Source organism: Sulfuriferula nivalis (assembly GCF_009937995.1).
Classification (GTDB): Bacteria; Pseudomonadota; Gammaproteobacteria; order Burkholderiales; family Sulfuriferulaceae; genus Sulfuriferula; species Sulfuriferula nivalis.
In genome coordinates, this window is sequence record NZ_AP021881.1 from 2,988,095 (window position 1) to 3,045,765 (window position 57,671).

Annotated in this window: 59 protein-coding genes (1 of these 59 cut by a window edge); 21 read left to right on the forward strand and 38 right to left on the reverse strand. The window is 47.3% G+C overall.

The genetic code is table 11. The annotated features are described in order from the left end of the window. Positions 1–6: 6 nt before the first annotated feature. The 4 genes from SFSGTM_RS14660 to SFSGTM_RS14675 are packed head-to-tail and all read right to left on the reverse strand — an operon-like array spanning position 7 to position 3,549. Positions 7–387 (reverse strand): hypothetical protein, encoded by a 381-nt coding sequence (locus tag SFSGTM_RS14660; protein ID WP_162085807.1) that lies wholly within the window; start codon positions 385–387, stop codon positions 7–9. A gap of 1 nt (position 388) precedes the next feature. Beyond that, positions 389–1,828 (reverse strand): apolipoprotein N-acyltransferase, encoded by a 1,440-nt coding sequence (lnt, locus tag SFSGTM_RS14665; protein WP_232525993.1) that lies wholly within the window; start codon positions 1,826–1,828, stop codon positions 389–391. A gap of 1 nt (position 1,829) precedes the next feature. After that, positions 1,830–2,867 carry a quinolinate synthase NadA gene (gene nadA / locus SFSGTM_RS14670; RefSeq protein WP_174237424.1) on the reverse strand — a complete coding sequence of 346 codons (1,038 nt, stop codon included), beginning with the start codon at positions 2,865–2,867 and terminating at the stop codon, positions 1,830–1,832. A 10-nt stretch (positions 2,868–2,877) separates the two neighbouring features. After that, on the reverse strand, positions 2,878–3,549 hold the full coding sequence (locus SFSGTM_RS14675; protein ID WP_162085808.1) for an NUDIX hydrolase: 672 nt from the start codon (positions 3,547–3,549) through the stop codon (positions 2,878–2,880). 175 nt (positions 3,550–3,724) lie between these two features. Here SFSGTM_RS14675 and SFSGTM_RS14680 point away from each other — a divergent pair, with 175 nt between their 5' ends. The 11 genes from SFSGTM_RS14680 (at position 3,725) to cheZ (ending at position 16,502) form a co-directional block, all read left to right on the forward strand. Continuing rightward, positions 3,725–4,624, forward strand: coding sequence for an AEC family transporter (locus SFSGTM_RS14680; RefSeq protein ID WP_162085809.1), 900 nt, complete (start codon positions 3,725–3,727; stop codon positions 4,622–4,624). Positions 4,625–4,667: 43 nt separating this feature from the next. Next, the gene (locus tag SFSGTM_RS14685) at positions 4,668–5,102 is read left to right on the forward strand and encodes a hypothetical protein (RefSeq protein ID WP_162085810.1); all 435 of its coding nucleotides are present in this window, start codon (positions 4,668–4,670) and stop codon (positions 5,100–5,102) included. Then, a complete protein-coding gene (gene mpl, locus SFSGTM_RS14690) occupies positions 5,102–6,439 on the forward strand; it encodes a UDP-N-acetylmuramate:L-alanyl-gamma-D-glutamyl-meso-diaminopimelate ligase (RefSeq protein WP_162085811.1) in 1,338 nt (445 codons plus the stop codon). Before SFSGTM_RS14685 ends, mpl begins: the two co-directional genes overlap by 1 nt. A gap of 72 nt (positions 6,440–6,511) precedes the next feature. Then, positions 6,512–7,882, forward strand: a complete 1,371-nt coding sequence (gene hemN / locus SFSGTM_RS14695; RefSeq protein WP_162085812.1) for an oxygen-independent coproporphyrinogen III oxidase — start codon at positions 6,512–6,514, stop codon at positions 7,880–7,882. Positions 7,883–8,031: 149 nt separating this feature from the next. Then, positions 8,032–10,065, forward strand: coding sequence for a chemotaxis protein CheA (gene cheA, locus SFSGTM_RS14700; protein WP_162085037.1), 2,034 nt, complete (start codon positions 8,032–8,034; stop codon positions 10,063–10,065). Positions 10,066–10,076: 11 nt separating this feature from the next. Then, the gene (locus SFSGTM_RS14705) at positions 10,077–10,556 is read left to right on the forward strand and encodes a chemotaxis protein CheW (RefSeq protein WP_162085036.1); all 480 of its coding nucleotides are present in this window, start codon (positions 10,077–10,079) and stop codon (positions 10,554–10,556) included. A 75-nt stretch (positions 10,557–10,631) separates the two neighbouring features. Beyond that, a complete protein-coding gene (locus tag SFSGTM_RS17230) occupies positions 10,632–12,638 on the forward strand; it encodes a methyl-accepting chemotaxis protein (RefSeq protein ID WP_162085813.1) in 2,007 nt (668 codons plus the stop codon). A gap of 27 nt (positions 12,639–12,665) precedes the next feature. Continuing rightward, positions 12,666–13,628: a chemotaxis protein gene (locus SFSGTM_RS14715; protein ID WP_162085032.1), complete on the forward strand. Its 963-nt coding sequence runs from the start codon at positions 12,666–12,668 to the stop codon at positions 13,626–13,628. A 54-nt stretch (positions 13,629–13,682) separates the two neighbouring features. Then, positions 13,683–15,365, forward strand: a complete 1,683-nt coding sequence (locus tag SFSGTM_RS14720; RefSeq protein WP_162085814.1) for a methyl-accepting chemotaxis protein — start codon at positions 13,683–13,685, stop codon at positions 15,363–15,365. 91 nt (positions 15,366–15,456) lie between these two features. Further along, positions 15,457–15,846 carry a chemotaxis response regulator CheY gene (gene cheY, locus SFSGTM_RS14725; protein ID WP_162085815.1) on the forward strand — a complete coding sequence of 130 codons (390 nt, stop codon included), beginning with the start codon at positions 15,457–15,459 and terminating at the stop codon, positions 15,844–15,846. Between the two features lie 14 nt (positions 15,847–15,860). Further along, complete coding sequence (cheZ, locus tag SFSGTM_RS14730; RefSeq protein ID WP_162085816.1) at positions 15,861–16,502, forward strand: protein phosphatase CheZ; 642 nt, start codon at positions 15,861–15,863, stop codon at positions 16,500–16,502. 104 nt (positions 16,503–16,606) lie between these two features. Here cheZ and SFSGTM_RS14735 read toward each other — a convergent pair whose 3' ends face one another. Genes SFSGTM_RS14735 through SFSGTM_RS14780 form a run of 10 tightly spaced genes read right to left on the reverse strand, consistent with a single transcriptional unit; the run spans position 16,607 to position 26,931 of the window. Beyond that, positions 16,607–17,239, reverse strand: a complete 633-nt coding sequence (locus tag SFSGTM_RS14735; protein ID WP_162085817.1) for a type II secretion system protein — start codon at positions 17,237–17,239, stop codon at positions 16,607–16,609. Positions 17,240–17,286: 47 nt separating this feature from the next. After that, positions 17,287–18,525 carry a hypothetical protein gene (locus SFSGTM_RS14740; protein WP_162085818.1) on the reverse strand — a complete coding sequence of 413 codons (1,239 nt, stop codon included), beginning with the start codon at positions 18,523–18,525 and terminating at the stop codon, positions 17,287–17,289. Further along, on the reverse strand, positions 18,526–19,242 hold the full coding sequence (locus tag SFSGTM_RS14745; RefSeq protein ID WP_162085819.1) for a type II secretion system protein: 717 nt from the start codon (positions 19,240–19,242) through the stop codon (positions 18,526–18,528). Then, positions 19,235–20,164, reverse strand: coding sequence for a type IV pilus modification PilV family protein (locus SFSGTM_RS14750; protein ID WP_162085820.1), 930 nt, complete (start codon positions 20,162–20,164; stop codon positions 19,235–19,237). The genes SFSGTM_RS14745 and SFSGTM_RS14750 overlap by 8 nt, the downstream gene beginning before the upstream one ends. Continuing rightward, on the reverse strand, positions 20,139–20,537 hold the full coding sequence (locus SFSGTM_RS14755; protein WP_162085821.1) for a hypothetical protein: 399 nt from the start codon (positions 20,535–20,537) through the stop codon (positions 20,139–20,141). Before SFSGTM_RS14755 ends, SFSGTM_RS14750 begins: the two co-directional genes overlap by 26 nt. After that, positions 20,534–21,067, reverse strand: a complete 534-nt coding sequence (locus SFSGTM_RS14760; RefSeq protein ID WP_162085822.1) for a hypothetical protein — start codon at positions 21,065–21,067, stop codon at positions 20,534–20,536. The genes SFSGTM_RS14755 and SFSGTM_RS14760 overlap by 4 nt, the downstream gene beginning before the upstream one ends. Beyond that, positions 21,067–22,347: a hypothetical protein gene (locus SFSGTM_RS14765; protein WP_162085823.1), complete on the reverse strand. Its 1,281-nt coding sequence runs from the start codon at positions 22,345–22,347 to the stop codon at positions 21,067–21,069. Before SFSGTM_RS14765 ends, SFSGTM_RS14760 begins: the two co-directional genes overlap by 1 nt. Beyond that, positions 22,344–23,537 carry a type II secretion system F family protein gene (locus tag SFSGTM_RS14770; protein ID WP_162085824.1) on the reverse strand — a complete coding sequence of 398 codons (1,194 nt, stop codon included), beginning with the start codon at positions 23,535–23,537 and terminating at the stop codon, positions 22,344–22,346. The genes SFSGTM_RS14765 and SFSGTM_RS14770 overlap by 4 nt, the downstream gene beginning before the upstream one ends. Positions 23,538–23,539: 2 nt before the next feature. After that, a complete protein-coding gene (locus SFSGTM_RS14775) occupies positions 23,540–25,195 on the reverse strand; it encodes a GspE/PulE family protein (RefSeq protein ID WP_162085825.1) in 1,656 nt (551 codons plus the stop codon). Then, positions 25,195–26,931, reverse strand: coding sequence for a secretin GspD/PilQ domain-containing protein (locus tag SFSGTM_RS14780; protein ID WP_232525994.1), 1,737 nt, complete (start codon positions 26,929–26,931; stop codon positions 25,195–25,197). The genes SFSGTM_RS14775 and SFSGTM_RS14780 overlap by 1 nt, the downstream gene beginning before the upstream one ends. 215 nt (positions 26,932–27,146) lie before the next feature. Here SFSGTM_RS14780 and SFSGTM_RS14785 point away from each other — a divergent pair, with 215 nt between their 5' ends. Both SFSGTM_RS14785 and SFSGTM_RS14790 read left to right on the forward strand, forming a co-directional pair. Then, on the forward strand, positions 27,147–27,578 hold the full coding sequence (locus tag SFSGTM_RS14785; RefSeq protein ID WP_162085827.1) for a hypothetical protein: 432 nt from the start codon (positions 27,147–27,149) through the stop codon (positions 27,576–27,578). After that, complete coding sequence (locus SFSGTM_RS14790; RefSeq protein ID WP_162085828.1) at positions 27,571–28,197, forward strand: alpha/beta hydrolase; 627 nt, start codon at positions 27,571–27,573, stop codon at positions 28,195–28,197. Before SFSGTM_RS14785 ends, SFSGTM_RS14790 begins: the two co-directional genes overlap by 8 nt. Here the strand turns inward: SFSGTM_RS14790 and SFSGTM_RS14795 are convergent. From SFSGTM_RS14795 to SFSGTM_RS14815, 5 genes are read right to left on the reverse strand one after another with little or no spacing between them, the layout of a single operon-like run. Further along, positions 28,194–28,439, reverse strand: a complete 246-nt coding sequence (locus tag SFSGTM_RS14795; protein WP_162085829.1) for a YfhL family 4Fe-4S dicluster ferredoxin — start codon at positions 28,437–28,439, stop codon at positions 28,194–28,196. The genes SFSGTM_RS14790 and SFSGTM_RS14795 overlap by 4 nt on opposite strands. 12 nt (positions 28,440–28,451) lie before the next feature. Continuing rightward, positions 28,452–28,943: a pantetheine-phosphate adenylyltransferase gene (gene coaD, locus SFSGTM_RS14800; protein ID WP_162085830.1), complete on the reverse strand. Its 492-nt coding sequence runs from the start codon at positions 28,941–28,943 to the stop codon at positions 28,452–28,454. Continuing rightward, complete coding sequence (gene rsmD / locus SFSGTM_RS14805; protein ID WP_162085831.1) at positions 28,936–29,496, reverse strand: 16S rRNA (guanine(966)-N(2))-methyltransferase RsmD; 561 nt, start codon at positions 29,494–29,496, stop codon at positions 28,936–28,938. The genes coaD and rsmD overlap by 8 nt, the downstream gene beginning before the upstream one ends. Continuing rightward, positions 29,493–30,806, reverse strand: a complete 1,314-nt coding sequence (locus tag SFSGTM_RS14810) for a M16 family metallopeptidase (RefSeq protein ID WP_162085832.1) — start codon at positions 30,804–30,806, stop codon at positions 29,493–29,495. The genes rsmD and SFSGTM_RS14810 overlap by 4 nt, the downstream gene beginning before the upstream one ends. Positions 30,807–30,814: 8 nt before the next feature. Next, positions 30,815–32,173, reverse strand: a complete 1,359-nt coding sequence (locus tag SFSGTM_RS14815) for a M16 family metallopeptidase (RefSeq protein WP_162085833.1) — start codon at positions 32,171–32,173, stop codon at positions 30,815–30,817. 92 nt (positions 32,174–32,265) lie between these two features. Between SFSGTM_RS14815 and ftsY the strand changes: the two genes are divergently transcribed. The 4 genes from ftsY to rpoH all read left to right on the forward strand — a co-directional run bounded on the left by ftsY (position 32,266) and on the right by rpoH (position 35,795). Further along, positions 32,266–33,330 carry a signal recognition particle-docking protein FtsY gene (gene ftsY, locus SFSGTM_RS14820; protein WP_162085834.1) on the forward strand — a complete coding sequence of 355 codons (1,065 nt, stop codon included), beginning with the start codon at positions 32,266–32,268 and terminating at the stop codon, positions 33,328–33,330. Beyond that, on the forward strand, positions 33,327–33,974 hold the full coding sequence (gene ftsE / locus SFSGTM_RS14825; protein ID WP_162085835.1) for a cell division ATP-binding protein FtsE: 648 nt from the start codon (positions 33,327–33,329) through the stop codon (positions 33,972–33,974). Before ftsY ends, ftsE begins: the two co-directional genes overlap by 4 nt. Continuing rightward, a complete protein-coding gene (ftsX, locus tag SFSGTM_RS14830) occupies positions 33,971–34,873 on the forward strand; it encodes a permease-like cell division protein FtsX (protein ID WP_162085836.1) in 903 nt (300 codons plus the stop codon). The genes ftsE and ftsX overlap by 4 nt, the downstream gene beginning before the upstream one ends. A gap of 70 nt (positions 34,874–34,943) precedes the next feature. Then, a complete protein-coding gene (rpoH, locus tag SFSGTM_RS14835; RefSeq protein WP_162085837.1) occupies positions 34,944–35,795 on the forward strand; it encodes an RNA polymerase sigma factor RpoH in 852 nt (283 codons plus the stop codon). Positions 35,796–36,022: 227 nt separating this feature from the next. Here the strand turns inward: rpoH and ccoS are convergent, their stop codons facing one another. The 14 genes from ccoS to SFSGTM_RS14910 form a co-directional block, all read right to left on the reverse strand. Further along, positions 36,023–36,226 (reverse strand): cbb3-type cytochrome oxidase assembly protein CcoS, encoded by a 204-nt coding sequence (gene ccoS, locus SFSGTM_RS14840; protein ID WP_162085838.1) that lies wholly within the window; start codon positions 36,224–36,226, stop codon positions 36,023–36,025. 8 nt (positions 36,227–36,234) lie between these two features. Beyond that, a complete protein-coding gene (locus tag SFSGTM_RS14845) occupies positions 36,235–38,649 on the reverse strand; it encodes a heavy metal translocating P-type ATPase (protein WP_232525995.1) in 2,415 nt (804 codons plus the stop codon). Continuing rightward, positions 38,650–39,234, reverse strand: coding sequence for a FixH family protein (locus tag SFSGTM_RS14850; RefSeq protein WP_162085839.1), 585 nt, complete (start codon positions 39,232–39,234; stop codon positions 38,650–38,652). Positions 39,235–39,440: 206 nt separating this feature from the next. Then, positions 39,441–40,877, reverse strand: coding sequence for a cytochrome c oxidase accessory protein CcoG (gene ccoG / locus SFSGTM_RS14855; RefSeq protein ID WP_162085840.1), 1,437 nt, complete (start codon positions 40,875–40,877; stop codon positions 39,441–39,443). Positions 40,878–40,960: 83 nt separating this feature from the next. Then, on the reverse strand, positions 40,961–41,881 hold the full coding sequence (gene ccoP, locus SFSGTM_RS14860; RefSeq protein ID WP_162085841.1) for a cytochrome-c oxidase, cbb3-type subunit III: 921 nt from the start codon (positions 41,879–41,881) through the stop codon (positions 40,961–40,963). A 200-nt stretch (positions 41,882–42,081) separates the two neighbouring features. Further along, positions 42,082–42,825: a cytochrome-c oxidase, cbb3-type subunit II gene (gene ccoO / locus SFSGTM_RS14870; RefSeq protein WP_162085843.1), complete on the reverse strand. Its 744-nt coding sequence runs from the start codon at positions 42,823–42,825 to the stop codon at positions 42,082–42,084. A 14-nt stretch (positions 42,826–42,839) separates the two neighbouring features. Continuing rightward, a complete protein-coding gene (gene ccoN / locus SFSGTM_RS14875) occupies positions 42,840–44,303 on the reverse strand; it encodes a cytochrome-c oxidase, cbb3-type subunit I (protein WP_162085844.1) in 1,464 nt (487 codons plus the stop codon). A 150-nt stretch (positions 44,304–44,453) separates the two neighbouring features. After that, entirely contained in the window at positions 44,454–45,035 is a 582-nt protein-coding gene (locus SFSGTM_RS14880; protein WP_162085845.1) for an SCO family protein, read from the reverse strand. Between the two features lies 1 nt (position 45,036). Beyond that, positions 45,037–45,495, reverse strand: coding sequence for an RrF2 family transcriptional regulator (locus SFSGTM_RS14885; protein ID WP_162085846.1), 459 nt, complete (start codon positions 45,493–45,495; stop codon positions 45,037–45,039). A 4-nt stretch (positions 45,496–45,499) separates the two neighbouring features. After that, entirely contained in the window at positions 45,500–46,357 is an 858-nt protein-coding gene (gene ubiA, locus SFSGTM_RS14890) for a 4-hydroxybenzoate octaprenyltransferase (protein ID WP_162085847.1), read from the reverse strand. Further along, positions 46,354–46,875, reverse strand: coding sequence for a chorismate--pyruvate lyase family protein (locus SFSGTM_RS14895; protein ID WP_162085848.1), 522 nt, complete (start codon positions 46,873–46,875; stop codon positions 46,354–46,356). Before SFSGTM_RS14895 ends, ubiA begins: the two co-directional genes overlap by 4 nt. Positions 46,876–46,879: 4 nt before the next feature. Further along, positions 46,880–47,686, reverse strand: coding sequence for a phosphate/phosphite/phosphonate ABC transporter substrate-binding protein (locus SFSGTM_RS14900; RefSeq protein ID WP_162085849.1), 807 nt, complete (start codon positions 47,684–47,686; stop codon positions 46,880–46,882). 71 nt (positions 47,687–47,757) lie between these two features. Beyond that, on the reverse strand, positions 47,758–49,788 hold the full coding sequence (gene recG, locus SFSGTM_RS14905; protein ID WP_162085850.1) for an ATP-dependent DNA helicase RecG: 2,031 nt from the start codon (positions 49,786–49,788) through the stop codon (positions 47,758–47,760). A gap of 6 nt (positions 49,789–49,794) precedes the next feature. Continuing rightward, entirely contained in the window at positions 49,795–50,175 is a 381-nt protein-coding gene (locus SFSGTM_RS14910) for a RidA family protein (RefSeq protein ID WP_162085851.1), read from the reverse strand. A 194-nt stretch (positions 50,176–50,369) separates the two neighbouring features. On the opposite strand from SFSGTM_RS14910, the gene SFSGTM_RS14915 reads away from it, so the two are divergent. Next, complete coding sequence (locus tag SFSGTM_RS14915; protein WP_162085852.1) at positions 50,370–50,603, forward strand: ATP-binding protein; 234 nt, start codon at positions 50,370–50,372, stop codon at positions 50,601–50,603. 116 nt (positions 50,604–50,719) lie between these two features. Here the strand turns inward: SFSGTM_RS14915 and SFSGTM_RS14920 are convergent, their stop codons facing one another. The 4 genes from SFSGTM_RS14920 to gmk all read right to left on the reverse strand — a co-directional run bounded on the left by SFSGTM_RS14920 (position 50,720) and on the right by gmk (position 55,057). Then, on the reverse strand, positions 50,720–51,871 hold the full coding sequence (locus SFSGTM_RS14920; RefSeq protein WP_162085853.1) for a D-alanyl-D-alanine carboxypeptidase family protein: 1,152 nt from the start codon (positions 51,869–51,871) through the stop codon (positions 50,720–50,722). Between the two features lie 211 nt (positions 51,872–52,082). Continuing rightward, complete coding sequence (locus SFSGTM_RS14925) at positions 52,083–54,218, reverse strand: RelA/SpoT family protein (RefSeq protein ID WP_162085854.1); 2,136 nt, start codon at positions 54,216–54,218, stop codon at positions 52,083–52,085. Positions 54,219–54,233: 15 nt separating this feature from the next. Further along, a complete protein-coding gene (rpoZ, locus tag SFSGTM_RS14930) occupies positions 54,234–54,440 on the reverse strand; it encodes a DNA-directed RNA polymerase subunit omega (RefSeq protein WP_162085855.1) in 207 nt (68 codons plus the stop codon). Positions 54,441–54,448: 8 nt separating this feature from the next. Next, complete coding sequence (gene gmk / locus SFSGTM_RS14935; RefSeq protein WP_162085856.1) at positions 54,449–55,057, reverse strand: guanylate kinase; 609 nt, start codon at positions 55,055–55,057, stop codon at positions 54,449–54,451. 15 nt (positions 55,058–55,072) lie between these two features. Between gmk and SFSGTM_RS17340 the strand changes: the two genes are divergently transcribed. Further along, the gene (locus tag SFSGTM_RS17340; protein ID WP_162085857.1) at positions 55,073–55,273 is read left to right on the forward strand and encodes a DUF1289 domain-containing protein; all 201 of its coding nucleotides are present in this window, start codon (positions 55,073–55,075) and stop codon (positions 55,271–55,273) included. A 173-nt stretch (positions 55,274–55,446) separates the two neighbouring features. Then, complete coding sequence (locus SFSGTM_RS14945) at positions 55,447–55,935, forward strand: DsrE family protein (RefSeq protein WP_162085858.1); 489 nt, start codon at positions 55,447–55,449, stop codon at positions 55,933–55,935. 68 nt (positions 55,936–56,003) lie between these two features. Here SFSGTM_RS14945 and SFSGTM_RS14950 read toward each other — a convergent pair whose 3' ends face one another. Continuing rightward, positions 56,004–56,867 carry a YicC/YloC family endoribonuclease gene (locus tag SFSGTM_RS14950; RefSeq protein WP_162085859.1) on the reverse strand — a complete coding sequence of 288 codons (864 nt, stop codon included), beginning with the start codon at positions 56,865–56,867 and terminating at the stop codon, positions 56,004–56,006. A gap of 75 nt (positions 56,868–56,942) precedes the next feature. Between SFSGTM_RS14950 and SFSGTM_RS14955 the strand changes: the two genes are divergently transcribed. Beyond that, a protein-coding gene (locus tag SFSGTM_RS14955; RefSeq protein ID WP_162085860.1) for a serine/threonine protein kinase crosses the window boundary here: on the forward strand, positions 56,943–57,671 show its 5' portion. The gene runs 213 nt beyond the window's last position; 729 of the gene's 942 nt are visible here — the first part of the coding sequence; the start codon lies at positions 56,943–56,945; its stop codon lies beyond the right edge, outside the window.

Consider the following 57,671-nt stretch of genomic DNA (forward strand, 5'->3'; position numbering starts at 1 on the left):
CTATTTTTAGCCAGAGAGTACACGGGCTAAATATTTGGTTTTGGCATCACCCGTAAAAGCCACAATCTTCGCCCCGATACGGTAATGGTCATTAGACAATATGCAGCTTTTAATTTCCGTTTTCAACTGAATTACCGTTGCAGGAATATGTGTATCAACTGAAGGCAACTCCAGCATGATCGTTACCGTTTTAGAGACAGTCAATGGCTGTTCAAAGTCGAGGGTAAAGGCAGTTGCAGACACTTCAGAGGTACGGCCAAAAAGATGCTTATGTTCAGACGTATCGTCCATTAAAACTGCTACCCGCCAATGGACATGCAACACATGCTCATGATGTTTACCATCATGAGCATTATTCCCTGAGTTCGCAGCACCCGATTCGATCATGTTATTTCCTAAAAACTGTGCTTATGACCAACTTCCACAACACACCCAGCAACATTACACTCGCCAGTAACAACATGGGGTAATTTCCCCACCGCGCAAAAGGCGTCAACCCTTGATAACCTTGCGCCTGGGTAGTGAGTATAGCTCGGGTAAATATAGGCAACTGCTTTAACACCCGACCATCGACGTCAATAATTGCTGTCGCACCCGTATTCGTAGCGCGTAACATTTGCCGCCCGCTTTCCAGCGCTCGCATTTGCGATATTTGCAGATGCTGCCAAGGCGCAATACTGTCGCCAAACCAGGCATCATTAGTGACGTTCACCAACAATGTTGCCTGTGGCAGCGGCCGGATGATTTCTTCACCGAACACATCTTCGTAACAGACATTCGCTGCCACCTGCTGTCCAGCAATTTGAAATGGTTTCTGATGCAGCTCGCCACGCGAAAAATCCGACAGCGGAATATGCAAAACTTGGGTAATTGGCCCGAATACAGACTTCAGCGGAATATACTCGCCAAACGGCACTAAATGCGATTTGCGATATACCTGTAGCGCTGCCGTACCAACATTCATGACGCTGTTGTAATAATTACCATTAGCCAAGCGTTCCGGTACACCAAACAGCACATCACCGCCATTGCTGCGCGCATGCTCGGCCAAGCCCTCTAAATATCCTGCAGGTATATCATCAAAAAATAATGGGATAGCAGTTTCGGGCAAAACAATTAAGCGTGACTGGCTGCTCTCCACCAAATCACGATAATCACGCAGCGTCGTCCAGACTTGCTCTGGTCGCCATTTGATAGACTGACTGATGTTACCTTGAATCAGACTGACGCTAATGGGTGCACCAACAGGTACAGTCCAGCGCACATCATGCATCATCCACGCGCCACCCCACAACACAACAATCAGCCAACTGTATCGTGAACGCCATACTAATGCTGCTGCTGTCCAGGCCAACAATAAGGAAATGCCGAATACCCCGATAACAGGCGCATAGGCGGCCAATGGACTAGCTGGCACTTGCGAATACCCCACTGCCAGCCAGGGAAATCCAGTAAATATCCAGCCACGTACCCACTCAGCCAGCATCCACGCTGCAGGTACGCTCCATATCGCCATAGCGGCGCTGCGCCTGTACACATAACCCACAGCAGCGGGGAACAATGCCAGAAAGGCTGCGAACAACAACACCGCCAGCGCTGCCAAACTCACGGACATCTCGCCATAAGTATGCAAGCTGGTATATATCCAGGATACACCTGCGCTAAAAAAGCCCAGCCCGAACCACCAACCCAGCAACACACTACGTTCAGGCGCATGGCGCCATAAGCGGAACAAACCTGACAACGTCAACAACGGCAGCCACCACCAACTGAATGGGGCAAAACCAAAAACACTTGTCGCGCCTAACAACAGCGCGACCACGGACAACCTAGTGCTGCGCAGCAAAGTCCAGCATCCGCTGTATCGACAACACCGCTTTTTGCTGTGTCGCGCTATCGACTAAAATCTCATTTACACCGGTTTCCAGCACATGTGCCAGACTACGCAAACCATTCATCGCCATCCACGGGCAATGCGCGCAGCTTTTACAGGTTGCACCCACGCCTGCGGTTGGTGCTTCGATAAACACTTTGCCAGGTGCAGCGGCGTGCATTTTATGGAATATGCCATTGTCCGTTGCCACAATAAATTCACGGTTTGGCATAGTCTGCGCAGCACGGATAATCTGCGTGGTCGAACCGACCACATCTGCCAATGCGATCACATCAGCGGGAGATTCCGGATGTACCAGCACTGCCGCATCCGGATGCGCCAGTTTCATCGCAGCTAGCTCTTTCGCCTTAAACGCCTCATGCACCACACAGGAACCCTGCCATAACAACATATCTGCGCCCGTGGTCCGCTGCACGTAATCACCTAAATACTTATCAGGTGCCCACAATATTTTTTGACCTAAAGCATGCAAATGCGCAACGATTTTGACTGCGGTGCCGGAAGTTACCACCCAGTCCGCCCGCGCCTTAACGGCCGCAGATGTATTGGCGTAAACCACCACGACACGATCAGGATGCTGATCGCAAAAAGCCGAAAACTCATCCGCGGGACATGCCAGATCCAATGAGCAATTCGCATTCAAGTCCGGCATCAGTACGCGCTTTTCAGGGTTAAGAATTTTCGCAGTATCGCCCATGAATTTAACGCCGGCAACCAGTATGGTGCTGGCTGCATGAGCATGCCCAAATCGCGCCATTTCCAGCGAATCTGATACACATCCGCCAGTCGCATCAGCCAAATCCTGCAAATCTGCCGAGGTGTAATAGTGTGCCACCAACACCGCATTTTGCTGCGCCATCATGGTTTTGATGTGTGCAATCAACGTCGCACGCTCATCGGCACCCAGCACTTCTTCCACCATGGGTGGCGCAATAACTTTAGGGGTATGAGGCATCTGAAATAAGGTTTGCATGGCGACCTCGTTATTTAATGTACTGAACCGCGCCAGGATGGGCGAGGCGATAGAGTTTTGCCGGGCGGTGCTTGCCGTTACAGCGCTCTTCACCGGTTTCTGCCAACACACCCAAACTCAAAATATGTTTACGGAAATTACGTTTATCCAATGCTTCACCACGTATGATTTCATACACTTTTTGCAATTCACCCAAGGTAAATGTCGATTCCACCAAACCAAATGCAACAGTGGAATAATCTAGCTTGGCACGCAAACGCTGCTGCGCCAGTTGAATAACGTCGGCATGATCAAATGCCAGCGCAGGCAATGCATCCAACGTAAACCATGCAACCTCTGCTGCATCTGAACCCGCAACCGGAGCAAGCGCCTCATATGGTGCCAGTGCATAGTACGCCACACTGATAATGCGCTCACGCGGATCGCGGCCAGGTTTACCGAATGTATAAAGCTGCTCCAGATATACCCCAGTAATCCCCGTTTCTTCTGCCAGCTCACGCAAAGCACAGTCTTCCAGACATTCATCAGGGTCAACAAATCCGCCAGGCAGCGCCCAGCTACCCTGAAATGGGTCAGCACGCCGACGAATCAGCAGTATCGATAACTGATCATCACGCAGCGTAAACAAAGCAATATCCGTAGTTACTGCAGGGTGTGGATATTCATAACAGTAAGGCGCCATAATTACCTAAGTGTAGTGTGTACACCATAACGATAGTGTTATATTTACACTATGTCAATCAGTTTGTCGGTGCTGTTGCTGCGGTAATGTTAATATAACGATAACCAGTTGATTTGTATTAGCCGCCATGTCCTTAGAATATTATTGGAAATTAATTTTAGAAGTAATGCTGCCGATGAGTTTACTGGTTATCAGTGGTGGCGTCTGGCGACGTTATTTAACCGCAGACCAGGTGCGCGCAATCCGTAGCCACATTGCGACCATCACCATCAATTTGTTTGCCCCCGCCTTGCTGTTTGCCGCCGCTGCCAGCGCCCACATCACCACCGAACTGCTTTCTGTGCCCGCCTTATTAGCCACAGGCATATTGCTAGGCGGCGGATTGCTCTACCTTTTACTATTCCGCACCCCACTTGGCGCGAACCTGAGCAAGCAAACTAAAACAGGCTTGTTACTGTGCGGTACATTTGGCAACGTGCTGTTTATGGGTTACCCACTGCTGCATTTTTTGTTTGGTGACGAAGGCGCACGCTATGCCGCATTTGCCGACATGGGTGCAGCAACACCACTGCTCTGGAGTCTGGGAGTATGGATGGCGATACGGCTAGGCGGTAGCAATGTTCGTATCAGCAATCCCATTAAAACCTGGCTGATGTTGCCACCAGTCTGGTCATTTCTGCTCGGCGCCAGTTTAAGCTTGACGCCTGTGGATACCACACCCCTCATCCACGCTGCGCGCTTTATTGGACAGCCGACTGTCCCAGTGATGCTGTTGATGCTAGGGTTAACCATTCCCTGGCGCAAGCTGGTACCAAACTCAGCCGTACTCACCGTTTCACTATTCAAACTATTACTTTTGCCATTGATGACCTGGCTCATTGCCCGCTATTACTTCGGCAGCCTGCGTGAAGCGCAAATTGGCGCGGTCATAGAATCCAGCGTCCCTACTATGTTAATGGCACTGGGTTTGGCTGACAAATATCAGCTCGACGTTGAAGCTGTCGCACTCACTATCGCCTGGAGTACCGTACTCTTCCTAATCAGCCTGCCATTATGGTTATGGGTGCTGATTTAACGGTGGTTGTGTACAATTGAAAAATAATTTTTAAGGAAATGCCATGAGCCTCATCATTCAACCCAACAGCACACCCAGCGCCCCGATAGAAAAACGCGTCACCCTCAAAACCAAAGAAGGCCAAATGGTCAGCGCCGATTTCACGCTTCAGGATGAAAATGGCCGTCAAAGCGCAGCCGAATACATGCGCCATCTTTATACCTCCATCAAGGAAAAGCTGGGTGAGGTTGTTATTGCTCAGCTAGGAGATAATGCAGACCCGTTTAATGTGGCTGAACTCAAAAAACAAATCCTGTACATTGCCGCATTCCATGACTCCATGTTCGGCACCTTTAATCGCACCAGCGAAATCCCGGAACAGGAACGTACAGATTTTATTGAAATCTTCCTGCTCGCCATCGCCACCGTCATCCCAGGCCGCAACATCATGGTCGATTTGAGCAAAAACACACTCAGCGACGGCGCAGGATTAAACTAATGCACATCCACATACTCGGCATCTGCGGCACATTCATGGGTGGCATAGCGGCGATAGCCCGTGCCGCAGGACATAAAGTCACGGGCTGCGATGCCAATGTTTACCCGCCGATGTCCGACCAGTTACGTGCACTAGATATAGATTTAATAGAAGGTTTTGACGTGGGCCAGCTGGCACTCAAGCCTGACGTATTCGTCATCGGCAATGTCGTGACACGCGGCAATGCGCTGATGGAAGCTATACTGAATCAGAACCTGCCCTACATTTCAGGCCCGCAATGGCTGGCTGAAAACGTACTGCATGATAAATGGGTACTGGCTGTTGCAGGCACCCACGGCAAAACCACCACTACCTCGATGCTGGCGTGGATACTAGAAGATGCCGGCTTAAACCCCGGATTTCTGGTGGGCGGCATCCCGCAGAATTTTGGTATTTCAGCGCGCTTAACTGATTTACCGTTCTTCGTAATCGAAGCCGACGAATACGACACCGCTTTTTTCGACAAGCGCTCAAAATTCGTCCACTACCATCCGCGCACCGCCATACTCAACAATCTGGAATATGACCACGCTGATATTTTCCCTGATTTACACGCCATAGAAACCCAGTTTCATCACCTCGTGCGCACCATACCATCACAAGGACTGGTCATTGCCAATGGCACCGAAGACAGCCTCAAACGCGTCATCGCCCGCGGTTGCTGGACGCCGGTTGAATGGCTAGGCAGCCAGGATGGCTGGAGCGCACAGGGCGGCGAATCCTCTTTCAGCGTACATTTCAATGGTGTAAAACAGGGCGACGTAAACTGGTCTTTAATGGGCGCACACAACGTGCATAACGCACTCGCTGCCATTGCTGCCGCACGCCATGCGGGAGTATCTACTGCAGTAGCTTGCGAGGCCCTAGGCAAATTTGAAAACGTCAAACGCCGCATGGAAATTCGCGGTGTAGTCAACAGCATCACCGTTTATGACGACTTTGCTCATCACCCAACCGCTATTACCACCACACTGGCCGGGCTGCGTAACAAAGTTGGCGATGCCCGCATCATTGCAGTGCTCGAACCTCGATCCAACACCATGAAGCAAGGCGCAATGAAAGACGCCCTGGCTGGCAGCCTCACTAGCGCCGATCTGGTTTTCTGCTACGCCGCCAATCTGGACTGGGATGTTGCCGCCGCGCTTGCGCCATTAGGTAAACGTGTACAGGTATATCACGACATGGAGCAACTCGTTACCGCCATCGTCAATGCTGCGCTCCCGCATGACCACATACTGATCATGAGTAATGGCGGTTTTGGTGGCATACACCAACAACTGTTGAATCGATTAAATTAACTCACACTTCTTCATAGATAAATTAGTAAATTTAAGATAAAGTTATCCTTATTTGTTGCGATATAAAACATCATGAAGCTTTCCGCATCTCTACTAGAAAAATATAACCAGCCCGGACCACGTTATACGTCGTATCCGACCGCACCCTATTTTGCAGAATCATTTGGTGCCACAGACTGGTCAGTAGAATTGCAACAAACCCAAGGCAGCGGGCGGGATTTGTCACTATACGTCCATATTCCCTTCTGCGACACGCTCTGTTACTACTGTGGTTGCAACATGGTTGCAACTCGGAATTACACCAAAGCAACCGAATATCTGGTTTATTTATTCCAGGAAATTACTCGCATCGCCGAGATAACCGCGCCTGATCGCAAAGTCCGTCAGATACACTGGGGCGGCGGCACACCTACTTATTTACATCCTGATGATATCAGCCGCTTAATAGCGCATATTCGTGCACACTTCAACATTGCAGAAGGTGCCGAAATCGGTTGCGAAATTGACCCGCGCGAACTCACCCATGAGCATGTACAAGCCTTGGCAGATAGCGGATTCAATCGTGTCAGTCTGGGCGTGCAAGACCTTAACCTCACCGTACAACAAGCCGTCAATCGCATACAGTCTGTCGAACTGATACATGAAGTTTATGGCTGGATGCGTGATGCAGGCATCCCCAGTATCAACATGGATTTAATGGTGGGTTTGCCGCATCAGACTGTGGCCAGTTTTGACGATACATTAACTCAGATTATTGCCATGTCACCCGACAGGCTGGCCGTCTTTAATTATGCCCACGTACCATGGCTAAAAAAGCACCAGACCCTGATACAGGAATCCGACTTGCCAGATTTGCCTACGCGCATTGCGCTGCAGCAATTGTTACTGGATAGACTAGGACTCGCAGGTTATGTTTATATCGGCATGGATCACTACGCAAAACCCGATGACGAGTTGGTAAAAGCCCAGCAACAGCAAACTTTGTATCGCAACTTCCAGGGCTATACTACCCATAAAGACTGCGACATTTATGCATTTGGTGTTTCCGCCATTAGCCAGACAGATGAAGTTTATGTGCAAAATGCCAAAAATCTGGCCGAATACCAACAGCGCATAGCCCAGGGTGGCTTAGCCACTGAGCGTGGCATACGCATCAGCTATGAAGACAGATTACGGCGCGATGCGATTACCAAACTGATGTGTGATTTGACGCTGGATAAATCGCAGTTTGAGCAGCAATGGAACATCACCTTTGATGTGCACTTTGCCGATGCACTGGCAACACTTGCTGACATGCAAACAGATGGCCTCATCACTCTCACACCCAACACCTTACAAGTGACAGAAAGCGGCCGCTTATTTTTGCGCAACATCGCCATGTGTTTTGATGCGTATCTATCACAACCCGACAAGCTTACACCGCGCTATTCGCGCACACTTTAAGATCAGCCTGCATAGAACATAAGTATGTGCAAATATTTGCACATACTGCACTACAAAAAAATGCACCAAAGCCGCTAAATATAAGGCTATACTAGCTTTTCAAAGCAGCGTAGGAAAGCTGTGTTAAGGAACGCCAGAAGGGGGAAATAATGACAGTAGACATGAGTCAATTCTATGAAGTATTTTTTGATGAAGCAGCAGAGCTGTTAGCAGAAAAAGAACGCTTATTACTCAACATAGACGTATCCGCACCGGACACAGAAGACCTCAACGCAGTATTTCGCACGGCGCACTCGATCAAAGGTGGCGCATCGACATTCGGTTTTACCGACATGACAGAAATGACTCACGTGCTGGAATCCTTGCTTGATCGTATCCGCAAAAACGAAATCACCCTGACTGCCGAACACGTAGACGCGTTTCTGGCGGCTAAAGACGTACTTACCATGCTCATAGAAGGCCACCGCCACGGCGCGGCTATTGATCATGACCAGGTCAAAACTGTCAGCGACCGCCTCAACCGCCTGTCCGAGCTCGGCAATGCCGTTGCCAGTGCGCCGGCTGTGGCTGCACCGGTTGCAGCGCCTGTTGTTGATCTGACATTAGAGCTACCACTGGCCGAAGGCATGCACCGATACCACGTCAACCTGCCCGCCACCTCGCAGCGCGACATCGACACCCTCACCACCGAGCTTGCGCTCATGGGTGAAGTCACACACGCCACACTCGGTGATGGTGGCAGCCAGTTCACCCTCGTCACCGAAAACAGTGCCGACGACATCTTCGCCGTCTGTTCATTCGTGGTCGACATCGACACCCTCAAAATCACCGAAGCCAGCGCAGCTCCTGCAGCCGCAGCGGTTGTTGACGAAACACCCGCTAGCGCAGATGGTGATGATGAAATCAAAGTTGAAATCGAGCCCATGATAGAAGCTGCAACGCCCGTTGCTGCTCACGCAGCAGACGCTGCACCTATCCCTCAGCGTCGAGAGTCAGACAAAGCTGCCACCAACAGCAATGCCGAATCCAGCTCCATCCGTGTCAGCATAGAAAAAGTCGACCAGCTCATCAACCTCGTTGGCGAACTCGTTATCACCCAGGCCATGATAGACCAGCGCATCGCTGTACTTGACCCCATGGTTTATGAGAACCTGCTCAACAGCGTTAACCAGCTTGCCCGCAACACCCGTGATCTGCAGGAATCCGTCATGTCCATCCGCATGATGCCGATGGACTACGTCTTCTCCCGCTTCCCGCGCATGGTGCGTGACCTGGCTGCCAAGCTGGGTAAGAAGATAGACTTCATCACTCAGGGCGCAGCTACCGAACTCGACAAAGGCCTCATAGAACGCATCGTCGACCCGCTCAACCACCTCGTACGTAACAGTGTCGATCATGGTATTGAAACCCCGGAAGTGCGTCGTGAAGCAGGCAAATCGGAAACCGGTAAACTGACTCTGGCTGCATCGCATCAAGGCGGCAACATCGTCATCGAAGTTCGTGATGACGGCGCAGGGCTGAACCGTGAACGTATCCTGAAAAAAGCAGAACAACAAGGCATTCCCGTTTCTGACAACATGCCTGACGACGAAGTCTGGCAACTCATCTTCGCCCCGGGCTTCTCCACCGCCGAAGTGGTTACCGACGTCTCCGGACGCGGAGTGGGCATGGACGTTGTCAAACGCAACATCGCCGCCATGGGCGGCACAGTAGACATCCGTTCTACGCGTGGCAATGGCTCCACCATGCGCATCTCCCTGCCACTCACCCTCGCCATTCTTGACGGCATGTCCGTCAAGGTTGGTGAAGAAGTCTACATCGTGCCACTGGCCTACGTCATTGAATCCTTGCAGCCTGAAACAGTGGCATTGAAAGAAGTTGCAGGACAGGGACGACTGATCAAGGTACGTGAAGAATACCTGCCACTGATCTACCTGCACGAACAGTTCTCCATTGATACCCATTGCAACTCACCAGAAGACGGCATCGTCGTCATCCTGCTAGTTGACGGCAAGAAGGCTGCGCTGCTGGTAGACGGTCTGGTCGGGCAACAGCAAGTCGTGGTTAAGAATCTGGAATCCAACTTCCGCAAAGTGCCTGGTATTTCAGGTGCCACCATCTTGGGCGACGGTGGCGTATCGTTGATTTTGGATGTGGGCGCATTAATGCGTTCATTAGGTTAAGGGAAGACAGCATGCAAGAAAACACACTGGAAATAGACAAGACAGCCGTTGTGACACAGGAATTCCTCGCTTTTACCCTGGGTGATGAAGAATATGGCATCGACATCCTCAAGGTACAAGAACTGCGTGGCTATGAACCGCCAACTCGTATTGCCAATGTACCCAACTTTATCAAGGGCGTAATTAACCTGCGTGGCTTAATCATTCCTATTGTGGATATGCGCCTGAAGTTTGGGTTAGGTGATGCCAGCTATGAAGACACTACGGTGGTGGTGATACTCAACTTCCATGGTCGTATTGTAGGGATGGTGGTTGATAGCGTATCTGACGTTACTACCTTGGCACCGGATCAGATTCGCCCCGCACCGGCCATGACCAGTTCTCTGGATGAAGAGTATCTGATTGGTCTGGGGGCGTTGGATGAACGTATGCTCATCCTCATTGATATCGAAAAACTGATGGCCAGCGATGAAATGGGACTGGTGGATTGATCGCACTTACCTTCTGATTTAATTGCAAAAAAATTACATACCAACTAAATCCACATAAAGTACGAGGGACACAAAATGCTACAGAGCCTGAAAATTAAAAACCTGTTAATAGCCGCTATCATGCTACTTTCTGCCATATTAATCATAATTGGTGGCTTTGGTTTATATAACCAGTCCACCACCAATGATGCGCTAAAAAGTGTCTATGAAGATAGGACTGTATGTATTGGGCAACTCGATCTGGTGATCAGAGGATTAGCAAACACTCGCCTTGCCACTACTACTGCGTTATTAGAACCTACCGAGGCTAACATACAAAAACAATTGGCTAATATCGATGAGAAGGACGCCATGGTTGAAAAGGAATGGGCTGCATACACGTCGACCTATCTAACACCCGACGAACAAAAACTGGCTGACCAATTTACCATCGACCGAAAAAAATACCTTGAGGAGGGATTGCACCCTTTAGTGGCTGCCCTAAAAGACCCACATAAATTAGGTGACGCCATCAAAATCAATGGTGATATGCCCAACCTGTTTGAACCTTTACGGAAAGATGTTAATGCCTTAATTCAAATACAACTGGATGTGGCCAAAGCCCTGTATACCTCATCACAGCACAGCTACACCATGAGCAAATATTTTGCCATTAGCAGCATTGTATTAGGGGTACTCATGGCGGTGGGCTTTGGCATGTTTTTGATTCGTGCTATTTCAGTTCCGTTGGAAGAAGCAATACGCATCGCCAGTAGCGTAGCCAACGGCGACCTGTCACAAAAAGTTGAGATCAATTCGAGCAATGAGTTTGGTCAATTATTGCAAGCACTAAAGAAGATGACCACAAATCTGGTAGATATCGTCAGCGAAGTTCGCGTCGGCACGGAATCTATCGCCTCAGCCTCAGCACAAATCGCCGCAGGTAACCTGGACTTATCGAACCGCACAGAAGCGCAGGCAGGCTCACTGGAAGAAACCGCATCAGCGATGGAAGAACTGACCAGCACCGTCAAGCAAAACGCAGACAATGCACGCCAGGCCAACCAGTTAGCAGAAACCGCATCCCAAGTGGCCAGTAAGGGTGGTGCAGTGGTATCTGATGTGGTTAACACCATGAGCGAAATTAATGACTCAGCCCGCAAGATTGCTGACATCATCGGCGTCATTGATGGCATCGCCTTCCAGACCAACATTCTCGCACTGAATGCTGCAGTTGAAGCAGCGCGTGCAGGTGAACAAGGTCGTGGCTTTGCCGTGGTTGCAACTGAAGTTCGTAGTCTTGCCCAACGCAGTGCTGCAGCAGCAAAAGAAATCAAAGCGCTGATAGATGACTCAGTAGATAAAGTTGAACAAGGTAACAAACAAGCCGCCCAGGCCGGCAGCACCATGAACGAAGTCGTCAACAGCGTTCAGCGCGTCACCGACATCATGAGTGAGATCAGTGCCGCCAGCCGTGAGCAGAGCCAAGGCATAGAAGAAGTCAATCAAGCGATTACGCAGATGGATGAAACTACTCAGCAAAATGCTGCATTGGTAGAACAGGCAGCAGCGGCAGCTAAATCCTTGCAGGATCAGGCCGCTAATCTTGAGGGATTGGTAAATCAGTTTCAACTAAGCAACACCTCATCACATAGTCGCTTGGGTTCATCTCCTAAAAATATTACCCCACGCCCAGGTCAGCTACAACATCGTCACGGGCACCCACAACTGTCCGCAGCATCAACGCCATTCGATATTAATACCGCAATTGCCGCACACGGAGAATGGAAAAACAAACTGCGTACCGCCATCCTGCAAAAAACCGAAGTAGATGCTGCCACCTTATCAGCTGACAATTGCTGTGGCTTAGGCAAATGGTTATATGGCGAAGGCAAATCACAATTTGGTCGCTTACCTGAATTTGATAAGGTAGTATCAGCACACGCGCAATTCCACAAAGAAGCCGGAAAAGTCGCTTATATGATTAATGCTGAAGATTATGCAAAAGCAACCAAGGCACTGGATTCTGGTACTGCTTATGCAAAAGCATCCAATAATGTATCAACAGCAATCATGGCACTGCGCCGTTCGGCTGGTATTTAAAGCGAGATTTAACGCAAGGTGAACACAATGAAATCAGTCCAGCAAGAAATAGATGAGCGCACGAACCTGACGGGTAGCAACAAATTTGAGTTATTGCTATTTCAATTAGGTAAAGACGCAATCAGCGGTCGTTCCGAATTATTTGGCATTAACGTTTTTAAGATACGCGAGATCGTAGCCATGCCTGCGATTACGGCAGTAGCTGGTGCACCGCAGCATATGCTGGGGATAATCAACTTGCGTGGTCAAGTCATAACCGTCTATGACCTGCCCGCCATCGTTAATCGCGTCCCTGAAACCGGCTTGAATATCATGCTTGTCACCGAGTTCGCGCGTACTACACAAGCCTTTGCAGTCGAATCGGTTGAAGACATTGCGCGTCTGGACTGGGGTCAGGTTTTATCTGCTGAAGCCAACTGTGCAGATGGCATGGTCACCAGTATTGCCCGACTGGATGGTGATGTAGATAACTCACGACTGGTACAAGTGCTGGACGTAGAAACCATATTACGCAGACTCACCGGTGATGATGAAGATGCGGTTAATCCTGCGACCATAGGGCCACAAATCCAGCTTAAACCAGGCAAGATACTGCTGGCTGCGGACGACTCTGTAGTTGCGCGCTCTATGATAGAGCAGGGCTTGGCTGCGATGGGCATCCCTTTCGTGATGACCAAATCAGGTAAAGAAGCCTGGGATATGCTAGCTGCGATTGCCAAACAGGCGGAAGCTGAAGGGCATACGGTACAGGACAAAGTTGCGCTGGTGCTGACTGACTTGGAAATGCCGGAAATGGATGGCTTCACCCTGACCCGTAACATTAAACAAGACAAACGCTTCCGTAATATTCCTGTCGTGATTCATTCATCACTAACAGGCACTGCCAACGAAGACCATGTCAAGAATGTTGGGGCAGATGGTTATGTTGCCAAGTTCGTGGCAGAAGAGCTCGCTGCAACCATACGCGAAATACTGGCTAAATATAACTAATGCCACTGAATTTTCTTAACAATTAAAATCAAGTAAGGGACTAAGGAAATTACTATGCTAAACAATCTAACCATAAAAAATAAACTTATAGCTACAGTTGGCTACTTAGCCGTGTCAATGCTAATTATGGGGTACATGGGAGTCCATTTCCTGGGAGTGGCCAATGAATCCACTAAAGACATTTATGCAGACAAAGTCAATAAAATAGCAGCATTGGATAAAACCATACGGTTGATGAACAGAAATCAATCATTAATTGCGCAAACCATTATTGGAAAAATATCTACTTTTCCAGATGACAACGCAACCACCCAACGTCGGATTACAGAGATATCAGATACCATAGCTGCGGTATCTACACTGCAAGACGATTTGTTAGCTCGCACATGGTCGACCTCCGAACAATCCACGCTAGAAGAACTCAAAGCAGCGCGTAAAAAGTATGGCTCCGAAGGTGTTGGGCCTGCCCTTGCGGCACTCAAAGTCGCTGATTACCAGCAAGCAATGGAGATTTTACAAGGCCCATTGCATGATAACTTTATCAAGCTAGCAGAATCATTCGATACATTGTCACAGTCACAACTTGCCGCGACAAAGCTAACTTATGAGCAAGGGCAATCTCGCTTTCACATGGTGCAAATATTTACCGCATTGCTCATGCTGGGAGGACTCATTATCTCCAGCCTGCTTGCCTGGTGGTTAATCCATTCCATAACACGCCCTTTAGGCCTTGCAGTTACTGCCGCTGAGCGTATAGCTGCTGGAGACTTAAGCCAGGACATCCCGGTAACATCCAATGATGAACTTGGCGAATTAATGCAAGCTATGCAAACTATGCAGTCCGGTTTAAATGAAATCGTCACCCATGTGCGACAAGGAACGGAAACTATTGCGTCAGCTGCCCAGGAAATTGCTGTTGGCAACACTGATTTATCTAATCGTACTGAATCACAAGCCCATTCACTTACTATGACCGCTACTGAAACAGCGCAAATGGCCAAAATGGTAGAAGAGACCACCGAACACGCGCATCACGCACAAAAAGTGGCTGCAACGACACGTGACATGTGTGAATCTGGTGGTGAAACCATGGCTAAAGTGGTCAGCACCATGAGTGAGATCAGCTCTAGTTCACGGAAGATAGTTGATATTATTAGTGTGATTGAAGGCATCGCTTTTCAAACCAATATCCTCGCATTGAATGCTGCCGTCGAAGCAGCTCGTGCGGGTGAACAGGGGCGTGGTTTCGCTGTAGTAGCGGGTGAAGTTCGCAGCCTTGCACAACGTAGTGCCGCAGCTGCTAAAGAGATCAAAACATTGATTACTGAATCAGTACATAAAGTCAAAGACGGCACACAGTTAGTTGAAGAAGCTGGCGACAATATGGATGAAATCTTGACAGTGGTAGGCATGTTTACCGATCTGTTGGATTCGATTTATGAAGCGTCTACACAGCAAAATTCAGGCATCAGCACCATCAATCGTTCAGTTTCAGAAATGGATGAAACCACGCAACAGAATGCAGCATTGGTCGAACAAGCTGCTGCCGCAGCACAAAGCCTGCAAGATCAGGCTCAAGCGCTGGAGCAAACCGTAGGTGAATTCAAACTTGCGGCGTATTCCGGATCACAAGCACCAGCAAAGAAAATTCAGCGTCAAGCACCAGCTGAATCGACCGAGCATCAGCAACAACACGATGAAATCGAAAGTGTTGGAGAAGAGTGGCAGGAATTTTAATAAATGTATGGCTTAGTTGGTTTGTATCATCAAGTTTTAGTGTGTGCATGTTACATTACTAAAACTTGATGAAGTGTAAGGGATATGAAGAATGGCAGATAAAAACCTCAAATTTTTAGTCGTGGATGATTTTTCCACGATGCGTCGCATCGTGCGTAATTTATTGAAGGAGTTAGGCTACGCCAACGTTGAAGAAGCTGAAGATGGTGCACAAGGTTTGCAAATGCTTAAAAGTGCAAAGTTTGATTTCGTAGTGTCGGACTGGAATATGCCTAACATGGATGGCTTGCAGATGCTGCAAGCAATTCGTGCCGACCCTGCTTTATCCAGTCTGCCTGTCCTAATGGTGACGGCTGAAGCCAAAAAAGAAAATATTATTGCCGCGGCTCAAGCGGGTGCAAATGGCTATGTGGTCAAGCCGTTTACTGCTGCTACGCTAGACGAAAAACTGAGCAAAATTTTTGAAAAATTAGGCATGTAAATTGAGGGGGAAATATGGAAAATAATCATAATAACGAGGCGACACCATCAGATCATGACGAATTATTATCTAAAGTAGGGCAGCTCACACGGACATTACATGACAATCTACGTGCTTTAGGTTTTGACAAATCGATACAAAATGCAGCACAAGAAATTCCTGATGTACGCGAGCGTCTTAACTATGTAGCCAAAATGACGGAGCAGGCAGCGCAACGTGTTCTCAATGCAACCGACACAGCGTTGCCGTTACAAGACAACATTGCAAGTACAGCCAGCGATATGGCAAGTAACTGGCGCAATTTGATTGCACAACCATTCGATGCAAGTGCGTATCAAGCCATTAGTGAAACCACTGCCCTCTCCTTTGAGAATATGGCAACTGATGCAAACGCCAGCAAACAGCAACTAATGGACATCATGATGGCTCAGGATTTTCAGGATTTAACCGGCCAAGTTATCCGTAAAGTCATGGAATTAGCTCACCACGTTGAAACTCAGCTAGTACAACTACTCGTTGACCACGCCCCGGAAGAAATCCGCCGTGAAGTCAATTCCGGCTTACTAAATGGCCCAGTAATTAATCCTGAAACATCTGGCGAGATAGTCGAAAGCCAAATGCAAGTGGATGACTTGCTGGATAGTTTGGGCTTCTAAAGTACGACTTGGCATTAACAACATAATTGAAAAACCGATCTGGATTCCCGATTCACACAGGGGAATCCAGCATTCAAAAAACTGTTTAACACCACTAACAGATATCAAACAGGCTTACATACCGCATAAACATTGTTACCATTATCAACATAATTCGTAGTAGGTGCGATTGCACCTACCGCAGGATTAGTGCTGGTACCAGTATTCAGTTCACCACGAACCTGCCCAGTCATCGCATTACCATCATCTAATTGACTATCAATAGCTTGGGCAATTTTAGCAGGCAGGTTAGAACTGCATAACACTAACCCCGTCAATCCCAGCGCACCTGATCCTTGCACACCACTCACACCAGACACTGCATTTTGTGGTGGCGTAAAATCACTGGTAGAGCCTGCAATCAAGCCTGACAATCGTAAATGCTGCCAGAAATACCCTGACTCAGCACCACTAGTATCGTTATAGTTACCAGAAATTTGCCCATTACCGTTACCGCTTAACGTGGCTGGACTGGTCCAGCGTGCAGCTGCGCCCGCATCATCGCCAGGAATAGCGCGATAGCGCTCCTGATAACTATGAAATGCGGTGGTTATGCCAGTTATATCATTCGTAACATTACGAATCTTTGCCTGAGTAATGAGCTCTTGTCCTTTAAATACGCCACCAAGCAGCAGGCCGACAATAACCAATACGATAGCCAGCTCTATCAGCGTAAATCCTTGTTGTGCTTTATTCATTATTCCCCCTGTTATTTTCTAAAAGTTTCATATTCATACTGTATAAATTATGGAATATCTTCTGGCGCCACCCCCTTATTGATTACATAGGTTTTAGTGCGAATACCGATATCTGACAGTGCGGCTGTATAAACATGAGTATCGTCGATGAAAAAACCATCAAACCCTTCATATTGCCATGCATAATCATCATCAACTTCCTGAGTCACCCTGATTGATGCGGGTGTTAAGCTCAATACACTTAGCCCACCTGGCGCACCCTGCGCTGAATTCCCGCCGAAGACTGACGCACCGGCTTTGAGCCGTGCGATCACCGCTGTCGTACCAGACACAATAATATTAGACTCACGAACAATACCGTCTGCCAGAGCTTGTTGTGCGGTAATGTGCCCCTGATTATCGATCAACCAGGCTATGCCACCACCACTGCGTCGCCCAGACTGAACACCCATACCCGCATCACTGCTCGCCACAATTAAAAAACGAGCAATCTTGGGCACATAAGTAACGCTATAGTGGTAATACAATTGATGATGCTGCAACAAACTCCCGCGATTGGTAAAAGTGCGTGTCTCGGGGTCATATAGGGAAAAATACAAATCCGCATACATTTGATGCGGCACAAATTTTTGCCAAACCAGACAGGCTTTATTCGCTGAACCCGCAATTTGCGGCCACCAGGCTCGCCCTGACGCCACGCGAATTTTCTTACTTACAGTGCCATTTGCGGCGACATTGCTGACATAAACCTGATCACCCGTACCTAAATTATCAACACCATCATCATCGATCCAGTCATTTGCCCAGAATACGACACAACTATTACCCACTGTTGCAACATGCCCTGAGTGACCGCCATCAAAAATAACTTTTGCCGCAGCATAAGGATTCCCCTTGAACGGAAAATCAGCCACATAAATCAACTGTGCGACTTCATGCTTGACCCGATCTGGATTTCCATCTTCCCAGGTCACACATACTCGGTTACCCGCGGCATTAATTGCCGAACTCACAGGTTCTTGCGCCTCTGGTGCAGCTATCCACCTTGTCGCACTACCTGCTGTTAAATTGGGAGACCTTGCATGTACTTGCGCATAATAAATATCATGTTCCCAGTCACCCTTGGGCGGAATACCATCACTGGCAAAAACTGCCAGATAGTTGCCATTCGTCATCCGCAAAAAATTCAGCCCATGCTGGTAACTGCGCAAATCAACACGCCCATCATCTGCCGCTAATGCAGGTTGAAAAACCAGTACCAGCAATATCATCCAAAATCTCTTCATCTAAAACACTCCTGCATTAACCATCTGCCCATACAACACGTTAGGTGATAACCATGTCATCACATCATCATACGCGCCTGTGCTTGCCACAGATGTGGTGAGCGGATGATTAACAAAAATGGCATTGCTATCCTGATTGGCGCTTTCATCCGCACTTCTGGCGGTAGCAAATTGCCCTATGCTATAGATGACTACGGGTGGTGCATTAATCCCTGATGAACTGAGTGCCGTCGCACTGCCACAACTGCTACTGGTTGTACCTGCAATGCTGGCACAAATTTGCAACTCGGATTGCAAGGTAGACAGCCCTGCATTTTTAATCCCGTCACTTGTGGTAAAAGCAAAACCAGAAGATTTAGCCACCGCATAACGCAGACGATTGCCCCAAGCATCAAGCACGTAGCCTTGCGCATCTAACTGACTTAAACCCAAACTCACAGCTGGCACATAACCATCATACGGATTAGTGCATACACCACCAGAAGCGGGGCTTTCCATGCCACTACTGGTGCTACTCGCTGGACATGGCAATCGTCCATTACGCACAGCAAAACCTAATAACGCATCTTGCACAAGCTGCAAACTCTGCTCGGTATCACGCCATTGCTTATGTTCAATTTGCGCGTTCAACGGTACCAACACCCCACCTAATGCCAGCGTAACTATAACCAGCACCAGTGCGAGCTCCACCAGACTGAATCCCAAATGCCTATCCACATTGCACCTGCATAACTTGGCCACGCGTTACGTTTGCCTGGCAATAACGTAGCCGTAGCTGCACACTACCCAAAGTCGCATCAACGCTATATGGCACCGCATCCAGCGCTGTAAACCATAGGTTTTGTGCCCATGCACTGCTCGCCAAGGCTAAAGTGGCATAAGGAATAAAGCCTGACAACAGCCCTGACTGCATCTCGCCCGTCGCATTGCCAGCATAGGGATAAACATGATGGCTAGTGTCATATTGCTGTATAGCCACGGCGAATTGTTGTAAGGCATGCTTTTCTACCTGCTTGAATAAGTGTATTTGGCTAATCGCGCGTACATGATCATTAAAGCCGCTATCGTCAATTTGTCTAGACTCATAATGTGTATCACCATCAGCATTACTGCCATCCAGATATTGACTGACATTATTTTGCTGTGCACCATCACGCGCTTGCGGTGTTATGACAGCATTGGGCGCAAAGACAATCGCAACTTGTTGTGCGTTGGCATTGATTAGCAACTGGCCTGTAGTCAGCGCACTATTAACGATATTACCTGACGCATCACGCACATCAGGTGACAAGGCATACCACAACCTTTCACCAGCATCATCGCGGACATCACTCAAACCCAACGTGCGCCAAGGCAATCGTCCGATATAACTCGGACACTGCACGCCCGTTAATAATTCGGCAACACCGTCATTATTAGTGTCCGGACACGGCAAGCTCCCCGCACGATTTAGGTCAGCCACCGCCCTACCAATCAGCGCTGACTGTGCCATGTTTAATGCCTGTTGTGTGCGGATATTTCGATGATGAGTCGCCAAGTTGCTATACAACCACAGCACGCCAACCAAACTTATCACTATGGTTAGTGACAGCAATACTGCGCCACGCTGAGGTTTATTGCTGTGAATCTGGCGCATCATGATCATCCAGTTGTGGCGGCTGCCACGGTGAAATATTGTCAACAGGGGCAAGCATTTCCTGCTCGTAATTTTCTGATACTTTATGCTGCTTGACATCATAGTACTGCCCAACCTTCAGACTAGGCACGCCGACTTGTTTCAGTAATTTTATGTCCTGCCGCCCATCCACTTCTCGTGACTGCCCATTGACCCACTGCGTATCCACACCGTCGCTACGCTTAACATAACCCTGATAAGCTATTGCGCCAATACTCTGCTTGACGCCATGCGTTTTCTTCACTGCCCGTTGCTGTGACGTATAAAACAATCGACCAGGGAAGTCTGCCGCCATCACCTGCGCACTGATTAACATCAACAGCATCACCCTAATCATGACAGCTCCAATACCTGCCAGACAAACGCACAGTCCACCACTATAGGTGCATCATCTTGTTCATGAGTTAAATCACAACTACGCACGCTGAACAATCCAGACCCACCAGACTCCAATTTTGCTAACACATCCGCCAGCACGCCCTCATGCGCCACTTCACCGTGCCAGTGCACAGGTGTTTCCATCAGTACGCGATTCGCTATACGTTGTTCAGGCTGACTTGGGTTTTTCGCCAAAATATCAAATTCAGCATGTTGTACACCCGCAATAGCAGACAAGGTATTCAGTTGCCGATACCAAGTCACACGCGCATCCTTTCCGATAAAACTAGCATTAACCAGTAGCTGATAGTCAATACGATGTAGATTCCACCATGTCATATCACGTTGCATTTGCATGCGCTGTTGCCTAACCACAGCCAACTCATTTTTTCGATTATCAACAGCATGCTGTAATTGCATATACCTATGCCCATGCCAACCCACACCCGCCGCAACCACAACAATTAAACCCGCCAACAGCCATTTCATCAGCCACCTCGCAGATTGATTTGCAGACTGAATTTCGCATCAGCAAACGCCATCCCGCCATGCATCACTACATGTGGATCAGCATTAACTGGAACATGCTGCAACTGCACGGCCTTAACATGCGTTTCGCTACGCAAGCCGGTCACAAACGCTTCAACATAAGTCATGGCAATATCACTATTAGCCATGGGAACTACGCCATCCACACCCAATACACCGCTTGAACGCCATAGCACATGCTGTATTTTTAACTGGGGATAGCGCACCAGCAGCTTGCTCAACCAACTCAGCTCTGCCATTGGCTCGGGCGTACTGCGAATCTGCTGTGCCAGGCTCACAGCCGCTTTTTTATCCGCAATGTCCACGGATGCAACTATGGGTAAACGCGTATCAGTCAGCATCTGTAATTGCTGCATGAGCTGCTGATTTCGTTGATACAAATACCCAGCCACACATAACCCCAACATGGTGACAACCAGTGCAATCATCACCAACCAGCGTTGCAGACGCACTCGTTGATATGTTTGCAACACTGCCCCAGATGCAAAATTTAATACGGCTGGATAACGCGCCAGCATAGCAAGGTAATCATTGGTTTGCGGTATCCAGCGCAGTTGTGGAAGTTCCGCAGGTACAGTAAGCCCTGCCGGGTAATACACAGGCAATACCGCCGATGAGGCCAACAACTGTTGATGAATCAAATATTGCTGAGTATTGCCAATCTCATGAACGAGATCCAGTTCATGATTAAGCAGGCGAGTAAACAACAATTGCCCATTTGCAATAAAACTCAGCCGCACACCAGCCGTGTCTTGCAATATCCATAACGCAGTAGCTTGTTTATCCTGTTCACGAGCCAGCAGTTGCACCAATATTGCAGTGCTGGTCATAGTTATAATTTGTGTATGCTGTAGCGCCTGCAAATATTCAAGCAACCAATCATTTGACTGTATTGCTGCAAATAAATACACATCGTCGCGTCGCCCATCTTTGATTCGCATCTGCCAACTCACTGCAGCATAAGTCTGATTTACCAACAAAGTCTGTACGTGCCGTTGCAACATCAAACGCCGTGCACGCCTGATAACATGTGGTAACTGCCGAATCTGGTAAACATCATCGACACTATCAACTACCAGGCGAACGACAGTATCAGCAGGTATCTGCTCCAGCAGATTGGCCGCAGTTAATGCATCTGTCACACCGATCAGCACATCCATATCACGACAATGCCGCATAACCCGCACACCTCGCGCACTCAGATAAACCAGATAGCTCATAGCCGAACCGTCCCCAACACGTCATACAATGGCAACAACACCATACCAATGATAATGGCCAACACAGCCCCAAGCAGCAAAGTCAAGGCTGGTTCCAGCAGTGTTAGCAATCGGTTTATCGCCTCACGCACATCGCGCTGATAAAAATAACTGACCTCCAGCAACGCCCCATCTAATGCCCCTGTAGTTTCACCAACACGCAACATGCTTAGCACTAAAGCTGGAAATATTTGCTCATGCATAAATGCCGCACTTAAACGTTCACCATTAACAATTGAATCACGTGACCGTCTTATGCTCATTGCCAACACTCGGTTCTGCACCAAATCAGCACTAAGCGCCAAGCCATCAAAAATGGGAACGCCAGACCGGTACATCAGCGCAAAAATGTTTGCAAACCGTGCCAGATCAATTTTTTTCAATATTTCTCCGACTAGCGGCAAACGTAGTTTCCAGCTATCGCACCAAAATCGAAAACGCGTTTGGTGATGATGCAACACCAATAAACTACCCACACTTAACCCTGTCCCTACCAATATTAACCACCAATCAGCCCGAATCAGCTTCGACAATTCCAGCATTATCAACGTGCTCATTGGAACTGCCATATTCATGCCATGCATTAGCTGTACAATCTGCGGAACCAGAAACAATAGCAACATCACCATCACACCGCCTACCATCAGCAATACTAGTGACGGATAGAGCAAGATACGCTGTGTTTGTACGCGCAATTCATCCTGTTGTTTCAAACTGTCCGTCAAGTGTGCCAACACGGCTACGAGCGCGCCTGCAGTCTCACCTACCCGAATCAGATTAACGATTAACGCGCCAAAATTTTTTGGCTGTTTCGCCATAGCCTCTGACAGCGCACTGCCCGATTCCAAATCTACCAGCAGCGTTGCCACGACCTCCCGCATGACAGGATGAGAAACGCTGTCACGTAAGTCTCGCAGGCCATCCAAGAGCGCCACGCCAGCCCGACTAACGTGGGTCAAATGGACAAATAAAGTAATTAATTCATGACGAGTAAGAATCCGGTGAGTACGTGGATGAACAGTACTCGCGGTAATCAAATCCAACCCCATCGCTGCCAAGCGTTGCGTTAAATCGGCTTCATGTGCCGCGGCTAGTACACCACGCTGACGACGACCTTGCTGATTAATCGCAAAATAACGGAAATAGCTCATTATTACCGCCTCGATAAATCCACAACTCGCTGCACTTCATCCAGACTGGCGTGCCCTGCCAGCACACAAGCTACAGCTTCATCAGCCAGACTGCGCAGTCCATGACGTTTAGCGTAGGCATGCAATTCACTCGCATCTACCTGACGCGCAATCAAATCGTCCAGTTCGTCATCCACCAGAATAACTTCCATGAGCAAGCGCCGCCCACGATATCCCCGACGGGCACATTGTGCACATCCAGCGGCTCGATAATGCATCTGTTCAGAGCCAGCCACACCCATCAGTGCCAGTTCATGCGAACTTAACGTAACGGCAATCTTGCACGCAGGGCAAAGTTGCCGCACCAAGCGTTGCGCAATGATGCCGTTAATATTACCGACCATAATGTCTGTCGCCACACCTATATCGCGCAGGCGGGCATACACGCCCAATGCCGAATTACTATGCACGGTAGTAAATACCCTGTGTCCTGTCATCGCTGCGCGAAATGCCATTTGCGCGGTATCAGTATCACGCACTTCACCCACCAGAATAATGTCTGGATCCTGACGCATAATGGCGCGTATGCCGTTACTAAAATCCAGTTTTACTGCATCATTCAGCGATGTTTGACGGATCCGATCCTGTGGATATTCAACGGGATCTTCCAATGTCATGATATTCACCTGCTCAGTATTGAGATGATTCAGCAATGAATAGAGGGTGGTCGTTTTACCTGAGCCCGTCGGTCCAGTCACCATTACCAAGCCTGCTGGTCGTGCTAACATGGCATCCAGCGATTGCTGTTGTACCGACGACAATTGTAATTCCGCCAACGGAATAATCGCACGCTCTCTATCCAGAATACGCAGCACGATATTTTCACCTTGCATGATAGGTAACACGGAAGCACGAAAATCTATGGGGCGACCTTGAACCGTCAGCGTAAATCGCCCGTCTTGCGGCGCTCTACTTTCTGCGATATTCATCCCGGCAATGACTTTCAACCGCACAGCCATTGCCGCCCAATAACGCTGATGCAATGCGCGAATTTGCACCAACACACCATCTATGCGATAACGGATACGCACAAAATGTGCTTCCGGTTCAAAATGTATATCTGACGCACCTTGTTTCACTGCATCAACCAGAATCGCATCAATTAAACGTACTATGGGATGCGCGTAGCTATCCCCAACCGTATGCACCCCTGTGCCCGATTCAATTTCGTCGAGTATTCCGCCGATTGCCAACTCAAACCCATAATATTTATCTATCGCTTCCAGCAGTTGTGTTTCACTTGCCAGCACCACTTCGATGCGTGTCGCCACGCACAATGTCCGTAACTGATCTAGCGCAAGAATATTGTGCACATCACTCATCGCCACCGTTAATACCCCATGCTCATTAGCCAGGGGTAATAAGGTATAGCGTCGCGCTAATGCCAGTGGTACGCATTGCAACGCAGTGACATCCACGAGCACCTGCGTTAAGTCAACACTCACATGCCCTGCATGATTCGCCTCATAATCACGCACCAAAGCTGCACTGACAAAGCCTAATTTGATACATTGTTTAGACAATGTATACCCTGTGCGCTTTTGTTCCGCGTGAGCAATCTGTAATTGATCAGCCGTAACAACACCTTCAGCCAACCATAATCCGGCTAAATCACGCATTAACCTGCTCTGTCAGCCGATGGCAAATATTGCTTAAAAGATTTTAATTCGCCACTATCCAGCGACGGCGTAGTAATCACGGTAGGGCGCAAAAAAATGACTAATTCAGTCTGTTGTATATTGCGTTCATGCTGCCCAAATAACGGACCCACATCATCAGAACGTGACAAGCCGGGAATGCCATCACGCGCACGACTGCTATCATCTTGCATCAACCCGCCCAGTATCACTGTTTGCCCACTGCCTACCTGCAATACCGACTCCATTTCACGCACTTGTATGACCGGAATTTTATTAGTCAGCGGTGCGACGATACTAGGATTTGGGTCTACCGCGTCCCCAACCTTGCGTGAAATAGTCGGCCGCACATTCAACATCACCATGCCGTTGTCAGCAACTTGGGGCGTCAGACTCATTACCAAACCTACAGGCACGGTTTGCGGCGTTGTGGTGTAGGTAGTAACTGGCGCACTATTATTGGAACTCACCGTATCAGCCTTGATATTGAAATACACCAAGTTATCTACGACTTTAAGCAGCGCAGTTTGATTATTGATCGCCATGAGTTTAGGGCTGGATAACACACGCAGACTGCCAAATGACTCGAGTAAATTAAGTGTGGCGCTATATTTTTGATCTTGAAAACCGCCACTGAAAAAGGGGGTAAGCGTATTCGCTAAATTGCTGCCAGCATTGGCATTAGTGCTAAAAAACCAGCCAGCACCACCGCTGGCGACAACGCGCTGCCAGTCTATCCCCATTTTGTATTGATCTTTGAGACTGACTTCGACGATAGTCGCCTCAATCAGCACCTGACGCTGGCTTGCTACATTTACCAGCCGCAAATAATCCTGCACCAGACGCTGTTGCCGTTCTGTGCCGACTACACTGACTGACCCTGTAACAGGATTCACCACCACATCATGCCTGGCAAGGTTTTCGGCTTGCGGTGAGTTAATCTGGTTACCAAACACCTCTTTATACAAACCGGGTGCCGCTGCACCCGCTCGTGCTACTGCCTGCGCCTGAAGCAGACGCTCACTACGGGCAGTATTTTCAGCATTAACCCGCTGCTGCTTATCTTCTTGCCGCTGACTTGCCAGACGTGTTGCGATCAACATGGATCGCAAGTTATCCTCCAGGACTTCCCAGAAATTATTATTAGACTTGCTAGCCACTGTCGTCGCCGAGCTATTACCCGTCGCATCACCACCCTCTTTAACCACGCCGCTACCCGTACTCGCAATTTTCGCTGCCACACCTATGCTGGAATCAGTATTTCGCGATAGATTTACATAATTAACATGATAAGTTTCAAGATATGGCGTGTCAGACAAAATAGATAGCGTATTACCCTCCATGCGATAGCGAATATTTACTTGCCGTGCCACACGCGCGAGTATCGCATCAAACGGCTCATTCACCGCATTCAACGTTACATTACCGGTGATACCAGGATGAATATCAATATTGCGATTAGTATCTCGCGCCAAAGCGAACAGCAATTCTTTGACTGGAACATCATGCACCACCACCGTGTAAGTCAATGGCTTAGCCTCAGGAACGACTGGAATTGGTGCAGATACTGGTGGCACCACCGCAACAGTGACTGGCGGTAGCGTGATAGATGCCTGTATGTGACCGGGCGACTGCTTAATCGTATTCGGCGGCACACATGCCGACAACAGCAACGTAAACGACAACCACGCCCACCCCCTCTGAAATAACAGACCCACAGCCATCCCCCTGAATGATTATTTATGTTTTTTGTAAGTTATTTGTAAGATTTTATATAACAAAATTTAGAAAGTAAATATGGAAATTAAGTAATATTTACACCCACAAAAAATTGCGGGTTCGCATTAGGTTGCGCTATCTAGCACAGTCAAGATGAGAGCTCGCACTTCTCATGATAGAATTGCTGATTTGCTAACTTACGCGACAAATCATCATGAAAGATTTTATTCAGTATCTTGCCAGTCAAAGCCGTGTACCCAGCCCAGCAGTGAACAGTGGGCTTGACGATGCATTGACTCATCTGGACAACACCTTGGCCGGTATCGCAGCTGCACTACAAGTTGAATATATTGGACCTTATGTCGGCGTTGAAACCCTGAAAGCGCACGCAATGGTAATCCGCGCGCATGAATGGCAAATACACAAACCCACCTGGAGCATGAAAATCTGCTCCGCGGTCCCTGAAGCCAACTACCGCGCAGAGTGGCCAGCGCAAGGCGCAAGTCGTTTACGCAAACAACTCATAGTGAAAGCGTTACCAGAATTTTTTGCAGGATATACTGCAGCTGTACAAGCTGCTAATAAATTGGACACGCCGGCAGGCCAGCGTTTAGCGGCGATTAATACACAATTCAATCATGGCTAAACAACCGCTAATCATACTGAATGGCGAGGCCAAAGCCAGTGTTATTCTGCTACACGGATTAGGGGCGGACGGACATGATCTCGCGCCCGTTGTGGATATGTTGGCGATACCTGACGTACGCTTTGTGTTGCCGCATGCAGGTACCCGCCCCGTTACTATCAACGGCGGATATGTGATGCCAGCTTGGTATGATATTCAGTCAGCAGATATTACCCAGCAACAAGATGATGCGGGATTTGAACAAAGCAGACTAATTATTGATGGACTGATTGCTGATGAGATCAGCCTGGGCATACCACAGGAACGCATCATGCTGGCGGGATTTTCGCAAGGCGGGGCGATAGCCTTGTATAGTGGGTTAAGCTCTGAACTGCCTCTAGCCGGCATTGCCGCTTTATCCAGTTACTTACCCACACTACCAGCACTTAAACAGAATCCACCACCCATCTGGATGGCACATGGTAAGCATGATGACATAATTCCGTTAGCAGTCGCTGAAGCCAGCTGGTCAGCAGCCCCCAGCTATATGCCAGAGCGGCATACCTACCCCATGGGGCACGAAATCAGCATGGAAGAAATTACTGACTTACGCACCTGGCTGCTAAAAACACTCGCTTAAGCCTGGCCTGTCAGGTGTAAATATCTGTCCATTAACTGATCGTGCGTTTCTTCTATGCCGAGCGGAATGCAGTCAACTGGACAGACTTCCACACACTGAGGTGCATCATAGTGACCTACACATTCAGTGCACTTGTTAGGGTCAATTTCGTAAATGGAGTCGCCTTGATAAATCGCTTCATTAGGGCATTCAGGTTCACACACATCACAATTGATACATTCATCAGTAATTAATAAAGACATAGTTATTTCCTTTTACAATTTAATCAAATTTATTTTTTGCTGCAGCCGCGTCAATACCACGGGGCGCACATAAGGGCTGACATTACCGCCTAACATCGCAATTTCACGCACCATACTGGCAGAGACAAACATAAACTGCTCTGCGGGCGTCAAAAATACGGTTTCGACTTGCGGATTCAAATTACGATTCATGCCAGCCAACTGAAATTCATACTCAAAGTCGGACACCGCACGCAAGCCACGCAAGACTATATGCGATGATTGAGCGGCAACAAAATCCATAAGCAATCCAGAAAAACCCAGCACTCTCACATTCGGCATGTCAGAAAACACTTCCTGAGCCATTGCCACGCGCGTATCCAGATCAAAAAATGGCTGTTTATGCCCACCCAACGCAACCGCAACAACAATCTCGTCGAATATGCGCGTTGCACGTCGTACCAAATCTTCATGTCCGCAGGTCACTGGGTCAAACGTGCCAGGGTAAACTGCAATTTTATGCATGGTCATCCAGTTTTAGCAAATTAAAATGCGCCCGCCCGGCACGCCCTTCGCGCCATACAGTCCAGCCGGCTGGCACATCCAGGCTGCCATCGTGCTCAACATAAACATATGCACTAGGTTTAACAATCGCCGGCAAAATCGTCAAAATCGCCGCCTGCAATTTACTTGCAAACGGTGGGTCTATGAACACCAGATCAAATCTCGCCGGTGCTGCTTGAGTCAGCCATTTTACGCCATCTGCACATTCAAGAATAATATTGTTTGCAGCAAGCATAGCAATATTTTCACGTAATGCATTACACACTGTACGATTACGCTCTACCATCACCACTTGCGCAGCACCTCTGGAAGCAGCCTCAAACCCCAGCGCACCACTACCCGCAAATAAATCCAGGCAATACCAGCCTGGCAAATCCTGTCCTAACCAGTTAAACAATTTTTCCCGCACCGCATCAGCAGTAGGGCGCAACCCTTCTGCATCGGGAAAATCCAGTAACCGACGCCGCCATTGTCCGCCAATAATACGCACACGATTACGTTGCGCAGACTTCATTTAATGACTACACCACCAACCACCACAGTTGCGAGTTTACTTACATTGATACGACGAGAAAATGCACTTTTAATCTGATCCACCGTGACATCCGCAACATGCTTGGGGAAATCATCCAGATATGTCAGCGGCAATTGGTAATACCCCATCATCGCAATATATTCGAGCAATTCTTTATTGCTATCGATGCGTAATGGGAAGCCACCTATGATGTTGTTTTTAGCCTGGGTCAATTCCGCATCAGTCACACCGCCACTGATAAACGTATCCAAAGTATCACGCACCACGGCCAAAGCCTGATCAGTCTGCTCAGCCTTAGTCTGCAAACCTATCTGGAATGCGCCAGCTTGCTTCATAGGCATGAAATAACTGTAAACACTGTATGCCAGGCCACGTTTTTGTCGCACTTCTTCCATCAAACGCGAATCAAACCCACCACCGCCTAAAATGTAATTCCCCACATACAAGGCATAATAATCTGGGTCACCACGCGCAACCCCAGGCTGTCCTATCAAAATTTGGCTCTGTTTAGCCGGATAAGGAATCGTGCGCGACACCGCTTTAGCCAATGACATCACCGCTGGGATATCTGTATTCGCAGCCAGACTGGCAGCAGGTAGGCTGGCTGTCAGTTGCTGCGCAATGCCATCAGCCTGTGTTTTGGTGATATCGCCTATCATCGCAATCACCGCATGATTAGCGTTATAGTGCGTTTGGTAAAACTCATGCAAATCAGCTGCAGTTAATTTGCTTACCGTCGGTATTTCACCCGACTCGCGATTACCGTAAGGATGTCCAGCAAAAACCACCTGTGCAAATGCACGCGCCGCTAAACTTGCAGGTTCAGCTTCTGAAGCTCTCAACGCTGCAATAACACGGGCCTTTTCCCGTTCCACAATATTTGCCGCGAACGTAGGCGCATTGAGCACTTGCGTCAACATTGCCAATGCCGCCTGTCGTTCTTCGGTACGGCTCAAGGTACGCAAAGTTACCCCAGCACGATCAGCATCCAGACGCCCACCTAGCTGGGCACCGACATCCGCCAAATTACTCGCAATTTGATTATCGGTCAGGTTACCCGCGCCCTGATCTAGCATTCTGTGTGTCAGGCTGGCCAGGCCCAGCTTATCCGCTGGGTCATACGCACTACCCGCCGCGAAATCAACGCTCACATCGAGCATAGGTAAGTCATGACTTTCAATAAAATACACCTGCGCCCCGTTTGCCAACGTCCAATGCTGTACCGGCAATCCAGCCTGCGCATTCAACGTCACCAACATCGCAACAACTAATAATATCCAAGTACGCATGCTTTTCCTCAATTCAAGTGACGCATACCAGCTACGGGTGCGTGTATCGTTTGTTTATTAATCGGCTGCGGATCCAGCGTGGCAACCGTCAACTCATTATCTACCAGATATTTACGCGCTACTGCCTGCACTTGTGCAGCGGTTACTGCCTGCACCTTGTTTACATGATCTGCCACAGCAGCTACAGGCAACCCTGCCGATACATATTCACCCAACTGCATTGCCTGATAAAAAGTGGAATCCCGCTGATATACATTATTTGCAATCACTTGCGCCTTAACCCGCTTCAACTCATCCGCACTCACACCCGTTTGTATGATGGCAGTCACTTGGGCTCGCAATGCCGACTCTAAATCAGCAACCGTCTTCCCCTGAGTCGGCGTACCGTCGAGCATGAACAAACCTGGACCACGCGCCACCAGATCATAACTTGCTCCTGCCTGACTGGCGATACGCTGTTCACGCACTAACACACGTCCTAAGCGTGCAGCCTCATTACCATCCAGTATGCCCGCCAACACTTCTAGCGCATATGGCTCAGTGTCTTGCACCGCGTCCCGCAACACAGGAACATGATACGCCATCAACACGTAAGGTAATTTTGCAGGGGCTTTAACGTTGATCCGCTTAATGCCATCTTGGTCTGGCTCTACTTGTGGCTTACGCACAGGCAGCGGTTTGCTTGCTATCCCGGCAAAATACTGCGTCGCTAATGTCTTGACGTCAGCCACAGTCACATCCCCGACCACCACTAACGTAGCATTATTTGGCGCATACCAACGCTGATACCAATCGCGCGCATCATTGACTGTCATGTTCTCAATATCGTTCATCCAGCCGATGACAGGGCGACGATAAGGATGCGCCTGAAATGCTACCGACATCATGTTTTCATAAACCAAAGCTTGCGGCTGATCGTCAGTGCGCATACGCCGCTCTTCCATTACCACTTTATTTTCCTTGGCAAAGCTCTCGTCATTTAACAGCAGATTATGCATACGATCGGCTTCCAGCCGTAACGCCAACGCCAGTTGATCTTTCTGCAATTGTTCAAAGTACACAGTCTCATCCGTATTGGTAAACGCGTTTTCGCGTCCACCCGCTGCGGCGATCAGCTTGGAGAACTGTCCTTCCGGTACATCTTTAGTGCCTTTGAACATCATGTGCTCAAGCATGTGTGCCACGCCTGTCGTACCATTAAACTCATCCATACTGCCCGCGCGATACCAGACCTGGCTCACTACTATTGGTGCACGATGATCCTCTTGCACTATCACTTGCAAGCCATTATCCAGCGCAAACTGCTGTACCGCTGCAGCAGCAGGTAGGCTCATACACATCAAGCCTGTTATTAACCAACGTTTCATGTTTTTCCTTCACCTTAGAGATAGCACGCGCAGACTCAAATCCGCGTGATAAAATAACATTCTATTTAACCTATTGAAAGACTATCCTTATCGTGTTTAGTTTCTTCAAAAAAAAATCACCTGAACCAGTATTGGACACAGCGCCAGATTTGCCAGTTGTTCAGCCGCTCGTCGACCCTGTTATTGTTGAAACCGAAACTGAACTGAGTGTACCGCCTGCAGTGGCGCCCGGCAAACCAAGCTGGGCACAACGACTCAAACAAGGACTTTCACGTACCCGTGAACAGCTAGGCAAACAGCTAACTGGCCTGTTTAGTCTGGGTGGCAAAATTGACGAAGACTTATTCGAGGAACTGGAAACTATACTCCTCACTGCCGATGTCGGTATTGAAGCGACGCAAACACTGCTTGATCAATTACGTAGCAGAGTCAAAAAAGACAAGCTTACCGAAGCGGCACAATTACAAGGTGCGCTACAGGACGCATTAATTACATTACTGCAACCACTGGAGTCTGAACTCGACATCAGCACCCACAATCCCTTTGTCATTATGATGGTCGGCGTAAATGGTGCCGGCAAAACTACGACCATAGGTAAATTAGCAAAATTTTACCAGGCACAAGGTAAATCCGTCTTACTTGCAGCTGGCGACACTTTCCGTGCAGCAGCTCGTGAACAGCTCATGGTATGGGGGGAACGCAACAATGTGACTGTCATCGCTCAGGATGGTGGTGACTCGGCTGCGGTCATTTTTGATGCTATCGCCGCGGCACGTGCCCGCGGAATCGACATCGTGTTAGCCGATACAGCTGGCCGCCTGCCTACCCAGGCACATTTAATGGAAGAAATACGCAAAGTAAAACGCGTCATCCAGAAAACCGACCCTGCTGCGCCGCACGAAGTACTCCTCGTCCTGGACGCAAACACGGGACAAAATGCGGTTACCCAGGTCAAAACCTTTGACGATGTGCTGGGCGTAACTGGATTAGTACTGACCAAGCTCGACGGCACTGCCAAAGGCGGGGTAATCGCGGCCATTGCTAAATCTCGACCACACCCGATACGTTTTATCGGCGTTGGAGAAAGCTTGGATGATTTACGTCCCTTTGTAGCCAGTGAGTTTGTCCATGCTTTATTTGAAAGCAATCCTTCATGATAGGTCTTGAAAAAGTCAGCAAACGCTACCCTGGTGGCCATGATGCTCTATCCAATGTCACGTTGGAAATCGAAGCGGGCGAGCTGGTTTTCCTCACTGGCCATTCAGGTGCAGGCAAAAGTACGCTTATCAAACTCATCGCTTCGATAGAACGCCCCACCGGTGGCACAATTTACGTCAACAACCATAATGTCAGCAAGATTCGTCGTGCTGCTATTCCCTACTTACGCCGGAATATGGGGCTGATTTTTCAAGACCATAAACTTTTATTCGATCGCAATGTTATTCAAAACGTACTATTGCCTTTGGAAATAGCAGGGTACTCACGACATGACGCCTATGCCCGTGCACGGGCGGCATTAGATAAAGTAGGATTACTGCAACGTGAAAAAGCCAACCCTATTGCGCTATCAGGTGGTGAACAGCAACGGGTATGCATAGCTCGAGCCGTCGTATCCAGACCCACGCTATTGCTGGCTGATGAGCCAACAGGCAATTTAGATAATGCATACGCCACAGAAATTATGCAGATGTTTAAAGCATTCCACCAAGCTGGCACAACCATTATCATTTCAACACACGATCAGTCTGCTATCGACAATGGCCGTGTCATTCATCTGGAACATGGCAAGGTAATCTCATGAAGACCTGGCTCATACATCATCGACTAGCGATTATGGCTACATTAAAGCAAATGTGGGGCACACCGCTTGCCAGTTTGTTGACTTTATTTGCGATCGGCATCACGCTGAGTTTACCTACAGGCATGCTGGTCATACTCAACAACGCAAGTGAAATCGCGGCCAACCTGCCCAACCCCAATGAAATTAGCGTATATATGGATGTACACAGCAATGGTGCCAAACTGAAGGCCCAGTTGTCTGCATTACCTAACGTAGCCCATGTAGAGTTCATTCCTAAACAAACTGCACTCACGCAAATTGGACAGCAACTTAATCTTGGACAGCTGATTAATGAGCTACCACAGAACCCTCTGCCTGATGCCTGGATCATCACACCAGCTAATAATGATATCGACAGCATTAAGAATTTAATTTCACAGCTTGAAAAACTTCCCGACGTTAACCTAGTTCAATCCGATCACATATGGTCACAACGCCTTGATGCCCTACTGAAATTGGGACAAAACATGCTAATGTTACTTGCGGGGATACTGGCTTTTGCCCTCATTGCTATTACAAGTAATACCATACACCTGCAAATTAGCACCCGCCATGCCGAGATTGAAGTTAGCCAATTAATTGGCGCAACTGACAGATATATTCGTCGCCCCTTTCTTTATTTTGGTACGATACAGGGCTTACTTGGCGGCATCATTGCATGGTTAATTGTATTTATCTGCATACAGCTACTTACGCCACAACTTGTAGCTCTTGGTAAATTGTATGACACACACCTGCTCATTCATGTACTAACTCCAACTGACAGTTTATTGTTACTCGCGCTATCAGCTGCCATGGGCTGGATTGGTGCTTATTTTGCTGTAAGCCGATCACTGGCTAATATCAGAAAATTTGCCTAAGTTGGGAACTTCTTATAGCTAGCACTCTCTTACATAGAGTGCTAAAATCATTACAGAAGGTATTACCTACATGACTACAGCTATGAATTTACCTACATTAAGTAACAATGCCACCAGTTTGGAAAACTATATCCATACGGTGAACAACTACCCCATGCTCACACTGGAAGAAGAAGTGAGTCTGGGCAGGCAACTGCGCGATCAGGGTGACGTTGACGCTGCCAAACATCTAGTGTTGTCCCATTTACGTGTTGTAGTAAGTATGGCGCGTAAGTTTGTAGGCTATGGTTTGCCCCAAGCGGATTTAATTCAGGAAGGCAATATTGGCCTGATGAAAGCAGTCAAACGTTTCGATCCTGACCGTGGTGTTCGTTTAGTGTCATTTGCCATGCACTGGATAAGTGCAGAAATGCATGAATACATCGTACGCAATTGGCGCATGGTGAAAATTGCGACCACCAAAGGTCAGCGTAAACTGTTTTTTAACCTGCGCAGCATGAAAACCAGTGGCAGCAGCTTAACGCCAACCGAAATCACTGATATTGCCGAGAAACTTGGTGTAAAGCGTGAAGAGGTTATGGAGATGGAGACCCGCTTCAGCGGTCAGGATCTCACGCTGGAGCCATTTGATGACGATGGTGAGGAGACTTATGGTCCTTTGGCTTATTTAACTGACGCTGAAGCAGAGCCATCACAAATTTTAGCCCGTGCAGAACATGACCGCTTAAGCAGTACTGGTTTAAACAACGCGCTGGCATCATTAGATGAGCGTAGCCGGCATATAGTTGAATCCCGCTGGCTGCAGGAAGAAAATCCTGCAACATTACACGAACTGGCTGCTGAGTACAGCATTTCAGCCGAGCGTGTGCGTCAAATCGAGCAAAAAGCAATGCAAAAAATGAAACTTGCACTCCATGCTTAGGATGTTTTTCGATATCCAATAAAAAACCCGCTAATGCGGGTTTTTTATTGGATCGATACATTAATACAAATTAAGCAAAGATCACTACAGATAAGAAGCTCAACCATGCTGTTACAATTAAAGCCACTGTAATACCTAATGGCACAATACTATTATTACCAAATAACATTTCTTTCATTTCACTACCCTCTAAAAAATATTAGCAAATTGTAAACCATTTCCCATCATTAACGCAATTTTATGGAATCTACATCAGCTTCTGACCGGTTTGCAGGCAACATAGGGTCATCATCATCCATTAGAATCCGTTGAGCAGGACCTTCCATATCTTCGAACTGACCAGTTCTTATCGCCCAAAATATGCCCAGCACCATAAAAATAATAAATATAGCGGTCATAGTCAATAAAAAGACCAAAGTTGAAGTCGTCATAAATTTACCTATTTTAATCGCAACGCATTTAATACCACTATCAACGAACTAAGTGACATACCCAATGCTGCAAGCCATGGGGAAACATAGCCCATAGCAGCAAATGGCAACGCCGTCAGATTATATACTACCGCCCAAATCAAATTTTGCCGCATCACTACCAAGGTATTTTTACCCATATCCAATGCGGCCACTACATCTGTCAACTTGCTGGACAGCAGTACCACATCACTACTTTGACTTGCTACATCCGTACCCGTTCCCATTGCGAATGAAACCTGTGCACCTGACAACACAGGTGCATCATTCACACCGTCACCCACCATGGCTACGACAGCACCCTGTGCTTGTAGTCGTTTAAGTTGATCAAATTTATCCTGTGGCCGTTGTTGCGACAGAAAGTCCGTCACTCCCAATTGTCGCGCTACGTATTCGACAGCCTGAGGTGCATCACCAGACAATATACTGACTGAAATGCCTCGTGACTGTAGCTGTTCGACAGCCATTTTTGCATCGACTCTCAAATCATCTGCCAACGCAAAGACCGCAATCACACGAGTTGCATCACATAGCCACACCAAAGTGGCTTGCTCCGAGTTAATTTGCAAATCCGTGATCGCATAAGCTTTACTTGCTAAAGCATAACCCTGGTTACCTATTGTATAGCTCACGCCTGAGATCTCAGCAGCGATACCTTGTCCCGCAACATTAGTCGCATTTATGACTGGGTAAAGTTCAGTCGCTTCAACTTTATGCACGAAGGCGCGTGCTAATGGATGCTCTGATATCTGTTCTAAACTTGCCGCAATCTTTAAACTTTCTTCGATGGATATATCTGCAAACACTCGTATGTCAACAATTACTGGATGCCCCACCGTCAGCGTTCCCGTCTTATCGAAAACTACGTGGGTCACATGCGCAAGGGTCTCCATTGCATGCCCTCGCAAAACCAGGATACCCTTCTTAATCAGGTGTGACCCCGCAGCAGCCAATGCGGCTGGCACTGCCAGTGACAGTGCGCATGGACACGTCACCACCAACACAGATAGCACAATTTCAAATGCACGCGTGTGGTCAATTAGCAACCAAACAACACCAACCGCCAACGCAAACAGCAATAAACCCCAAGTAAACCAGGCAGCAACCTTATCTGCCAATTGGGCGATTTTCGGCTTTTCCGCTTGTGCTTTATCGACCAAACGAACTATGCCCGCCAATACAGTGTCTTCACCCACGCCTGTTACTCTGATCACTAACGGGCTATCGAGATTGACACTTCCAGCAATCACACCACTTCCATGCACTTTTATTATTGCGCGGGATTCACCTGTCAATAATGACTCATCTGCCGTTGATTCACCTTCGACAACTATCCCATCTGCTGCCATTGCCTCGCCAGATTTCACTAAAATCAAATCATCCGGCATAAGCTCCATTACAGGTACGTAACTTTGTTGCCCATCCTTTATCCGCATTGCCATAGCTGGCTGCAACTTCAGTAAATTTTCTGCTGCCTCAACTGACTTTTCTCGCGCACCCGTTTCCAGCAACCTAGTCGCCAGTAAGAATAAGGTAAACATACCTATGGTGTCATAGTAAACGTGTGCACCACCAAACACGGTAACCCACACGCTCCCTAGGAATGCTGTAATTATTGCCAACGCGACTGGCACATCCATATTCAGATGCCCTGACTTTATACCGCTCCATGCTGAACGATAAAATGGCATTGCAGCAAACGTAGCTACGGGTATTGTCAACATCATACTAAACCAGCGCAGCAGCTCCATTATATCCTGCGTCATACCATACCAGGCACCAGCATATAATCCTACGGCTAGCATCATCACCTGTGCGGAGGCTATTCCTGCTATAGCAATGCGTTGTAAATCTTTTTTGTGCTTGGTTTTACGTAATTTATCTGCCTGATGGGCGTTATATGGATGCGCGTTATAACCTAGCAGTTGTATCTCTTTTAGTATGGTTGATAAGTTTATCTTGCGCTCATCCCAGGCAACTCGTGCGCGATGACTCGCATAATTAACCTCGACGCTTATAACACCGTCTAATTGCCGTATGTGTCGCTCGTTTAACCAAACACAAGCAGCACAAGTGATGCCTTCGAGTATCAGTACAGCTTCTTTCGCGTTTTCACCTGAAACAATTACGAAACTGCGTTGAATATCAGGATGATCATATAACGCCAGTTTCTTAATTTCATCAGGTAGAACTTCTTGCCCGCTCGCAGGCATCGCTGTTCTGCTCTGATAATAGGCTTCCAGGCCATTATCGACTATAGACTGCGCGACCGCCTGACAACCACGACAACACATACCATGTTCATGACCTGCTATCTTTACTCGATAATCTATTTTAGGTGGTATCGTTTGACCACAGTGATAGCACGAAGTTGAATCTATCAATCAACCCGCCTTTTTGGCCAACACATCACGATCAACTTCTAGCCTCTTACCTTCAGCCTCTATCTCTGTGCGCATTATCCATGTACCTGAATGTGGGATCGTAAACTGTCCATTATATTGACCCAATCCTCCATCATCCAATCGGCTCTCGGCAACAGCAGCAACATTCCCAGCCCGGAAAAACCTAACCTGTACATCTGCATTCAAAATTGGCTGATTTTGTTTATCGTGTAAATTCACCACAATCGCATTGGTTAATTTCTCACCTGCAATTAAATTATTTACCCCGTCAATCTCGATTTTCCATCCCAAAGTTTGCAAACTGTTCAACTTTTTAAGCTGCTCTGCTTCAGGTGCACCGGCATGTTCATCATGTCGGGTTACACCGGAAAATGCTGTGTATACAGGCTTAATATTTGCTTTCGGTAAAAACCAGCTAGCAACCTGTGTAGATACCCCCTTACTGGATATGGATACAAAGGAACCATCAACTACAAATAACACCATGAAAAATCCTATAAAAATTTTAGGAATCCAGTGCATACGGTTTGATGGTTCTTTCTTGGCACCAGTCAGCAGCGTCATAGCCGTTGCTGTAGATAAAAAAACCGCCAAGTGTATCGATACGGTGTCTAAACTCAGACCCTGAATCATGCTATACGCCAATATAGCGATACTGACTAAAGCACCTGACACAACACCTCTCCAATAATTGGCAATACCAAACTTACCTAATATCAGATGTATTAATACTACTGCAACAACGCCGCCAAATAATGTTTGAATTAGACTCATGTGTGATTATGCTCATTGTAAAAGTTTGCTGACTCTTCACTACGATCAGCAGGGTTGGTTAATGACTGAATTACAAAAGTGAAATGTTCGTATTTTTCTGCTAATTCAGGCTCTAGCTTTACGCTTGCCTGCACGATAACACTCTTACCGCTATGCACTGTGACATTTTCCATACCACCTAAATCCAAAGCCTGTGGCGGTAAATTTTTAGCACTAATACTATAAACCGCATCTCTATCAGTTTTATTTGTCAGTCTAATTTGATACCTGTTTCTAATTTCCCCACTAGACAAAATCACAAACAAGGGTTGTCGAATCTGCTGCACACTCTCTTCAAACTCAGTCCTCTGGCTAATGCTATATAACAAACCAAAAGTCATAACCAATATCGCAATCAAATATCCCGCAGCTTTCCAACGCTTCCAACTTATAGCTGGGGGCTTGGGAGTTTCCAAAGCCAAATTCGCCTCGGAGTCGTATCGTATTAAACCCTTAGGGTAACCCATTGAATCCATTATATTATTGCATGCGTCTATACACAATCCACACGATATACACTTGTATTGCAAACCATCGCGTATATCAATACCTGCCGGGCAAACCTGCACGCAAAAGCCGCAATCTATACAATCTCCATGACCTTGTTCAATACGTGTTTCCCTGCTCTTCAACTCACCTCTAGGCGAAATTCTGCCTTTTTCACCCTCACCTCTCCGAACGTCATACGCAACTGCTAATGTCTCAGGTTCGTACATTACACTTTGAAAACGTCCATAGGGACAAATATACGCACATATCTGTTCACGCATAAATGCAGCTGCCGCGTATGTGCTTAGTCCTAATCCAAGCACACCGATATAGGCTGCACTGGCTGCATCACCTGTGAAAAATCGCTTTAATAAATCCGGGGCATATCCAAAATACAATACAAATGTAATACCAGTCCAGAATGCAATCAGCAGCCAGATTAAGTGTGTTCCACCCACTTTGAAAATCTTTTCTGCATTCCAATCCTGCTTTTGCAACCGCAATCGAGCTGGACGCTCACCTTGTATGAATTGTTCCACCCATATAAACAAATCAGTCCACAAAGTCTGGAAACAGAAATAGCCGCAAAATGCCCGACCAATTAATGTTGTTGCAAAAAACAATATCGCAGCAGCTATAAATAAGAGTATTGCTAACCAGAATACATTCTGTGGATATACAACTAAATCGAATATGAAAAAACGGCGCCCATCCATATCAAACATCACCGCTTGTGATGCCGCATCATGTCTATGCCAAGGCAACCATGGCAAACCAAAATACACCGTATATGCCAATACTAAAACTGCAGTTTTAAAGTTACGGAATTTACCCTTTACTGAACGCGTAACAATAGGCATACGCTTCTCATAAAACTCAATTGGTTGCTCTGTTCCTGTCGTCATTTCATCTCCACAATGCAAAACCCCCGCATGAAGCGGGGGCTATTACGTTTACTGATTATAAATGCTCATAGCTGTCAGCAATCTTACTTACCGCCACCCAATTCATGCACATACACAGTTAACAATTTGATTTGATCAGCTGACAAACGATCTTGCCAAGCGGGCATTACACCCTTGTTCAAACCCTTACGAATCACATTCTTTACTGCAGCCTCTTTATCAGCAATTGTATCAGCGCCTGGAACATTAGCCCACAACCAGATTCTATCTGTTAAATTAGCAGAACCAATTTCTTGTCGACCATGCGCATTATCACCGTGGCAGTAGTAGCACGCTGCTGTTTCTGAGTGGAATAATGCGTTACCAGCTTGTGCACTGACAGGGTCAACTGCAATTTTTGATAAGCTCAATACATAATCAGCTAACTGTGAAACCTGCTTATCATCCAGAACTTCTGCGAAAGGCGGCATGTAACCGTGACGGCCATGAGTAATTGTTTGCTGAATTTTAGCAAATTCACCACCATACAGCCAATCATCATCTGTCAAGTTCGGAGCAAACCCAACCTTACCCGCACCACCTTGCTGATGGCAAGCCGCGCAGTTGTCAGAAAACAATTGCTTACCTGCTGATACCACAAAGCTGTCCAACTCAGGATCTTTCGTAATTTTCTCAAATGGCGTATCTGCCACTTTTGTATAATACGGCTTTTGCGCTGTTACGGCCTCGTTGGTCTCTTTCATTAACAACGCACGAGTATTCCAATGTGTTGTTTTTGTAACGCCCTTGTCATTCACGTAGGTAATCGTATCAAAACCTTTTGTATAACTGCCACCTATTGGCCATGCCGGGTAAAGAAACCAATATATAACAGCCGCTGCCACACTGATGTAGAAAGAAACCAACCACCATGTAGGCACTGGATTATTATATTCTTGCAAATCGCCATCCCAAGCATGACCCGTAGTTTGCGGTGCTGGCTTCTGTCCTGTTTTCTGATTCATTTTTTATCTTCCTTGATCTCGGTCTCATCATCTAGGAATGGCATATCCTTGTATGTTTCTAACCGTTCACTTCGTTTTTTATCACCAAACACGTACAACATTATGAACACAAAAGTGACAAATAAGATCACCAGTGCAACAGGTTTAGTATGTTCAAACGAAGAAAACCAATTTAGCCATTCCATTATCAAATTCCTAACTTAACGATATTTGACGAACTCATCGTCATCATATTTACGGAAATCAACCATAGTGCCTAGCACTTGCAAATAAGCAACTAATGCATCCATTTCAGTAATATTTGAATTATCACCGTCATAGTTATTTTCTTGAGCCTGCGCAATCAGATTCTTACGTGCATCCGCAATATTAAGTAATTTTGCCGTATCTGCACCAAATTTCTTAACGTTAGCTTCATATTCAGTTTTATTCAATGAATAAGGCACACCTACTGCACGCAACGCCATCATACGATCGGTTATATCAGAATAATCAAGCTCTGTTTTCAATAACCATGGGAAATTTGGCATTACAGACTGCGGAACCATAGATTTTGGATTGTTCAAATGCGCGACCTGCCATTCGTTGGAGTACTTTTTACCCACACGTGCCAAATCAGGACCGGTACGCTTTGAACCCCATTGGAATGGATGATCATACTGTGACTCAGCCGCTAATGAATAATGGCCATAACGCAGAGCCTCATCCCGGAATGGACGTATCATTTGTGAATGGCACAAATAGCAGCCTTCACGTTGATAGATATCACGTCCACGTTGTTCTAAAGGTGTATATGGACGAACCCCATCAACCTTTTCAACTGTATCTTTAATAAAGAACAGCGGCGCAATCTCCACCAAACCACCCACACTAATCGCCAACATAGTCAGCACTAACAAAAGACCAACGTTAGTTTCTATCCATTCATGCTTGAAATTAAACATATACGTTCTCCTTATTAAGCACTGGCCATGCCAGTTATTTTAGCGTGACCAGCTGCGCGTGTTGCAGCTTCAGCCCGCACAGCTTTGCGTACAGTAACCATTACGTTGATAAACATCATCAACATACCAGTCACAAAGAACATTCCGCCAATTGCACGCATTGCATAGAATGGGTGCATAGCAGCCACAGACTCAACAAACGAGTACTGCAAATTGCCGTATTGATCAAATGCACGCCACATCAAACCTTGGGTAATACCTGATATCCACATAGCCGTGATATACAACAACACACCTATGGTAGCGAACCAGAAATGTACCTCTATCATCTTTTGGCTCCACATTTTGGTATTCCACAATTTAGGAATCATGTGGTAAAGCGATCCAAAACTAACCATTGCAACCCAGCCCAAAGCACCTGAGTGCACGTGACCTACAGTCCAGTCAGTGTAGTGGGACAACGCATTCACATCTTTCAGCGCCATTAATGGACCTTCAAATGTGGACATACCATAGAATGACAACGCCACAATCAGGAAACGCATAATTGGATCTGTACGCAATTTATCCCAAGCACCTGACAAAGTCATAATCCCGTTAATCATACCGCCCCATGATGGCAACAACAGCATAATAGAGAATGTTGCAGCAAGCGTTGAAGTCCAGTCTGGTAAAGCAGTCCAATGCAAGTGATGCGCACCAACCCACATATACAAGAAACCTAGCGCCCAGAAGTGGATGATAGACAAACGATATGAGAATATAGGACGACCAGCTTGTTTAGGTACGAAGTAATACATCATTCCCAAGAACGCAGCTGTCAAGAAGAAGCCTACTGCATTATGGCCATACCACCACTGTGTCATTGCGTCCTGCACACCGGAAAACAAACTATAAGATTTCATCGAGAACAAGCTTACAGGCACAGCTAAATTGTTAAATGTATGCAATAAAGCAGTAGCCAGAATAAACGCCAGGAAGAACCAGTTTGCAACATAGATATGCGGCTGCTTACGGCGCATTATAGTGCCTACGAACAAGGCCAGATAAGTTACCCACACCACTTCAACCAGGATATCAATAGGCCATTCCATCTCGGCGTACTCACGCGCCTGACTGTAGCCCAGCATATAGCTGATACCGCCCAGCATAATTGCTGCCTGCCAACCCCAGAAAGTAAAGGTTGCCATGCCATCGCTAATTAAACGTGCCTGACAGGTACGCTGCACTACATAATATGAAGTAGCAAATAATGCACTACCACCAAAACCAAAAATCACCGCGCTTGTATGCACTGGACGTAAACGACCAAAAGTAATATAAGGAATATCAAAGTTCAAGAAAGGCCACGCCAGTTCAGACGCTATGTACACGCCAACTGACATCCCTATCAAGCCCCAAACTACGGCCATGATTGAGAATTTCTTAACTATGTCAAAATTGTACTGCTCTAAACTACTTACTTCTGTAGCCGCCATGGGAGTCTCCTACGCCGCTGTATCTATGGAAAAGAATATACTAACTTCGGCATTTTACCTGCGGCAATATGCCGCACGCAAGCTTTTATGTTTATCATTTTTTAAATTGGTTCCATAAATTTCTTAAATACCCAATTATTAAGGATATTTTTATCTTATTAACTGCCGGATATCACTGGCTATATCTGAGGGCACCTCACCATAAGGCATCCGCAATCGCAATCGCCCATCAGCGTCATAGATGTAAGCAAACGCACTATGATCCATCGCATAATTACCCGATGCATCAACAGGTTGCTGACGATAATAAACATTAAACTCTTTTGCCAATGTTGAAGTATGCTCAACGTCCGTATATAGCCCTAAAAAATTCGGGTTAAACGCTGGAACAAATTGCGCCAATTTATCTTGAGTGTCTCTTGCTGGATCTAGCGTAATGAATAGCACTTGAACTTTATTTGCATTCTTACCTAACAGCGTCATAGCCTGGGCAAAATCATACAAAGTAGTGGGGCAAACATCAGGGCAATGGGTATATCCAAAGAACACCGCCACTACTTTACCGTGGAAGTCCGATAAGGCTCGATGACGCCCATTATGATCTGTCAGATCAAAGGCCTGAGCATATTTGGCACCAGTTACATCTTCGGCAACTGTATTTTTTAGCGGCACCACTGTTGGCGCGACCGGACCACACCCAGCCAAAGCCAGCAGCAGCCAAAATTTATGCATATCACACTTGCGCCATTGCGACTAAAGGCATATCTGCCAATCGATAACGTCCCGTTTGCACAGCAACGGCTAAATCAGCCAACGTCATTTGATTTAGCATCTCTATCACTTTTTCTTTAATAGGCAACCAACGCGCATGCACAGGGCATGCAGTCTCATCACTACAACGCTTCAATCCTAGCAAACAACTTTGCGTGAAATCAGCGCCCTCCGTTAATTGTAACAACCGCATCAATGAAATTTGCGCAGCCGGTTCCCGCAAACAAAACCCACCTAACCGCCCACGAAAAGATGACAATAATCCGCCCTTACTCATCGCTTGCAAAATTTTGGCCAAATAGGGTGCCGGAACGTTTAATCGTTCCGCAATGTCTTTGTTCAGCACAGGTGTATTGGGTGGCTGTGTAGCCATATAAATCATTGCCTGCACCGCGTACTGGCTAGTTCGAGAAAGTATCACCGCATCACCTATAATCTATCAATAAGCCTAAAAACACCACCGCACCCAACCAATTATTATGTAAAAACGCCCTAAAGCACTTTGCCGGATCACGATCGCGTATCAAATAATAATGATAGCCCGCAATAATTCCTGCAACGATCAATCCCAGAAAAAAAGGCGCGCCCCGATGATACTGCCAGCCCACTGCTGCCAGCAATCCAAGCGCAATCACATAAGACAACATAACTGCGGCAACATCAAATCGCCCAAAAGTAATCGCTGAAGTTTTAATCCCTATTTTCAAATCATCAGCCCTATCTACCATGGCGTACTCAGTATCATACGCCACAGCCCAAAAAACATTAGCTAACAATAGCCACCAAGCTTGCACTGGCACCATGCCCTGTGTCGCAGCATATACCATAGGGATGCCAAACCCAAATGCCACACCCAAATATGCCTGAGGGATCGCAAAAAAACGCTTGGTATATGGGTAACTTGCCGCCAATGCCACTGCCGGTATAGACAACCAAATCACTAACCGGTTAAGGGGAAGAATAAGCAAAAAAGCCAATATGGATAATCCTGCCGCCAATAACAGCGCTTCTTTTGAAGAAATGCGCCCAGCAGCCAAAGGACGATGCTTAGTACGAGACACATGCGGGTCAATATCGCGATCCGCGTAATCATTCACCACACATCCCGCCGAACGCATAAGCACAGTACCGAGCAAGAATATCCACATCACCCACCATGATGGGTGCCCAGCAGATGCAAACCACAAGCCCCATAAGGTTGGCCACAGCAATAACAATATTCCGATGGGCTTATCCAGGCGCATCAGTTTTTCATATTGCTCAAGACGCTCAATTAAAGTCATAAATATCTAATCGCTGGTAAAAACACTTCCGTCACCAAAATCTGTTTTGACGCCAAAACAAAGACTGAGCGGCGCGCCCACAAAGATTGAGGTGGCTCAACCATACGCCTTACTGCTGCCGACCATAAAGGATGCCGGCTATCCAGCCGTCTGAACTGCAACGACTCACGATATACTTTCGGGTTAACAAACAAAGCCGCACCCAACGGGCGGTTGCCCAACCGCCTCAGTCGCGCCCAAGCGCCTACCATACTGGCATAAGGCAAAACACTGTGCGCGTAAACTACTGGTTTATCAGCACAGCACAACGACACATCCCTCAATAAACTGTGCCGCCGCCGGCCTACCAATGCAAATTCATCACTATATGCATAGGCACGTCTTAACGATACATTTTGTACTGAAAATTCAAGACATCGTGCAGTTATACGCTGCGTCAATGATCCCTGATCAACCAACCAAGGACGCAACCAAACAGGGGCGCCTAGAGGATATTCATGCCAAACTGAACTCGTCATTACATCATCGTTTAATATAATTCATCATGGCTTTATATTCCGTCATATCCACCGGTTCAAATTTAGGAATACCTGCACCACGAAAACTTTGCATCGCAAATTGATCTTTGTCTGCATTAAGCAGCGCCTGAGATATTTTCTGCTTAAACTCTGGTGGATAATCACCACGAACTGCAAAGGTCAAATGCGGACCACCCTCACTCTGAATTATCATATTAAAGTCCATACCACCACTGTTATTCCACATTTCATAAACACCTGCGTTCGGCACCCCGATGTCTATCAAATGGTACTTAAATGCAGTGTATAGCGCGTCAATATCACTGTAGTAAGTGACACTCTTAAAATAAGTCGCAGGATTAATTTTCAAATCACGCAGCTTCGCCATAGCCAACAGTGTCACCATGGACTCTTTGTCTGTAAACCCTATCCGCTTACCCTTCATATCTTCCGGAAACGCTATCCCAGAAGACGACGGCGCAACAAACGTAGCCGCTATCTGCCCAGGTACTCGCACGATAGGCTCATAGCCAGCGTTTGCATAAGCATCCATCACAAAAGTAGCTGGCCCAAACATTAAACCAAAACGCTTCTGCTTTGCTTCGAGCATAAGCTTGTCATAGCTGCGTGACACATCTATCTTGACAGGTGCGCCTAACACCCGACTTAAATAGGCAGTAAATCCTCGCGCATCCTGCACGGCCTGTATCGGGCTACGGTTATAGTCAAGAAAACCAATAAATATTGTATCTGCAGCTTGTGCTGACACCACTACCAAAAACAAACCTAATGCTAACAACCATTTCTTCATTATGACGCCCCTTTTTTATAATCAATCCGCAAGATTGTAACATGTGATTTTAATTACGGCTGTGCGGCTACTCAAGCTTTCCCAAACTCTTGCTGCACACCCAGCCAACGCGCAATATGCACCTGCACCGCATCCGGATAATGTAACAGCATATCAGCTGCTGCAACTTGTGCCTGCTCTAGCAGTTCAACATCCTCTGCCAAATTCGCATACCGCAACATTGGTGCACCTGATTGCCGCGCACCCAAAAACTCACCAGGACCACGCAACGCCAAATCCTCTCTGGCAATATAAAACCCGTCCGAACTTTCAAAGATTACTTTTAGCCGCGCCCGTGCCAGCTGTGACAATGGTTGCTGATATAACAGCACACACGCACTCTTCGCCGCGCCACGCCCGACCCGACCACGCAACTGATGCAATTGCGCCAGCCCCATACGTTCTGCGTGCTCTATCACCATCAATGAGGCATTAGGCACATCCACCCCGACTTCGATCACCGTAGTCGCCACTAACAGGCCCAGTTCCCCTGACGAAAATTGCGTCATGACCGCAGCTTTATCACGACCACTCATACGTCCATGCACTAATCCTACGCCCACCCCTGGCAATGCCGCCGACAATGCCGCATGAGTATCTATTGCAGTTTGTAATTGCAGTTTTTCAGATTCTTCAATTAATGGACACACCCAATATACCTGACCGCCCTGGTTACACTTATCACGCACCCAGCCAACCAATTCTTCACGTCGCGCATCACTGACCAGCTTAGTCACGATAGGTGTGCGCCCAGGCGGCAACTCATCTATCACCGAAACATCAAGATCCGCGTAATAACTCATCGACAAAGTCCGTGGTATCGGCGTTGCACTCATCATCAGCTGATGCGGCTGTACGCCTTTCTGTCGCAACGCCAAGCGCTGTGCTACGCCAAAACGATGCTGCTCATCAATCACGGCCAGTCCTAACTGATGGAATTGCACTTGCTCTTGAAATAATGCATGCGTACCTGCCGCCAACATCGCCTCACCAGATGCCAATTCATCCATTGCGATTTGCTTGGCCCTCTTACTTAAACTCCCGGTCAGCCAAGCCACCTTCACACCCAGTGGCGAAAACCACGATTGTAATTTGTAATAATGCTGTTCAGCCAAGATTTCGGTTGGTGCCATAAAGGCTGCCTGATAACCACCGCCAATTGCCTGCGCTGCGGCTAACGCTGCCACCACCGTTTTACCGCTACCCACATCACCTTGCAATAAACGCTGCATGGGATAGTCCACTCCCATATCATCACGAATTTCATGCCAAACCCGCTGTTGTGCATGCGTCAAAGCAAAAGGCAGGTTTGCCAGTAGTCGCTGGGGAAAATCCGAGGTCGTACTGATGGATGGCGCACCTAAAGCCCGTCGTGACTGCCGAGCGAGTCGCAACGATAACTGCTGCGCTAACAACTCATCAAATTTAATTCGTCGCCAGGCGGCATGGGTTTTATCAATTAACGCACTCAATGCGACATCGGGAGGTGGGTGATGTAAAGCCCGCACACTTGCAGCGAAATCCAGCAACTGGAATTGCTCAAGCACCGTATCAGGCAGGCTATCCGTCAAATCTGCCTGCGCCAATACCAGACCAATTTGCTTACGCAATAGCGTCTGCGACACGCCCGCTGCGGCAGGATATACAGGCGTCAAACTTTCTGGCAAACCCATATCCACACTCACCACACGGCAGCGTGGATGCACCATTTCCAGCCCAAAAAAACCACTTCGTGCCTCGCCCACAGCACGGATAATATTGCCTATCGTAAATTGCTTGGTTTGGCTGCCGTAAAAATGCAAAAATCGCAAACTCAATTCGCCTTCTGCATCTTGTATACGCGCGACCAGCTGTTTCCGTGGTTTGTATTGCACTTCACAATGTGTCACCACACCCTGCACTTGCGCTAATTGCCCATGCAGAATATTAGCAATAGGCGTAATGCGAGTCTCGTCCTCATAACGCAACGGCAAATGCAGCAGCAAGTCTGCATATCGCGCTAAACCTAATTTAGCAAAAACCGCTGGCAGCGCAGCGGTCATATCTACGGATGCAGTCGCCATAACCAACTATCCTAGTGCCATCACTCCATCAGCCTCAACTGCCGCGCCACGAGGCAGCGCCGCAACACCTACTGCCGCCCGTGCAGGATAGGGTGCGACAAAATATTCAGCCATGATTTCATTTACCTTAGCAAAATTACCTAAATCCGTTAAAAAAACATTCAGCTTCACAATATCCGCCAAGCTACCGCCCGCCGCCACAGTTACCGCCTGCAGATTTTTAAATACCTGATGTATCTGCGCTTCCACGCCATCAACCATTTGCATAGTTGCTGGATTCAACCCAATTTGCCCAGACAGATAAACCGTATCACCCACTTTCACCGCTTGTGAATATGTACCTATTGCTGCTGGTGCCGCATCTGTGCTAATAATTTGCTTGCTCATAGCCATTCTCAACGTATTAAAAATATAACTATAACACCCATCAAACTAAGACCAAAAAACCCTTTACGACCTTACTTTTAACCCAACCCCCATTCCAGAATCAATTACTATAAATTCTGGATATTTATCGGATTTGTGCTATATATATGTGTATACATTGTCTTACGATGCATATAGATCAAAGGAGAATTATCATGGACATGTTCATTTCAGACTTCATCATCCACATTCAGGAAACATTAACTGAACAGGAGATGAATGATATGACCGATGCTGTGCGTGAACACGCTTGCGTGGTCAGCGCAGGATCACCCTCAAAAACAAATCACTTGCTAATGGTTGCTTATGATACAGATTGCGCCCGCTCAAGCGAGATACTAAAACATGTCACCAATCATGGTGTACATGCGTTTTCTGTCGGTCTGTAGTTTACTTGGTGTGGCTTATGAGCGGCGCGCTGTGGGAACAGCGTACCCATGGAGTGAAGAAATAAGCAACGGACGAGAGACCGACATCAACGGGACTTTGGGGTTCTCGCGCAGCCTTAAAACAGGCCACGAACAATATTCACAATGCGTCCAAACCAGCCCGCCTTCTCAATATTCTGCAATGATACCAATGGTACGCGAGTAACTTCCTTGCCATCCATGCTCAAAATGAGCGTACCAACTCGCTGACCGCGCTTCAGTGGTAGCGGTATCTGCTGAAAAACAGTCGCGCTAGATGTTAGTTGAGGATAACGTCCATTGGGAACACTCACCCACACATCCTTTAAACTGCCGATCGTAATCTGGGCAGGGCTTGCCTGATTCTTGCGCACAGTAACAATTGCTTGGGACGCACTATAGGCACGTCGCGTTTCAAAGAAATTATATCCATAATTTAGCAACGCCTCAGCCGCTTTCGCACTCCCTGTCCTTGAGCTAGAACCAAGCACCACGGCAATCAAATGACGGCCTTTACGTGTGGCAGTTGCATCCAGACAATATCCCGCCTCATCCGTATGGCCGGTTTTCATCCCCGTCACGGTAGTGTCACTAAACACTAACGGATTCCAGTTCGCTTGCGTTACCTTATTATATGTAAAAGATTTTTCACCAAAATAATGTAGATACTGTGGATACTGGCGAATAATATCTTCCGTCAAAATAGCAATGTCATGCGCGCTGACTAAATGAGTCGGCGTTGGCAGGCCATCTACGTTATCAAAATGGGTATGCGTCATGCCCAGCTGAGCTGCTGTTGCATTCATCATCTGCACAAAACTATCCGCATTACCCGCAATAGTTTCAGCCAGCGCCACAGCCGCATCATTCCCAGACACCACTACCATGCCCTGTATCATCTGCTCTACCGTTGCAGGCAAATCAGGCTGCAGGAACATAGTTGACCCGCCAGCCTTCCACGCGGCCACGCTGACAGGAACAGATTGATCCAGTTTTAACCGACCTTGTGCCAATGACTGCAAAGTAATATATGCAGTCATCAATTTGGTCAGACTGGCGGGTGGGACTTTCTGCTCAGCTTCACGAGCAGCCAATATTTGTCTAGATGCTGGGTCCACTAAAACGTAATTACGTGCATCTACGTCCGGTGCATCAGGGATAGCAGGAAGGGGGGCCGCGATAGCGCTAGTTTTCAGCAACACACCACACAATAACGCACCAACAACACGCGACGAAGAAAATAACTGCATAAACATCCCCTTATATTAATAGATTAAATTTCTGTAAACGCTAAGCACAACTTGGCAAGCACAAACTCACTGTGATAACAGACACCACTCGGCAGATTTAGTGCTGAAAAAATCAACACACCCTCATTTAATCTTACCCAATTTGGCTTTCAACGCGATGACATACAAAACAGAGTGCCTAGTTCTCAGGCAATTCGAATAGATAACAGCATTACTGCGTATTAGCGCGACTATCCTTATTACGATTTTTGACACGCATAATGCGTACAACCTCAGGTAAGCGACGCAACGCCCGCATAATACGCGCGAGATGCATACGCTGCTCGACTTGCAAAGTGAAGTGGATGGTAGTGTATTGACTGCCGTCTTCCTCTTCCATTGAAACATTGTCGATATTCGAGCCTTCATCAGCAATTGCGGCCGCAAGTTTAGCAAGTACGCCACGCTGATTGAGAACGATAAGTTTGATATTCACATCAAACATTTTATGCAGATCAGGTTCCCACTCCACATCCAGCCATTTATCTGGATCATCACGATAATGTTTAATCGCGCTACAGTCGTGAGTATGAATCACTAGGCCTTGATCAGACTTAACAAACGCAATAATCGGGTCGCCAGGAATAGGGCTACAACATTTAGCCAGCTGCACCGCTACCCCTTCGGAACCACGAATAGTGATTGCGCCGTGCTGACGAGGATTCGGCAAGTTCTGCTCCTGCATCATTAATTGTCGAGCGACAACGATATTGAGTCGTTTACCCAGGCCGATATCCGTTAACACTTCTTCGCGAGTTTTACCCGTTTCCTTATGTACGCGATCCCAGCAACTTGGACGTATCTGCGTAGGGTCTGCACCCAATGCACGGAAGGCCTGATTGAGTAGCCGTTCACCCAGCACTACCGATTCTTCAGCATGCATGGTGCGCAAATAATGACGGATATGAGCACGCGCCTTACCAGAAACGACAAAATTTACCCAGGCCGGGTTAGGTCGCGCATTAGGCGAGGTTACCACTTCTACCTGATCACCATTACGCAACAATGTACGCATGGGCATCAATTCGCCATTAACTTTAACCGCAGTACAATGATTACCTACATCAGTATGCACCGCATAAGCAAAATCGACTGCCGTCGCACCACGTGGTAAAGACAAAATTTTGCCTTTAGGCGTAAACACATAAACTTCGTCAGGGAATAAATCGACTTTAATGTGCTCCAGAAACTCCGCCGAATCCCCGCCACCTTCTTGTATTTCCAACAATGACTGCAACCATTGATGCGTCTTCTGCTGTACATCATTGATAGTAGCATCACTGGTTTTATACAACCAATGCGACGCCACGCCTGCCTCGGCAAGCTTGTGCATATCATGGGTGCGGATCTGGATTTCTATTGGCGTACCAAATGGACCAAACAATGTAGTGTGTAACGACTGATAACCATTGGCTTTAGGTATGGCAATGTAATCTTTGAATTTACCGGGGATAGGTTTATATAAACCATGCAGACAGCCCAGCGCGAGATAACAGGAAGGGATATCGTTAACCAGCACACGAAAACCATAAATATCAAAGACTTCAGAAAATGCCAAGGATTTTTCCTGCATTTTCTTGTAAATACTGAACAAGTGCTTTTCGCGACCGGTTACCAGCGCATCGACTTTACCATCAGCCAGTTTATGGCCAATAGCTTCACGCACCTTTTCTATCACCTCTCGCCGATTACCACGTGCAGCTTTGACTGCCTGGGCCAATACACGATAACGATTAGGGTAAAGATAATGGAAACTCAAATCATCGAGTTCTTGATACAGGCTATTCAGCCCCAGGCGATTAGCAATCGGCGCATAAATATCCACCGTCTCTTGCGCAATACGGCGCTGTTTTTCTGGCGCCATTGAATCCAGCGTCCGCATATTATGCAAGCGGTCAGCCAATTTAATCAGGATAACGCGTACATCTCGCGCCATCGCCAGCAACATTTTGCGGAAATTTTCCGCTTGTGCGTGGACAGCTGTCTGGAATTCAATTTTATCTAACTTGGAAACACCATCAACCAGATCGGCAACTGGCTTACCAAATAGCGCAGCTATTTCTTCTTTGGTGGTTGGTGTATCTTCCACCACGTCATGCAATAAGGCAGCCATTAAGGCTTGTGCATCCAGATGCCATTGCGCCAAAATTCCCGCCACAGCGACAGGATGACTAATATAGGCTTCTCCGCTTTTGCGAAACTGACCTTCATGCGCGGCACGACTATACTCAAACGCAGCCTGTACCTGAGCAGCATCCTCAGCTTTTAAATAGCTTAATTCCGGGCTGATTTGCTCAAGTTCAGGCATGATAACGCAGTCTTATTATGCACGACCGCGATTCAGAATTTCACGACCTACTTCACCAGCAGCGATTTCTTTCAAGGCCAACACAGTCGGCTTATCACGACCCGCTTCAACTTTAGGCGTATGCCCATTGGCCAATTGACGTGCACGATAAGTTGCTGCCAAAGTCAATTCAAAACGATTGTTAATATTTACCATGCAATCTTCTACTGAAATACGTGCCATTCTGATTCCTAACTTAATGAAGTAAATAATTCCGCATGACGTGCACGCTGATCATTCACGCGTAAACGACATGCCCTTAACACTGCCTGCAAATCAGCTAATGCAGTATCAAAATCATCGTTAATGATAACATAGTCGAACTCGCCCATATGGCTTATATCCTCACGCGCCGCTGCTAAGCGACGTTCGACAACTTCAGCACTATCTTGCCCTCGACCCTGTAAACGTTGCTGCAACACAACTAACGATGGTGGCACAATGAAAATACCTACGGCATCAGCGAATAATCGTCTAACTTGTTCTGCCCCTTGCCAATCAATCTCTAACAAAACATCCTGCCCAGTCGTCAATGCCTCGCGTATCCATTGTTCTGACGTACCATAATGATTGCCGTAAACCTCGGCACTTTCCAGAAAAGCCCCATCAGCGTGCATCGCCATAAATTCACCGACGCTGACAAAATGATAATCCTGTCCATGCACTTCACCAGGTCTGGGCGCTCGCGTTGTATAAGAAATAGACAATCGAACGTGCGCATCTCGCTCCAGCAATGCATGAACCAAACTGGTTTTGCCTGCCCCCGAAGGAGCAGTTAGAATGAGCAGATTTCCAGTCATATATTTCCCTTATTTATGTCCAATTCGACCAGCGTTCCTGATTCACCCTGTATAGGCTACTGTTCTTGCAGCCTGGGAGATGCTATCTGTAAAGGCTGCGGGCGCACCCAGGCCGAAGTAGATCAATGGTTGTTTTACTCTAACGAACAAAAACTCGCCATATGGAAACGCATTAACACGTTAGACACCATACGAACACGCACGCAGCACAATTAAGCCTCGAATAATACCGTAATTTCCATATTATAAAAATCCGACAACGCAAACCGAAGCAATTCGGCCACCTGAATTAAGTCATCGGAACTTAAATGCCAGCATCACACTCTTGCATACACCCCATTTCAAAGAAAGTGTTTCCCATGTGTTTCATAACTAAAAAACGTATATTTATGCTCGCAATAGCACTGACCGCACTACCAGCAGCATCTGCCATAGCGGGTGAAGATGACGGCTTTGCACCGGGCGGCACGGCAATAGATCACCACACCGAACAATTTACCAATCTTAAAATCGTCATGGATCTAAAAGCGGAAAGCCCCGCCAGCACAGGTTTTGGCGCAACAGTTGCGGCACGCATCCTGTCTCACCCTGGTACGCAACTCATCGTCATTATTGAGGGCCCAGGCATAACCACATTTGCCAAGAAAAACTATCTCGACCATCAAGGTATAGTTGATAACTGGGTAGAGCTTGCGCAAAAGGGTGTACACATAGAGTATTGCGGCAACTCCGTGCGCGGAGCCGGTTTAAAACCGGCAGATATGATAGGGCTTAGTGAAAAAAACCCAGCCACTGTCAATTCTGGCGCATTTCCATCTCTGGCTCATTATGAATCTTTAGGTTACAACCCCATCGTCACTACACTGCTGGAAAAATAACTCAGTTTCAACAATCAGCGATGCGGGTACTCAGTTCAATTGCCCCATCGCTAACTTGATCCTGCAATCTACTCAATATTTTGTATCTGCTCACGCATTTGCTCTATCAATACTTTCAACTCCATCGCCACTTGCGTGGTTTCTACGCTGACCGATTTTGAGCCTAACGTATTTGCCTCACGATTGAGCTCTTGCATCATAAAATCTAGCCGTTTCCCGACCACTCCACCTTTTTTCAGCATATCGCGCACCGCCTGAATATGCATTTGTAAACGCGACAACTCTTCATCAACGTCTATCTTCTGCGCAAACAACGCCACTTCCTGCGCGATGCGCTCATCTTCTCCATTCCCTACCAATTCCATAAAACGCTGTTTAATTTTGATCTGATATGCACTCATAATGGCAGGCAAATGTGGCTGTATCTGCACAATCTGTGCCTGCATAGCATCCAGTCGCTCAACAATATGCGCCGCAAGCTTTTCGCCTTCTGCCTGCCTGCTCAATATCAAGGCGGCCAATGCTTGATTAAATAATTCATTACAGGCCGCAGGTAAATCTGTCCAAGTTGTAGCTGCACTTAACACACCGGGCCAGCGTAAAATTTCTGCAACACTAAGAGTTGTTGCCTGAGTAAATTGCGCTGAAACTTGTTGAGACAAATCAGCCAACTGTTGCAATACTGACTCGTTCAATTGCGCATCACTTTCAGCGTTATTGCCAGCACTCAAACTAATACGGCACTCCAGCTTACCGCGAGTGATGAGCTGCTGGGCACGCTCACGCAAAGCTGATTCCAGCGCACGAAATTCGTCACCTGCACGAAAATGCCATTCCAGATAACGTGAATTAACGCAGCGCAAATCCAGACTAAGTGCTTGCCCATTTTGATTTAATGTCGCCGTGGCGTATCCTGTCATGCTATTAATCACAAAACTTCCTTTACTTTATGTCGGATAATCCCGAAAATTACATTTTAGCTAAGTTTGATCACACATAGCCCATCCATGTCCGCGCAACCAAACAATGCATTGCCTAACGGTTATCAGCTTATGGACTACCGTATCGTCCGTAAAATCGGCGGCGGCGGCTTTAGCTTAGTGTATTTAGCTTATGATGCCAATGATCAGGCCGTTGCGATTAAAGAGTATTTACCTGGCAGCTTGGTAAAGCGCGGTGAAAACGATTTGGTCGTCCCGATTGCAGATGATAATCTGCAAACTTTCCGCTATGGCATGCGCTTCTTTTTCGAAGAAGGTCGCTCGCTCGCGCGCATTTTGCACCCTAACGTAGTACGCGTGGAAAATTTCTTCCGTGCCAATGACACTGTTTATATGGTGATGCGCTATGAACGCGGCAAAACATTACAAGAATTTATCCGCTCACATCGTGGTGATATTCGAGAAAGTTTTATCCGCAGGGTTTTTGCAGAGTTATTAAATGGCTTACGTGAAGTACATACCCAGAAACTGCTACATCTGGATATTAAGCCATCCAACATTTACATTCGCATGGACGGCTCACCTGTACTGATAGATTTTGGTGCTGCCCGGCAGACGCTGACTAAAGAACAGCCCAAAATGATGACTATGTACACACCTGGTTTTGCTGCACCCGAACAGTATACCGACCCGACACAAATGGGGCCTTGGACGGACATTTATAGTATAGGTGCGACCATGTATGCCTGTCTGGCTGGCGGCCCACCGATAGCGGCTGATGTGCGATTGCTTAAT

What these genes read in the sequence shown, in the direction of transcription:
- SFSGTM_RS14660 (WP_162085807.1), bottom strand. Translation starts at nt 387, where the DNA reads ATGATCGAATCGGGTGCTGCGAACTCAGGGAATAATGCTCATGATGGT.
- nadA (WP_174237424.1), bottom strand. Translation starts at nt 2,867, where the DNA reads ATGCAAACCTTATTTCAGATGCCTCATACCCCTAAAGTTATTGCGCCA.
- SFSGTM_RS14675 (WP_162085808.1), bottom strand. Translation starts at nt 3,549, where the DNA reads ATGGCGCCTTACTGTTATGAATATCCACACCCTGCAGTAACTACGGAT.
- SFSGTM_RS14680 (WP_162085809.1), top strand. Translation starts at nt 3,725, where the DNA reads ATGAGTTTACTGGTTATCAGTGGTGGCGTCTGGCGACGTTATTTAACC.
- SFSGTM_RS14685 (WP_162085810.1), top strand. Translation starts at nt 4,668, where the DNA reads ATGAGCCTCATCATTCAACCCAACAGCACACCCAGCGCCCCGATAGAA.
- mpl (WP_162085811.1), top strand. Translation starts at nt 5,102, where the DNA reads ATGCACATCCACATACTCGGCATCTGCGGCACATTCATGGGTGGCATA.
- hemN (WP_162085812.1), top strand. Translation starts at nt 6,512, where the DNA reads ATGAAGCTTTCCGCATCTCTACTAGAAAAATATAACCAGCCCGGACCA.
- cheA (WP_162085037.1), top strand. Translation starts at nt 8,032, where the DNA reads ATGACAGTAGACATGAGTCAATTCTATGAAGTATTTTTTGATGAAGCA.
- SFSGTM_RS14705 (WP_162085036.1), top strand. Translation starts at nt 10,077, where the DNA reads ATGCAAGAAAACACACTGGAAATAGACAAGACAGCCGTTGTGACACAG.
- SFSGTM_RS17230 (WP_162085813.1), top strand. Translation starts at nt 10,632, where the DNA reads ATGCTACAGAGCCTGAAAATTAAAAACCTGTTAATAGCCGCTATCATG.
- SFSGTM_RS14715 (WP_162085032.1), top strand. Translation starts at nt 12,666, where the DNA reads ATGAAATCAGTCCAGCAAGAAATAGATGAGCGCACGAACCTGACGGGT.
- SFSGTM_RS14720 (WP_162085814.1), top strand. Translation starts at nt 13,683, where the DNA reads ATGCTAAACAATCTAACCATAAAAAATAAACTTATAGCTACAGTTGGC.
- cheY (WP_162085815.1), top strand. Translation starts at nt 15,457, where the DNA reads ATGGCAGATAAAAACCTCAAATTTTTAGTCGTGGATGATTTTTCCACG.
- cheZ (WP_162085816.1), top strand. Translation starts at nt 15,861, where the DNA reads ATGGAAAATAATCATAATAACGAGGCGACACCATCAGATCATGACGAA.
- SFSGTM_RS14735 (WP_162085817.1), bottom strand. Translation starts at nt 17,239, where the DNA reads ATGAATAAAGCACAACAAGGATTTACGCTGATAGAGCTGGCTATCGTA.
- SFSGTM_RS14740 (WP_162085818.1), bottom strand. Translation starts at nt 18,525, where the DNA reads ATGAAGAGATTTTGGATGATATTGCTGGTACTGGTTTTTCAACCTGCA.
- SFSGTM_RS14750 (WP_162085820.1), bottom strand. Translation starts at nt 20,164, where the DNA reads ATGATGCGCCAGATTCACAGCAATAAACCTCAGCGTGGCGCAGTATTG.
- SFSGTM_RS14755 (WP_162085821.1), bottom strand. Translation starts at nt 20,537, where the DNA reads ATGATTAGGGTGATGCTGTTGATGTTAATCAGTGCGCAGGTGATGGCG.
- SFSGTM_RS14760 (WP_162085822.1), bottom strand. Translation starts at nt 21,067, where the DNA reads ATGAAATGGCTGTTGGCGGGTTTAATTGTTGTGGTTGCGGCGGGTGTG.
- SFSGTM_RS14765 (WP_162085823.1), bottom strand. Translation starts at nt 22,347, where the DNA reads ATGAGCTATCTGGTTTATCTGAGTGCGCGAGGTGTGCGGGTTATGCGG.
- SFSGTM_RS14770 (WP_162085824.1), bottom strand. Translation starts at nt 23,537, where the DNA reads ATGAGCTATTTCCGTTATTTTGCGATTAATCAGCAAGGTCGTCGTCAG.
- SFSGTM_RS14775 (WP_162085825.1), bottom strand. Translation starts at nt 25,195, where the DNA reads ATGCGTGATTTAGCCGGATTATGGTTGGCTGAAGGTGTTGTTACGGCT.
- SFSGTM_RS14785 (WP_162085827.1), top strand. Translation starts at nt 27,147, where the DNA reads ATGAAAGATTTTATTCAGTATCTTGCCAGTCAAAGCCGTGTACCCAGC.
- SFSGTM_RS14790 (WP_162085828.1), top strand. Translation starts at nt 27,571, where the DNA reads ATGGCTAAACAACCGCTAATCATACTGAATGGCGAGGCCAAAGCCAGT.
- SFSGTM_RS14795 (WP_162085829.1), bottom strand. Translation starts at nt 28,439, where the DNA reads ATGTCTTTATTAATTACTGATGAATGTATCAATTGTGATGTGTGTGAA.
- coaD (WP_162085830.1), bottom strand. Translation starts at nt 28,943, where the DNA reads ATGCATAAAATTGCAGTTTACCCTGGCACGTTTGACCCAGTGACCTGC.
- rsmD (WP_162085831.1), bottom strand. Translation starts at nt 29,496, where the DNA reads ATGAAGTCTGCGCAACGTAATCGTGTGCGTATTATTGGCGGACAATGG.
- SFSGTM_RS14810 (WP_162085832.1), bottom strand. Translation starts at nt 30,806, where the DNA reads ATGCGTACTTGGATATTATTAGTTGTTGCGATGTTGGTGACGTTGAAT.
- SFSGTM_RS14815 (WP_162085833.1), bottom strand. Translation starts at nt 32,173, where the DNA reads ATGAAACGTTGGTTAATAACAGGCTTGATGTGTATGAGCCTACCTGCT.
- ftsE (WP_162085835.1), top strand. Translation starts at nt 33,327, where the DNA reads ATGATAGGTCTTGAAAAAGTCAGCAAACGCTACCCTGGTGGCCATGAT.
- ftsX (WP_162085836.1), top strand. Translation starts at nt 33,971, where the DNA reads ATGAAGACCTGGCTCATACATCATCGACTAGCGATTATGGCTACATTA.
- rpoH (WP_162085837.1), top strand. Translation starts at nt 34,944, where the DNA reads ATGACTACAGCTATGAATTTACCTACATTAAGTAACAATGCCACCAGT.
- ccoS (WP_162085838.1), bottom strand. Translation starts at nt 36,226, where the DNA reads ATGACGACTTCAACTTTGGTCTTTTTATTGACTATGACCGCTATATTT.
- SFSGTM_RS14850 (WP_162085839.1), bottom strand. Translation starts at nt 39,234, where the DNA reads ATGACGCTGCTGACTGGTGCCAAGAAAGAACCATCAAACCGTATGCAC.
- ccoG (WP_162085840.1), bottom strand. Translation starts at nt 40,877, where the DNA reads ATGACGACAGGAACAGAGCAACCAATTGAGTTTTATGAGAAGCGTATG.
- ccoP (WP_162085841.1), bottom strand. Translation starts at nt 41,881, where the DNA reads ATGAATCAGAAAACAGGACAGAAGCCAGCACCGCAAACTACGGGTCAT.
- ccoO (WP_162085843.1), bottom strand. Translation starts at nt 42,825, where the DNA reads ATGTTTAATTTCAAGCATGAATGGATAGAAACTAACGTTGGTCTTTTG.
- ccoN (WP_162085844.1), bottom strand. Translation starts at nt 44,303, where the DNA reads ATGGCGGCTACAGAAGTAAGTAGTTTAGAGCAGTACAATTTTGACATA.
- SFSGTM_RS14880 (WP_162085845.1), bottom strand. Translation starts at nt 45,035, where the DNA reads ATGCATAAATTTTGGCTGCTGCTGGCTTTGGCTGGGTGTGGTCCGGTC.
- ubiA (WP_162085847.1), bottom strand. Translation starts at nt 46,357, where the DNA reads ATGACTTTAATTGAGCGTCTTGAGCAATATGAAAAACTGATGCGCCTG.
- SFSGTM_RS14895 (WP_162085848.1), bottom strand. Translation starts at nt 46,875, where the DNA reads ATGACGAGTTCAGTTTGGCATGAATATCCTCTAGGCGCCCCTGTTTGG.
- SFSGTM_RS14900 (WP_162085849.1), bottom strand. Translation starts at nt 47,686, where the DNA reads ATGAAGAAATGGTTGTTAGCATTAGGTTTGTTTTTGGTAGTGGTGTCA.
- recG (WP_162085850.1), bottom strand. Translation starts at nt 49,788, where the DNA reads ATGGCGACTGCATCCGTAGATATGACCGCTGCGCTGCCAGCGGTTTTT.
- SFSGTM_RS14910 (WP_162085851.1), bottom strand. Translation starts at nt 50,175, where the DNA reads ATGAGCAAGCAAATTATTAGCACAGATGCGGCACCAGCAGCAATAGGT.
- SFSGTM_RS14915 (WP_162085852.1), top strand. Translation starts at nt 50,370, where the DNA reads ATGGACATGTTCATTTCAGACTTCATCATCCACATTCAGGAAACATTA.
- SFSGTM_RS14920 (WP_162085853.1), bottom strand. Translation starts at nt 51,871, where the DNA reads ATGCAGTTATTTTCTTCGTCGCGTGTTGTTGGTGCGTTATTGTGTGGT.
- SFSGTM_RS14925 (WP_162085854.1), bottom strand. Translation starts at nt 54,218, where the DNA reads ATGCCTGAACTTGAGCAAATCAGCCCGGAATTAAGCTATTTAAAAGCT.
- rpoZ (WP_162085855.1), bottom strand. Translation starts at nt 54,440, where the DNA reads ATGGCACGTATTTCAGTAGAAGATTGCATGGTAAATATTAACAATCGT.
- gmk (WP_162085856.1), bottom strand. Translation starts at nt 55,057, where the DNA reads ATGACTGGAAATCTGCTCATTCTAACTGCTCCTTCGGGGGCAGGCAAA.
- SFSGTM_RS17340 (WP_162085857.1), top strand. Translation starts at nt 55,073, where the DNA reads ATGTCCAATTCGACCAGCGTTCCTGATTCACCCTGTATAGGCTACTGT.
- SFSGTM_RS14945 (WP_162085858.1), top strand. Translation starts at nt 55,447, where the DNA reads ATGCTCGCAATAGCACTGACCGCACTACCAGCAGCATCTGCCATAGCG.